At 58.6% G+C, this 57,671-nt stretch carries 50 protein-coding genes (1 of these 50 only partly in view); 28 read left to right on the top strand and 22 right to left on the bottom strand.

Annotation, left to right across the window (positions count from 1 at the left end; genetic code table 11):
• Positions 1–14: 14 nt before the first annotated feature.
• The 9 genes from MNODULE_RS24370 to MNODULE_RS25005 form a co-directional block, all read right to left on the bottom strand.
• A complete protein-coding gene (locus MNODULE_RS24370; protein ID WP_181070929.1) occupies positions 15–350 on the bottom strand; it encodes a hypothetical protein in 336 nt (111 codons plus the stop codon).
• Between the two features lie 26 nt (positions 351–376).
• Positions 377–655: a hypothetical protein gene (locus MNODULE_RS04745; protein WP_168058311.1), complete on the bottom strand. Its 279-nt coding sequence runs from the start codon at positions 653–655 to the stop codon at positions 377–379.
• Positions 618–1,670 carry a Glu/Leu/Phe/Val dehydrogenase gene (locus MNODULE_RS04740; protein ID WP_168058310.1) on the bottom strand — a complete coding sequence of 351 codons (1,053 nt, stop codon included), beginning with the start codon at positions 1,668–1,670 and terminating at the stop codon, positions 618–620. The genes MNODULE_RS04745 and MNODULE_RS04740 overlap by 38 nt, the downstream gene beginning before the upstream one ends.
• 80 nt (positions 1,671–1,750) lie before the next feature.
• Complete coding sequence (locus tag MNODULE_RS04735) at positions 1,751–3,031, bottom strand: Glu/Leu/Phe/Val family dehydrogenase (protein ID WP_168058309.1); 1,281 nt, start codon at positions 3,029–3,031, stop codon at positions 1,751–1,753.
• A gap of 104 nt (positions 3,032–3,135) precedes the next feature.
• The gene (locus MNODULE_RS04730; RefSeq protein ID WP_202882111.1) at positions 3,136–4,140 is read right to left on the bottom strand and encodes a cation diffusion facilitator family transporter; all 1,005 of its coding nucleotides are present in this window, start codon (positions 4,138–4,140) and stop codon (positions 3,136–3,138) included.
• The gene (locus MNODULE_RS04725; protein ID WP_168058308.1) at positions 4,131–4,319 is read right to left on the bottom strand and encodes a hypothetical protein; all 189 of its coding nucleotides are present in this window, start codon (positions 4,317–4,319) and stop codon (positions 4,131–4,133) included. The genes MNODULE_RS04730 and MNODULE_RS04725 overlap by 10 nt, the downstream gene beginning before the upstream one ends.
• Before the next feature lie 248 nt (positions 4,320–4,567).
• A complete protein-coding gene (locus tag MNODULE_RS04720) occupies positions 4,568–4,918 on the bottom strand; it encodes a hypothetical protein (RefSeq protein WP_168058307.1) in 351 nt (116 codons plus the stop codon).
• Positions 4,919–5,194 carry a DUF507 family protein gene (locus MNODULE_RS25010; protein WP_168058306.1) on the bottom strand — a complete coding sequence of 92 codons (276 nt, stop codon included), beginning with the start codon at positions 5,192–5,194 and terminating at the stop codon, positions 4,919–4,921.
• 4 nt (positions 5,195–5,198) lie between these two features.
• Positions 5,199–5,480 carry a DUF507 family protein gene (locus MNODULE_RS25005; protein ID WP_168058305.1) on the bottom strand — a complete coding sequence of 94 codons (282 nt, stop codon included), beginning with the start codon at positions 5,478–5,480 and terminating at the stop codon, positions 5,199–5,201.
• A 272-nt stretch (positions 5,481–5,752) separates the two neighbouring features.
• On the opposite strand from MNODULE_RS25005, the gene MNODULE_RS04705 reads away from it, so the two are divergent.
• On the top strand, positions 5,753–6,412 hold the full coding sequence (locus MNODULE_RS04705) for a hypothetical protein (protein ID WP_168058304.1): 660 nt from the start codon (positions 5,753–5,755) through the stop codon (positions 6,410–6,412).
• 332 nt (positions 6,413–6,744) lie between these two features.
• Complete coding sequence (locus tag MNODULE_RS04700; RefSeq protein WP_168058303.1) at positions 6,745–7,812, top strand: leucine-rich repeat domain-containing protein; 1,068 nt, start codon at positions 6,745–6,747, stop codon at positions 7,810–7,812.
• 60 nt (positions 7,813–7,872) lie between these two features.
• On the opposite strand, the gene MNODULE_RS04695 is transcribed toward MNODULE_RS04700, so the two are convergent.
• Positions 7,873–8,193 carry a hypothetical protein gene (locus MNODULE_RS04695; protein ID WP_168058302.1) on the bottom strand — a complete coding sequence of 107 codons (321 nt, stop codon included), beginning with the start codon at positions 8,191–8,193 and terminating at the stop codon, positions 7,873–7,875.
• A gap of 237 nt (positions 8,194–8,430) precedes the next feature.
• On the opposite strand from MNODULE_RS04695, the gene MNODULE_RS04690 reads away from it, so the two are divergent.
• Complete coding sequence (locus tag MNODULE_RS04690) at positions 8,431–8,994, top strand: hypothetical protein (RefSeq protein WP_168058301.1); 564 nt, start codon at positions 8,431–8,433, stop codon at positions 8,992–8,994.
• Here MNODULE_RS04690 and MNODULE_RS04685 read toward each other — a convergent pair.
• The 6 genes from MNODULE_RS04685 to MNODULE_RS04660 form a co-directional block, all read right to left on the bottom strand.
• Positions 8,991–9,839: a carboxypeptidase-like regulatory domain-containing protein gene (locus MNODULE_RS04685; protein WP_168058300.1), complete on the bottom strand. Its 849-nt coding sequence runs from the start codon at positions 9,837–9,839 to the stop codon at positions 8,991–8,993. The genes MNODULE_RS04690 and MNODULE_RS04685 overlap by 4 nt on opposite strands.
• Before the next feature lie 70 nt (positions 9,840–9,909).
• The gene (locus tag MNODULE_RS04680) at positions 9,910–10,848 is read right to left on the bottom strand and encodes a carboxypeptidase-like regulatory domain-containing protein (RefSeq protein ID WP_238339334.1); all 939 of its coding nucleotides are present in this window, start codon (positions 10,846–10,848) and stop codon (positions 9,910–9,912) included.
• Positions 10,849–10,937: 89 nt separating this feature from the next.
• Positions 10,938–15,875 (bottom strand): multicopper oxidase domain-containing protein, encoded by a 4,938-nt coding sequence (locus MNODULE_RS04675; RefSeq protein WP_168058298.1) that lies wholly within the window; start codon positions 15,873–15,875, stop codon positions 10,938–10,940.
• Between the two features lie 336 nt (positions 15,876–16,211).
• Positions 16,212–17,387 (bottom strand): outer membrane protein assembly factor BamB family protein, encoded by a 1,176-nt coding sequence (locus tag MNODULE_RS04670; RefSeq protein ID WP_168058297.1) that lies wholly within the window; start codon positions 17,385–17,387, stop codon positions 16,212–16,214.
• 109 nt (positions 17,388–17,496) lie between these two features.
• Positions 17,497–22,311, bottom strand: a complete 4,815-nt coding sequence (locus tag MNODULE_RS04665) for a multicopper oxidase domain-containing protein (RefSeq protein ID WP_168058296.1) — start codon at positions 22,309–22,311, stop codon at positions 17,497–17,499.
• Positions 22,312–22,816: 505 nt separating this feature from the next.
• Complete coding sequence (locus MNODULE_RS04660; protein ID WP_168058295.1) at positions 22,817–24,106, bottom strand: sigma-54 interaction domain-containing protein; 1,290 nt, start codon at positions 24,104–24,106, stop codon at positions 22,817–22,819.
• A 197-nt stretch (positions 24,107–24,303) separates the two neighbouring features.
• Between MNODULE_RS04660 and MNODULE_RS04655 the strand changes: the two genes are divergently transcribed.
• Genes MNODULE_RS04655 through MNODULE_RS04645 form a run of 3 tightly spaced genes read left to right on the top strand, consistent with a single transcriptional unit; the run spans position 24,304 to position 26,352 of the window.
• Positions 24,304–25,359, top strand: a complete 1,056-nt coding sequence (locus MNODULE_RS04655; protein ID WP_168058294.1) for a tetratricopeptide repeat protein — start codon at positions 24,304–24,306, stop codon at positions 25,357–25,359.
• Positions 25,352–25,924, top strand: coding sequence for a hypothetical protein (locus tag MNODULE_RS04650; protein ID WP_168058293.1), 573 nt, complete (start codon positions 25,352–25,354; stop codon positions 25,922–25,924). The genes MNODULE_RS04655 and MNODULE_RS04650 overlap by 8 nt, the downstream gene beginning before the upstream one ends.
• Before the next feature lie 41 nt (positions 25,925–25,965).
• Positions 25,966–26,352: a hypothetical protein gene (locus MNODULE_RS04645; RefSeq protein WP_168058292.1), complete on the top strand. Its 387-nt coding sequence runs from the start codon at positions 25,966–25,968 to the stop codon at positions 26,350–26,352.
• Here the strand turns inward: MNODULE_RS04645 and MNODULE_RS04640 are convergent.
• On the bottom strand, positions 26,349–26,723 hold the full coding sequence (locus MNODULE_RS04640) for a response regulator (protein ID WP_168058291.1): 375 nt from the start codon (positions 26,721–26,723) through the stop codon (positions 26,349–26,351). The genes MNODULE_RS04645 and MNODULE_RS04640 overlap by 4 nt on opposite strands.
• 273 nt (positions 26,724–26,996) lie before the next feature.
• Between MNODULE_RS04640 and MNODULE_RS04635 the strand changes: the two genes are divergently transcribed.
• From MNODULE_RS04635 to MNODULE_RS04565, 15 genes are all read left to right on the top strand, one after another.
• Complete coding sequence (locus tag MNODULE_RS04635; protein ID WP_168058290.1) at positions 26,997–27,437, top strand: CBS domain-containing protein; 441 nt, start codon at positions 26,997–26,999, stop codon at positions 27,435–27,437.
• 25 nt (positions 27,438–27,462) lie between these two features.
• Positions 27,463–28,401, top strand: coding sequence for a sensor domain-containing diguanylate cyclase (locus tag MNODULE_RS04630; protein WP_168058289.1), 939 nt, complete (start codon positions 27,463–27,465; stop codon positions 28,399–28,401).
• Between the two features lie 24 nt (positions 28,402–28,425).
• Positions 28,426–28,875, top strand: a complete 450-nt coding sequence (locus MNODULE_RS04625; RefSeq protein ID WP_168058288.1) for a CBS domain-containing protein — start codon at positions 28,426–28,428, stop codon at positions 28,873–28,875.
• 12 nt (positions 28,876–28,887) lie between these two features.
• Entirely contained in the window at positions 28,888–29,373 is a 486-nt protein-coding gene (locus MNODULE_RS04620) for a universal stress protein (protein ID WP_168058287.1), read from the top strand.
• Positions 29,374–29,496: 123 nt separating this feature from the next.
• The gene (locus MNODULE_RS04615; protein WP_168058286.1) at positions 29,497–29,985 is read left to right on the top strand and encodes a universal stress protein; all 489 of its coding nucleotides are present in this window, start codon (positions 29,497–29,499) and stop codon (positions 29,983–29,985) included.
• Positions 29,982–32,684 carry an HAD-IC family P-type ATPase gene (locus MNODULE_RS04610; protein WP_168058285.1) on the top strand — a complete coding sequence of 901 codons (2,703 nt, stop codon included), beginning with the start codon at positions 29,982–29,984 and terminating at the stop codon, positions 32,682–32,684. The genes MNODULE_RS04615 and MNODULE_RS04610 overlap by 4 nt, the downstream gene beginning before the upstream one ends.
• Entirely contained in the window at positions 32,681–33,148 is a 468-nt protein-coding gene (locus MNODULE_RS04605) for a universal stress protein (protein ID WP_168058284.1), read from the top strand. The genes MNODULE_RS04610 and MNODULE_RS04605 overlap by 4 nt, the downstream gene beginning before the upstream one ends.
• Before the next feature lie 25 nt (positions 33,149–33,173).
• Positions 33,174–33,602, top strand: coding sequence for an OsmC family protein (locus MNODULE_RS04600; protein WP_168058283.1), 429 nt, complete (start codon positions 33,174–33,176; stop codon positions 33,600–33,602).
• Positions 33,603–33,650: 48 nt separating this feature from the next.
• On the top strand, positions 33,651–34,058 hold the full coding sequence (locus MNODULE_RS04595) for a c-type cytochrome (RefSeq protein WP_168058282.1): 408 nt from the start codon (positions 33,651–33,653) through the stop codon (positions 34,056–34,058).
• Entirely contained in the window at positions 34,059–34,256 is a 198-nt protein-coding gene (locus MNODULE_RS04590) for a hypothetical protein (protein ID WP_168058281.1), read from the top strand.
• Between the two features lie 122 nt (positions 34,257–34,378).
• Entirely contained in the window at positions 34,379–35,419 is a 1,041-nt protein-coding gene (locus MNODULE_RS04585; protein WP_168058280.1) for a zinc-dependent alcohol dehydrogenase family protein, read from the top strand.
• A gap of 55 nt (positions 35,420–35,474) precedes the next feature.
• Positions 35,475–36,209, top strand: a complete 735-nt coding sequence (locus MNODULE_RS04580) for a VIT1/CCC1 transporter family protein (protein ID WP_168058279.1) — start codon at positions 35,475–35,477, stop codon at positions 36,207–36,209.
• Between the two features lie 38 nt (positions 36,210–36,247).
• Positions 36,248–38,974 carry a bifunctional acetate--CoA ligase family protein/GNAT family N-acetyltransferase gene (locus tag MNODULE_RS04575; RefSeq protein ID WP_168058278.1) on the top strand — a complete coding sequence of 909 codons (2,727 nt, stop codon included), beginning with the start codon at positions 36,248–36,250 and terminating at the stop codon, positions 38,972–38,974.
• A gap of 3 nt (positions 38,975–38,977) precedes the next feature.
• Complete coding sequence (locus MNODULE_RS04570; protein ID WP_238339206.1) at positions 38,978–40,258, top strand: glycosyltransferase; 1,281 nt, start codon at positions 38,978–38,980, stop codon at positions 40,256–40,258.
• An 85-nt stretch (positions 40,259–40,343) separates the two neighbouring features.
• Complete coding sequence (locus MNODULE_RS04565; RefSeq protein ID WP_168058277.1) at positions 40,344–41,237, top strand: ribose-phosphate pyrophosphokinase; 894 nt, start codon at positions 40,344–40,346, stop codon at positions 41,235–41,237.
• Positions 41,238–41,262: 25 nt separating this feature from the next.
• Here the strand turns inward: MNODULE_RS04565 and MNODULE_RS04560 are convergent, their stop codons facing one another.
• Positions 41,263–41,973 (bottom strand): response regulator transcription factor, encoded by a 711-nt coding sequence (locus MNODULE_RS04560; protein WP_168058276.1) that lies wholly within the window; start codon positions 41,971–41,973, stop codon positions 41,263–41,265.
• 404 nt (positions 41,974–42,377) lie between these two features.
• Between MNODULE_RS04560 and MNODULE_RS04555 the strand changes: the two genes are divergently transcribed.
• The 5 genes from MNODULE_RS04555 (at position 42,378) to MNODULE_RS25000 (ending at position 50,876) form a co-directional block, all read left to right on the top strand.
• Positions 42,378–42,659, top strand: a complete 282-nt coding sequence (locus tag MNODULE_RS04555) for a DUF2934 domain-containing protein (RefSeq protein ID WP_168058275.1) — start codon at positions 42,378–42,380, stop codon at positions 42,657–42,659.
• Between the two features lie 641 nt (positions 42,660–43,300).
• On the top strand, positions 43,301–44,434 hold the full coding sequence (locus MNODULE_RS04550; protein ID WP_168058274.1) for a sensor histidine kinase: 1,134 nt from the start codon (positions 43,301–43,303) through the stop codon (positions 44,432–44,434).
• Positions 44,434–44,880: a response regulator gene (locus MNODULE_RS04545; RefSeq protein ID WP_168059207.1), complete on the top strand. Its 447-nt coding sequence runs from the start codon at positions 44,434–44,436 to the stop codon at positions 44,878–44,880. The genes MNODULE_RS04550 and MNODULE_RS04545 overlap by 1 nt, the downstream gene beginning before the upstream one ends.
• A 9-nt stretch (positions 44,881–44,889) precedes the next feature.
• Entirely contained in the window at positions 44,890–48,234 is a 3,345-nt protein-coding gene (locus MNODULE_RS04540; protein ID WP_168058273.1) for an EAL domain-containing protein, read from the top strand.
• 74 nt (positions 48,235–48,308) lie between these two features.
• On the top strand, positions 48,309–50,876 hold the full coding sequence (locus MNODULE_RS25000; protein ID WP_168058272.1) for an EAL domain-containing protein: 2,568 nt from the start codon (positions 48,309–48,311) through the stop codon (positions 50,874–50,876).
• A 3-nt stretch (positions 50,877–50,879) separates the two neighbouring features.
• Here the strand turns inward: MNODULE_RS25000 and MNODULE_RS04530 are convergent, their stop codons facing one another.
• The 4 genes from MNODULE_RS04530 to MNODULE_RS04515 form a co-directional block, all read right to left on the bottom strand.
• A complete protein-coding gene (locus MNODULE_RS04530) occupies positions 50,880–51,887 on the bottom strand; it encodes a 2-hydroxyacid dehydrogenase (protein ID WP_168059206.1) in 1,008 nt (335 codons plus the stop codon).
• Positions 51,888–51,900: 13 nt separating this feature from the next.
• A complete protein-coding gene (locus MNODULE_RS04525; RefSeq protein WP_168058271.1) occupies positions 51,901–53,415 on the bottom strand; it encodes a PAS domain-containing sensor histidine kinase in 1,515 nt (504 codons plus the stop codon).
• Positions 53,416–53,703: 288 nt separating this feature from the next.
• The gene (locus tag MNODULE_RS04520; protein WP_168058270.1) at positions 53,704–54,846 is read right to left on the bottom strand and encodes an SRPBCC family protein; all 1,143 of its coding nucleotides are present in this window, start codon (positions 54,844–54,846) and stop codon (positions 53,704–53,706) included.
• A 117-nt stretch (positions 54,847–54,963) separates the two neighbouring features.
• The gene (locus MNODULE_RS04515) at positions 54,964–56,379 is read right to left on the bottom strand and encodes a phosphoribosyltransferase family protein (protein WP_168058269.1); all 1,416 of its coding nucleotides are present in this window, start codon (positions 56,377–56,379) and stop codon (positions 54,964–54,966) included.
• Positions 56,380–56,609: 230 nt separating this feature from the next.
• Here MNODULE_RS04515 and MNODULE_RS04510 point away from each other — a divergent pair, with 230 nt between their 5' ends.
• Positions 56,610–57,293 (top strand): response regulator transcription factor, encoded by a 684-nt coding sequence (locus MNODULE_RS04510; RefSeq protein WP_168058268.1) that lies wholly within the window; start codon positions 56,610–56,612, stop codon positions 57,291–57,293.
• Positions 57,283–57,671 carry the 5' portion of a two-component system histidine kinase PnpS gene (pnpS, locus tag MNODULE_RS04505; protein WP_168058267.1) on the top strand. 1,060 nt of this gene lie beyond the right edge of the window, so only the first 389 of its 1,449 coding nucleotides appear in the window; it begins with the start codon at positions 57,283–57,285; its stop codon lies off the right edge, out of view. Before MNODULE_RS04510 ends, pnpS begins: the two co-directional genes overlap by 11 nt.

The following is a 57,671-nucleotide window of genomic DNA, read 5'->3' as shown; positions in this document are numbered from 1 at the left end:
CCGTCATTCAAATTTCATACAATCCCATGTCCTCTCTTCCCGAACGAGAAGGCATCAAATGCGGAGAAAACAAAGAGGACCACATTCAACATCATGGCGCGAGGCGAGTAACCGGAAATCTTAAATAAAAAAGCGGCGACAAAGAGGATCGAAACCCCTCGTCCCCACTTCCGCAGATAGAGATGCCCCAGCCCGGCGAAAACCAAGGAGAGCACGGCGGCGATCACCGGCCGGACCGGATCCGATTCAATCCGATTTTCCGTCTTTTTCTCCTCCTCCAACTTCGGTTCGGACGAAGGGCGGGCCTCTTCTGAAGAAGGTGTCTCTTTCTTTTCAGGGGTCATCTGCATTCCGGCCTCCTCTCACGCCGCATTCGCTAGACGATTCCAAATCCGCGCCGACCGATCGAAAACGCATCGAAAGCGGCGAAGACAAAAAGCATGATGTTGAGCGCCGTCGCCGGCGGCCAATAGGCGGTCAGGCTGAAAATCAACGCTCCCGCCGCCAACAGAACCCCTCCCCGAGCATACGCTTGAAGAAGGAAGTGGCCCAGCCCGGCGAATACCATCGAGAGAAGCGCCGCCGTGACCGGTTTCCAGAGGGTGGCGCTCCTCGGCTCAGCCTCGCTTTCCAGCCGCAAGCCGGGCTTCGGCAAGCCGGTCGGCCGCCTCCGACGGGAGGATCGATGCTTTCTTGGCAAGGGCAAACACCTCCTTTACGCAATCATAGATCGCCTCGATTTTTTGATAAGCCTTCTCTTTCGAGTAGCCGTTCAGCTCCTCGGCGATATTGATGAGTCCGCCGGCATTGAGGACATAATCGGGGGTATAAAGGATATTCCGATCTTTTAGAAGGATCGCCGCCTTGGCGTTTTCCAACTGATTGTTGGCCGCCCCGGCGATGATCTCGCACGACAGCCGCGGGATGGTTCTTTCATTTAAGAATCCCCCCAGCGCGCAGGGGGAGAAGACATCGCACTCCACCCGATAGATCTCATGCCCCAGCAACGGATCGGCGTCGGTGACCTTACAGATCGCCGCCACCCGCTCGGGGTCCATATCGCAGACATAGAGCTTCGCGCCCGCCTTGTGGAGAAGAAGCGCCAGAGCATACCCGACCTTTCCGATTCCCTGGATCGCGATCTTCCTCCCTTGAAAAGCGCTCTCTCCGAAGCGTTCTTCGAGAGAAGCGCGCATCCCGCAGAAGACTCCATAAGCGGTCGCCGGCGAGGGATCGCCGCTCCCTCCCTTCTCTTCCGGAAGTCCGGCGGCATGCGGCATCACCTGACGCATCCGATCGATATCGGCAAGGCCGATCCCGACATCTTCGGCCACGATGTACCGTCCTCCGAGCGAAGCAACCTCTTTGGCGAAGGCGATCAACTTTGCTTCGCTCTTCTCCTTTTTCGGATCGCCCCAGATGACGCTCTTTCCTCCCCCAAGGGGGAGATCGGCCATTGCCGCCTTGTAGGTCATCGCCTTTGAAAGCCGAAGCACATCGTTGAGGGCCGCATCGGCATCCGGATAGGGCCACATCCGGCAGCCGCCGAGCGCCGGCCCCAGATGGGTGTTGTGGATGGCGATGATCGCTTGAAGACCGGAGGCGCGATCGGAGCAGAACAGCACCCGCTCATGCCCTTCCGTTTTCATCTGTTCGAATAAATTGTTCATCTCTCTCCATTTTGTGTAGGGGCGCACCGATGTGTGCGCCCTAGATGGGCAGACACGCAGGTCTGCCCCTACATTTCATTCTACGGATATAACCCGCGCAGCAGGTGGGCGCTGGCGATCTTCTCGATCCCGGTCATCATCGCGGCCAACCGCATATCGACCTTCTCCGAGAGCGACCGCGCGAGGACCCGCTGAAACGCCTCGGTGATGATCTCGGCGAGCCGATTCTGAATTTCCTTCTCATTCCAAAAATAGTTCTGCAGATCCTGCACCCATTCAAAGTAAGAAACGATCACCCCCCCCGCATTGGCCAAAATATCGGGAAGGATAAAAATCCCCCGGTCGTTCAGTAAAACATCGGCATCCAGATTGGTCGGACCGTTCGCCCCTTCCGCCAGGATGCGGCACCGAAGCCGACCGGCATTCTTGATGTGGATCGCCCCCGCCAACGCCGCCGGAATCAGGACCGTGCACGGCTGCTCCAATAGATCCTCCGGAGAGATCGGATCGGCCCCCGGAAAACCGACCACACTTTCCGTTTGCTCTTTATACGGGAGGAGCCTTGCCAGATCAAGCCCCCTCGGATCGTAAATCGCCCCCTTCGAGTCGGAGACGCCGATCACCTGAACGCCGTGGGCCGAGAGCATTCGCGCCGTGTGCCGGCCGACATTGCCGAACCCTTGAATGATCGCCGTGCTGCTGGTGACGGGAAGATTGAGATGACGCATCGCTTCAAGGATCGTTACGAAAAGGCCGCGGCCGGTCGCCTCTTCCCGGCCGAGCGAGCCGCCGATGCTGATCGGCTTTCCCGTGACCACCTCCGCGACGGAATACCCCTTGAACTGGCTATAGGTGTCCATGATCCAGGCCATCACCTGCTCGTTGGTTCCCACGTCGGGGGCCGGAATATCCTGATCGGGCCCGATGATCGGGAAAATCTCCGCGGTATAGCGCCGGGTCAGCCGCTGCAACTCGTTGCGCGAGAGGATCTTCGGATCGCATCGGACCCCCCCCTTGGCCCCGCCGTAGGGAAGACCGGCGAGAGCGCATTTCCAGGTCATCCGCATCGCCAGCGCCGCCGTCTCGCCGAGGGTGACGGAGGGGTGATAACGGATCCCTCCCTTGAAGGGCCCCAGCGCCGAATCGTGCTGAACACGATAACCGCGGAAGACCTCGACATGGCCGTCGTCGCGCCGGATCGGAATACTGACGGTCAACGTCCGTTGCGGGCTTTTAAACCGTTCGCAAAGGTTCGGGTCGAGGTTCAGACGCGCGGCGGCCCGCTCAAACTGGGCGAGCGCGAGTTTGTATTCCGGATGGTCGAGCTCGCCGAGCCACTCCCGATTCTCGTTCTCGGACATGAAAGGATCTCCTTTTCGACGGCGGAATGCGGCCCCAATCGTTGGTAGAGACGCCCCGGCGGGACGTCTCTACTTTATTCCTATTTCGAAATCCGCACCCCGGACTACTTTCGGGCGGCCCCGGCAATTTCGAGTTGAATGGCGGCGTGGCCGATCTTGAAGCGTTGACAGAGGAGAAAATTGATCTTCTTCAGCAGATGCGTCGTCTCTTTCAGCGGCATGTCCTCCACCGCCACGTGCGCCGACAAGGCATACATGCCGGAGGTCAGCGTCCAGACATGGACATCATGGACATCGCGGACTTCCTCCAGCACCTTCACCGCCTCGACGACATGAACCGGATCGATCCCCTTCGGCGTCGCCTCCAGGAGAATATCGATCGAATCCATCATGAGGCGAAACGCCCAGTAGAGGATGACGAACGAGAGAAACACCCCCACGAGAGGATCGACGAACCACCATTGGGTAAAATAAATAACCCCGGCCGCCGCCACCACCCCGACGGAAGAGAGGGTGTCCCCGATCATGTGCAGATAGGCCGACTTTACATTGAGGCTCCGCTTCATCGATCGGCTCAGCAGGGCGGCGGTGACCAGGTTGGTCACCAAACCGATCGTGGCGATGAGTATCATCTCCACCGTGGCTACCGGAACCGGGTCGTAAAAGCGTTGATACGCTTCGTAGAAGATCCAAAGGGTCACCAACAAGAGAAGGAAACTGTTCAGCAGCGCCGCCAAGATTTCAAGGCGGTAAAAACCGAACGTCTTTTTGGAGGTGGGGGGTCTGGCCGAAAAGATCATCGCGACGAAGCTGATCGAGAGCGCAAGGAGATGGGTCAACATATGGCCGGCGTCGGAGAGAAGGGCCAAGCTGTTGGTCATCAATCCTCCGATGACCTCCACAATCATCACCCCGCCGGTGAGGAGAATCGCCGACAGGAGCCTTTTCCGCTCCCCGGACCAGACCGACGAGAATGAAATCGGTTGGACCTGGGGATTGTGCGGATGCCCCAGGTCGAGGCCGCAGCTATTTTGGCAAGGATGATAGGTCTCCTGATCCTCGCTTTCGTGATGATGCCCCGTGACGATCGATCGGAAATCTACTTCCACAGTTTTTTTAAACCTCTCCAAGAAAAAAAGAAAATTCCGAGGAGCAGAACATAGACGATGATGAGCGCGATTTTAGGCTGGGTTGGATAGAGGCTAAAAACAACATAAATCAGGATACCCAATAGAAGCTGGGCGATCAGGATATCCCCAGACCATTTTCCCTTGTTGGAGTCGGACATGCTCCTCGCTCCTGAGTATAACATAAACCGAAACGTTCCCCTAGCCGCGGCCCTCGGCAAAGCGGGAAGCCGGCGCCTCGGTCTCTTCCATTGGTATCGATGAGAATCGAGCGGTCTTGATATTCAACTCGGAGGGAAGAGCGCGTTCGTTTATTCGGGGATGGGAAAAAAGGCAGACCGGGCAGGGGCCGCCAATCGCGGGGACGCCGGTCGACGTGCCGGAACTTAAGAGGGTCCGTCTCATCATGTTACGGGGCTTCCTCCGGGGGCGGCTCGGGGTTCTCACGTTTCTGGATCATCTCCTCAAACGACTTCATCAGCGCGTCGTGCTTCTTGACCATTCCGTCGAGCTCCGCGGCCGTGTCGACCATTCTTTTTCTCATCGTTTTTCTCTGGGCGGCGGTTGCCTGCCCGGAAAGGAGCCGCTCGGTCACCTCGGCTTGATCTTTCATCGCCATCAACATTTGATGCAGGAGGCGGTGATGTTCACGTAGGATCTGGTTTCTGCTGATGATATCTTTTCCGTCGGCGGCCTCAGCGACCCCCACCGAGAGGAACAAAACAAAAAATAAAACGACGGCGGTTGCGCACTTCTGCAATTACTTCCTCCTTTTTTTCATTTCCTCGTTAAACGTCTTTTGATAGAGGATGTCCCATTCCGGGCTTCCTTCGACGATCCTGCGCGAATAAGAGGAGAGCTTCTGCCGAACCAGCTCGTCGATCTGCACATCGAGATTCAATTCCGAAAGGAGGGTCCGCTTGATCTGCCGGAGGATCAACTCCTTCTCCACCTTCCGCTCGACGGAGGGATCTTTTTCCAATGCCTGAAGAACGAGGTGAGAGAGGTGGCTGATCTTTTCTTCGCTGAGGGCCATATCGTTATACCACCAAGTTTCTCTCTTTGATCAGCTGTTTTTTGATCATCTGAAACATCTTTTGATAATCGACGTTCCCCTGATCGATCTCCTTCTCGTAACCCTTCAAAATCTCCCTTACCTCGGCATTCAGGCGGTCTTCGACCTGGAGATCGTCCAGGATCACCGACTCGATCTTTCCGATTAAGAGCTCTTTTTTGGAAGAGGAGGCGATCAGCCCTTCTTTGAGAAGGGTCTCCACCAATATCTTGGAGAGAGAGGCAACCCGTTCTTTGGCAAGTTTCATTTCGGTAGAATAACAAAAGGGGTGGGGGGTGTCAACAAGCGCCGGTCGCCTTGTATCGCGGGAACGGGTGCTCTCAACGACCTATCCGCAGGCGCATGGCCCCTACCCTTGTTACGGCACTCCCTGATTGGCTATACTAAAATAAAGAGGCAATGCTTAACGAAAGTATCCCACCTCGATGATGTGGGCGGGTCTGGCAGATACCCAGAGAACTTGAGCATTGAAGAGGGGGAGGGTGAGAAACAAAAAATCCTCTCATGAAGGAGCACAAGATGAATCGAAAGATGCTTTACGCAACACTTATTCTTCTGTCATTAACGGTCAGGACGGCTTATACCGGCGATCTCCTCGATGGAGGGCCGATGATCGATACCCCTGCCAACGAAGAGATGATCGACACCCCCGCCGACCGGAGCAAGGGCAAGCCTCCCGCCGGTCAAAGCGATGAAGCGGGCGAGAGCGCCACAGATGAGTTCCATCGGAGAGTTACAGGGGAGATTGATCGGGTTGAAGACGGCATGATCTCTTTGAAGACCGAAGAGGGAACCGTTCGCAAGTTTGGCGTCAAAGATGCTAAAAAGGAAGGCCTGAAAGGATTGAAGCCCGGAGACCGCGTCACGCTGGAACTGGATGAAGGGAATGAAATCGCAGACATCCATAAAGAAGCACAAGTGGCTGAAGGAAACCAAAATGGCGCCGATGACGGAAAGGGGGGCTTTTCTCCGGAGAAACACCGCTCGATTACCGGAACACTGGAATCTTTTAATGCGATGGAGAGAAAAGTGACCATCAAAACGGCAGAGGGTCAATCGAAATCATTTCAGCTGAAGAATCCGGCGATCAGCAAACTCACTGGGGTGATGCCCGGGACCGAAGTCGTACTTGAGATCGACGAACAAAACCGCGTGATGGATGCCCACAAACCCTCGTAACCGCAAGCATTTCCAGAATAGAATCACAACTGGGGGTCCGGATCGGAACAGGGGATTTCGGACCCCCTCCTCGAACCCTCCGAACCAGGGTCACTCTAGAATCGATTTACAATGAATTTTGCTTGATGTTTCACGGTGCTTTTAGTATCGTTTCCGATTGGCACCGATTCGATCGGGAGGGTTGTTCAACACCCCCATACCACGAAGAGAGGCTTTATCATGCTGACACAAGTGGACCGTCAAACTCCGTTCCAAACCGCGATAGGCAAATTCGATTGAATAAGGAAGCGGGCCGGACAAGGTTGGACACAAACGCGCCGCGAGAAGGAGCAATGAGCCGAGCCCAGGATCGGGAACAAGATAAACACCCCGAAAACCGCGACGGAAAAAGAACCGGAATTTCCGGGATCTTCCATCGAGGGCTGGCTCTCTTTTTCCATCCGAAGCATCGGACGGTTCGATTTCCCCCCGATCGCACCCTTGGAATCCTTTTTCAAAAGGACCGGAATAACCGCTCCGAAGACGCCTGGGAAGAAATTGGCCCCGCCTCCGGGGATGTTTTTCTCCCCGCCGATAAAGCGCTTCGATTGAAGGTCGCCTCGGGAGACGGGGCGCCTGTCGATCTGTCGCCGCTGACCGGCCTAAAACAGAACGATCTGCAAAGCCTTCGCCTTGAATATGCGAAGATCACCGATGCGGATTTGTCTCATCTTCGCGGTTTGACCGGGCTCAATGAGCTGGAGTTGAAGAGTACCGCCGTCACCGGGGAAGGATTCGTCCACTTACGTCATCTTAAACTTCTGATCGAACTCGGCCTCTGGGAAACCCCAATCGATAACGCCGGGCTGAAGCACCTCCGGGAATTCACCTCTCTCCAAGAGCTTGATCTCGGGATGACACAGGTGACCTGCTCCGGGCTGGCGCACCTTCAAGAAATGCGGAGCTTACGGCGGCTTTCTTTGGGAGGAACAGAGGTCGGAGATAAGGGGATGGCCTTCTTGCGGGAGCATACCGCGCTCCAAGGGCTGTTTCTCGGCTGCACCAAAATCAGCGACGCGGGGTTGGCGCAGCTTCGTGAACTTCCCGAACTGCAGCGGATCGCCCTGGCCGCAACCCGGGTCACCGACGAGGGACTCAGCCATCTAAAAGAGCTGCAAACCCTGGAATGGCTCTATTTGGGAGGAACCCGGATCAGCGACACCGGTTTGGCCTCTCTTCGAAAATTAAGGAATCTGAAGTGGCTTTATCTTCCGGGAACGGGGATCACGGATGCGGGGCTGGCTCATTTGAGCGCTTTATCGACCTTGAGAGAGCTCGATCTCAAAGACACTTCCGTCAGTCCCGTCGGCCTGGCGAGACTGCGGCAAGCGCTGCCTGATTGTAAGGTCACTTTGAAATAGCCGTAACGATCCCAAGTAACGAGGACGGTCGATACAAGGAGTTTTTCCCTCGATCACTGCCTACAGCTTTTCTTTGAGAATGACCTCGGCATCGATAAAATGCTCGAAAGGACGACCTGCCTGTTTCCCTTCCACATGATAGGTTCCCTGAACAAGAGCATGATGCCCTCGTTGTATCGTGGGAAGGGTGAAGCTGACGACCTTAATCGTTGGCCTGGTACTGCTCGGGTTCGGCGATTCCTCTTCCAGAACGAGCATCACATATTCGCTGCCTCGGCGACCCTGCTGAACCTCGATCGATTGCACCCGGCCGGTCACCACAATCCGGTGACCATCATATTGGCTCGGCTCTGTCTTGAGGTCGTTCAGGGTCACCAGCATGGGAAGCTCCTTGGCAGTCGGCTGGGCCACCAGAAGGGATATGGGGGAAAAGGAGAGAAACAGGCTAGCCAAAAAGATCGGGATATATCGTCTTTTTGCTATCCCCATGAAATAACATCGACATGTTTGACGCATCGGGCGATCCTTTTCAAATAAAATAGTTTTTGATATAATCCCGCCCATCGCGGGACATGAACGCTATATCAACTATTATACAATATTTCCTGGGAGGATTTAATGCAAAAATCGAACCTCTTCCTAAGACTTCTCTTAGCATGGCTCGTCTGCTTTAGCATAAATGCATTTTACCTGATGACCGGGGCAGCCGAAGCCGCGGAAGAAGACCGTGTCATCCATGTGGATACGAAAGAGGGGCAGGAAGAAAACCGGAAAATTTTGGTAGAACTTTTCTTAGCGCGGGAACGGAAGAGTGATATTGATAAGATTAAACAAGAGTTGGAGGCGCTCTCCATCAGTCGAATCCGGCCCCAGTTTTTCCGATTGGGAAACCCGCCGGAGAACATCGCCATTGGAAAGAACATCCCGGCGCCGGTCGCCCGTGTCGCGATGCGATTGGCAATCACCTACAACCGGGGGATCAAGTACCTTCTTCCGGAGTTCCGCTATTTCCCTGACCACATCGTCATCGGCTCATCCGCTTTCGACGAAAGCTCGCAGATCCCGGTCGCCCCGGAAGATGTGGAGAAACTCTTGAATCCGGAACTCAGCACGGAGGAATTTCACAATCTCTACCGTCATCTGACGGGTGAGGACGTTCAACTTCCGAAATATACCGATTAATACTGCTGAAGCTCGACCGCCGGCGGAACAAGATGATGCGGCTGGAGGGCCGTGTCCATCCGAAACTGCGTCTGAAGATCATGAATAGGGATATCGACCTCCGCAGCATCGAATGCAAAGTTTAATTCCGATTTCCCATTCGGTTCGATCTTGATCCGGCCCGCCCGGATCTTCACATGCGGGTGCCAGGCGATGACATCGTACTCTCCTGGCGGAAGATCTGGAATCGTAAAACGTCCATCCTGCCCGGTCACCGCAAAATAGGGATTTCCCACCGCCAGCCCCCACGACTGCATAAAATCATGCACACCGCATTGCGTTCGAAAAAGGTAGTGGCCGTTGCGAAGCTTTACCGTCTTTGATGCGATCGTCTCAGGAGTCAGCGGTTTGTTGAACATCGCGAAGGTGTATTCGTCCTTCAACGTGTAGCCCTGAACGTCGTGCGCGATCGGGTCTTTGTTCACCATTCGGAACGGATGGCCGTTGCGAACCGGGGTCACCCAAGGGGCGATTCGGCAGTCTTCGATCGTGACTTCCGGAGTATAGTTGAAGGGCTTCCCCCGCTGCACGCCGACCACCGCAACCACCGTATTTTTGAGACCTCCATCCGGAGCGACTTCGAATTCCTTCAGCAGCCGGTTTCCTTTTCCGTCGGAAATCCTCCCGCAGAAATCGATGTTCGGCGAGAAGATCAGATGAAAGATCCGCGCGGGAGGGGGCGTTCCATTCAGGACGACCTTTCCTTCCAGAACACCTCCGTCGGTGACCGGTCCTTCCTCATATCCCCATCCGGCCGACGCACCGATCAAGGACCAGAAGGCCAACAAACTGATGATCCTTCCCATTCTCGTCACTCTCCGAAGTGAGACCTTCAACAACATGATGAGCCCTCATATGTATGATGAATCGATTCTGCTAATCGATGATAATTCGATCGTCCTTCGGACCGAGCATGTGATCATGCGGCGTGGCCGGACTGATTCGACGCTGGTGCTGGGTTTCGTAAAGCGCCCGCTCGACCGTCGTGGCGTCGAACTCAAAATTAATTTCGACTTTTCCATTTGCGGGAACGGTAATTTCCTTCTCGATAATATCGAAGTGGGGATGCCATGCGGTAATTTGATACGTTCCCGGAGGAAGTTGATCGATGTTGAATAAACCGTCTTTTTTGGTCTTGGTGTAGTAGGGGTTATCTACTACGAAACCCCAGCTCTGCATGAACTCGTGCATCCCGCAGATCATCTGAGAGATCCGCTTTCCGGGGGCGAAATGGAGAACCCCGCCGCGCGGCTCGGTCGAAACGGGAAGAGGGGTGTTGAGAATAATATTTCCTTTCTCGTTTTGAAAAACCTGGATGTTGTGAATGATCGGATCTTTATTGATCATCGAGATCGGTTTGTGGTTCACCAGAACGGTTACGTTCGGATGCTCATGGTGGAGTTTCCCCTCCTTCACCGAATATTGCTCCTCGTCGGGAACCTCGGCCGGATGAAACATGCAGTCGACCGCGACGAAATCGGCCTCGATCTTCTGAAAAGGCTTCCCCTTCTTTACCTCTTTCACCGCCACCACGGCGTCTCCCAGCGCGCCTCCTTTGCCGACGATGAACTCCTTGAGCCGGACATTCCCTTCACCATCCGAGATTTTTTTACAGAAGGGTCCGAACGGATAAAGGACCAAGGGGAAAATACGCGGTTCCGGAACGGGACCTTTCAATACAATCTTCCCGCTGACGGTTCCCCCGTTCTTCACCTCCATCTCTTTATATCCGAATGCATTGGGACGATCGAAGAAACCGATCATTCCACCAATCATTCCAATGATCACCAATCCAACGCGAAAACACATTGACATCTTCACGGCATTTCTCCTCTGAAAAATAGCAAAACGGGGCAGGGGTAGTGAGACCCCCCTGCCCCGTTTTGTAAAGAACAATGCTTTGGTTACTTATGCAGCATCGACACCGGACCGGGTCCCTTTTCTCTCAATTCCGAGACCGTTTCCGGCGCCTCTTCTACCGGCGCCTCGGCGGTCTTTCCGCCCGGCGCCGCAGCGCCGTTCAACGGAAGGATTCTCCGATCGCCCTTTGGAAGCGCTCTCAGATAGCCCCACTGTCCGGCCGCCGCATACGGCATCCGATGGTTCTGCCAGACATAGTCGCCGGGAAGAGCGAACGGACCGCCCGCCCCTTCCTTGAGATAGACGTCGAGGTACTCGCCGCCCCCGAATTGAAGGCTACTGAGCATATCGGCCCCCTCCATGTTCGGTTTGAAGGGCCACTCATGTCCTTCGATGCTGAAGATCTGGTTCTGCTCGCTGAATGCCCCGAATACATGGATCCGAACCGGATCGCCTGCATGCGCCATGACCGTCGGTGTTTCCGGAGCGGTCTCGTCTGCCACACAGGGGGTGAACATGTTGCCCGGCTCACACCCGTTCTCTTCCCGATACATCCACGGCTCGGCACGGTAGTTCACGCCGGTCAATCCGCCGATCTGCTGGATATAGGGCATGAACGACGTTCCGATAATGTTGTCCTCGTCCTGGAAGAAGAGGGCGACATCGCGATAGTCGGAGCGGCCGTTGCTTTCAGGAAGCGAGCGATCGAGGATTACATCGGCCGCCCAGGCGTTTTTCATCGAGACATCCTCGCCGTTCATCGGGTCGCGGTACTTCGCTCCCTTCGGACCGACAATGATGGCACCAAAGAGACCGTCCCGAACGTTGTTGATGAAATTCCCCCAGTCCCATACCAGCGAAGCAAACTCGCCATACTGAGGATGCGCGTAGAAGGTGTAGGTCTTGCTCTTGCCGGGGGCGACGGTCTGATCGCCCGGGTTGTTGCCGACGTTCACCCCTTGAGAATCTCTGGGGTCGAACGAGAGCATGTCGGAACTAAACGACGCCTTGCTCCCCTTCATTTCGTTCTTCAGGTTGACCTTGATACAGTCGCCTGAATTCACCCGCAGAACGAGCGGCATCGGCTGGAAATCGCCGTCGGCCACTTTGCGCTTCTCCCCTTCGAGCATGAAGATCTTCCCCTTGGGGTTGGCGATCAACAGCTTGCGGTCGAAGTCGACTTCAATGGAATCGCCCGCCTTGGTATTGAATTTCAAAGCCCGGTCGGCCGCGATGACGTTAAAGGTCTTCACCGGCGCGTCCGACGGACAAAGCGATTTGGCCGACTGAGGAATCTCCCCCGTTCCGGGGAGTTTCTGAAGGTCTTTCACCTCTTTGTCCAACACCCGGATGATCCCCCAGCTCCCTTCAGAGAGATGAGAGGCCCGGCCGTTGTAGTGAAGATAATCGCCCGCCATCTGCTGAGGGCCGCCCGCCTTAAAGACCAGATCGTAACGCTCGGCGATCCCGACATGGTGCGCATTTCTAAAGTCGGAATGCTCCGCGAACCGCTCCGTCCGGAAGGCATGTCCCGCCACCTTCCAGGTATGCGTCTCGTTCATCAGCGTATGAAGGAGCCGAACCGTAATGGTGTCTCCCAGATACGCCCGCAGGAGCGGGGTGCTCGGATCTTGATGCGTCTTGCTCGAGAAGATCAAGGTTGGATCGGGATTCATTTTCAATCGACGCGCCACCGATTCAGAGCGGAAGTTGAACCCCCCTCCGGTGGTGTGGGTCCCCCCATTCAGCATCGGCACCGCGACCAGATCCAGATCATACGGCATCTGGAAGGAGAGGGTCTGCCCCGCATCGATCGCGACCTGAATGCTCTGACCGGGCGGGTTCCCTTCAACAACCACCTGGGCGGTGTAGGGAACGGTGTCATGCGGCATCACGACGAGCTCTCTAAAGCTGCCGTTGACTCCGTAGCCGATCGGCTCGGTGGAACGAATATCGGCCACCGGACCGCTCCGGATCTCTTTTCCGGTCACCGGATCGTGATAGGTTGAGCCGGGCGGCTCGACGATCATGGCGCCGACCCCGCCGTGCGGCCAAGTCGTGGCCCCGAAGGCATGGTCGTGCCAGAAGACCGTCCCGCTGTCGGCATCAACCCAATAGCGGTACCGCACCCACTCGACCGAGGCAATTTCACCTTTTTTGTGCGCATGCGTCAGCGGCTCGGTAAAGGTAACGGTATCTCCTTTGATATCTTTGATCCAGCGGATTTCCGAGGTATTCACCTCATCCATCCCGATCATCAAATCGGTCCCCACATGAAAGGGGGTCGCCCCTTCTCCCATCTTGATTTTGATGGATTTGGCGCCTGCCTTCACATCTTCCGTGATCACCGCATTCATCGGCGCAGGAAGCCCTTTTTGCTTCTTCTTCCCCATTTGCGTAAAGGGGCGGACAGACTGATCATAAGACATTCCGGTGATCACGCCGTCCGATGCCTGGTTGTCGAACTGGATGAAGTGGATGTGGATGTTGATCTTCGACATCTGGAAATTGGTGGTGTCGTTATCCTCCCACTCGCTCTTCAAGATCACATCGACGCAATCGTAAACACTGGCCCGATAGACCAATGGGATCGTCTTATCACTCGCCGGGTTCGCCCGGATCTCCTTTTCATCCTCATGGAGGACATACAGGAGGCCTTTCGGATCAACGACCGGCTTTTGCTTGCCGAGCCCCTTGGTCAACTGAATCGGAGTTTCGATGAAATGGATCGTGTACTGTTTGCGGCCCGCGTTCTCGGGACAGAGGCTCCAACGGCCCTGCTCTCCCGGCCTGGGCGGCTGTGTCGTCTCCATCCCGGCCACATTTTTCCCGCCCGGATCGGAGGGGAGTGAACCATTCTCTTTATCCATATGGATCGGCTCCAACCAGGGGGCCGGTCCATGATGACGGGCAAACGGCACCCGTTTTCCGAAGTGCGGCTTGAAGTGCGGCCAAGCGAGCTTCCCGGTCGCCGCATCGAAGAGGATCGGCGGACGCTTGCCGGGCATCGGAGATTTATATTTCGGCCAATCGAACTTGCCGGTTACTTCCGGCTCACCCATCGCCTTATTTCCTTCCCAAACCCAATCCCAGACGGTGGCGTCATAGGCCATGATCTGCCCCTTCTCGTCCGAGGTGTGTCCCGGCTGGCCGGCGGGCGGGAGCATCATCGTGACCCAGTCCTTGATTGAGACATCGGGAATCGGCTTGCTCCAATCCGATTTATTGGAAGTAACATTCCATTTCTTGTCGTACCAGTCCATCGTCTTGCCGACGAGCTTGTCGGAAGTGACCGCCGGTTTGATCCGGCCTTTCCGATCTGGAAGCTCTTGCAGCGGCGGCATGATATCGGTGCTTGCAAAGGGATAGTTGCCCGACTGCAGCGTGTTATAGACCCGCCAGTATCCCCACATCCCGGCGACATAGTGATGGGCCACATGGCAGTGGAAGAGGAAATCCCCCGCCAGCTGCTGACAGAGGCCGGAGCCGCACTCGGTCTGAAGATCGAGCACTTCAGACGGGCCGATCACCTGAACATCGACCCGGTCGGAGGTGGTACGGATCTCGGGAAATTTCACCGGGCCGTTCTCAGCCGCCGTCAAAAGAAATTCACCCTTGCCGTCGGCCTTCGGCTGACGCAGCCAGCGGATGGTGCCGCCGTGCGGATGATGCGAGTGGAACACTTCGCCGCCGCCGTGGACCAGGCGGAATTTGGCCGGATCCCCGAGATAAGATCGTGGAATGGTCGTCGGGGCATCGGCAAAGGTGTAGGAGCTGTATCCAAGCGACTCGTCTTCAAAATGGAAATATTTCTCTTGAAGCGCCAGGTTGTTGACGCCGAACGGCTCGCTGCGGTAGTTCATCGCGCGGGCGGAAGGACGATAGGCGTCGGTGTTCGGATCGCGCTGCGGGATCATCTCTCCCTGCCGGTTCAAAGGCCGGAACGATTCGTCCCCGATCTCATGGTAAATCAGAACGAACTCCCGGAAATCTTTCGAGGTCGGCCGCACCTTCTTGTCGGTGACGATCATCATCTGCCAGCCGCTCTTGCTCTCTTTTCCGGTGATCGGATCGAGGTATTTCGACCCCATCGGCTCGACGATGAAGGTTCCGATCATGCCGAGGCTCGACTGCTCGCGCCCTACGTGGCTGTGGAAGGTATGCGCCCCTTCCTGCTCGTCGGGACGGATATACCACTCGAACGTCTGGCTCTCTTCCGGCTTTACCGTCGATTCGGGGTTGGCGATGGTCGCCGCTTTTCCACTCGCCCTCACGATCGTGCTGGAGCCGTGGATGTGCATGCTGACATCTTCGCCGTCCAGCTTGTTCCGCAGCGTAAAGACGATGCAATCCCCCTGATTTCCGCGGATATTCAGCGGCTGAATCATATCGGTCTGAAGACCGGTCGTGACGGCACCCGGATCGTAACCCGCTTTCTCGCGGGCCTCCGCATTCTTCTTCTCTTCTTCACGGACCTTCGCTTCATTTTCCGTGAGGACGTACATGTAGCCGGGGTGAAAATCGAGCCACTGATTCAGCGTGATCTCCACATTGATCGCCGAGATGTCATACTCCTTCACCGGCGCGTTCTTCGGACAACGACCGCCCGAGGTGACGCTTTCGCTCACTCCGGTCGGGCCGAGGAAGAAGCTCTGATCCATCTGCTGCATCATCGCCATGCCGCTGAAGGGACCGGTCTCCCCGCCGTGATTGGAATGCCCCCCCGCTCCCTTGGAGATTTCATTCATCAATTTGTTCATTGCCGCGTCGACGCGATCTGCATGGCCGGCGCGCCCTTCGGCCTGATCTTCCCGAACGAGCTGGGCTTTGAATTTCTCTTCCCAATTGGTCGATGCCGCCTGAGATTCCGGAGCATGGGAATGGTCATGGTCGGCCCCGCCGGCAAAACCCCCTTCCCTTCCCGACAGAACCAACAAGAGAGCGAAGAATATTGTGAAGACGTTCCGCCTTGCAGTATTCATGGTGTCTCTCCTTCTACCTTTGTTATTTTTGTAAATCGGACTGGTTGCAAGAAATGGATTGCTCTGAAAAGATCTTGTCCTTCGATGTGTGGTAATCATCAACACTTAGATTTGGATGTCGTGGCTGGTAGTGACAATAATCGGCCAAAATGTGTCGTGAATCTAGCATGCACGTTATGACGTGTCAAGCATTTTTTACTTCTGTCTACTTTTTTTACACTTGAAATCAGCCAAAAAGATAGATCTTCCTGGGAGGTGTCAATCAAAGGAATGAACTGATTCTGAAGAGATGAAAGGAACCGAAACCGTAGAACAGGAAGAAGAAAGGGGTCCTCTTTAAAAATGTTGTTGCGGCGGCTCCCCGCGCAGGGCGTAGAGATCTCCTTCGTGCGAACCGACATAGATCGTGCCGTCTTTTGCGATGGCGGGGATCGAAGAGGCGGCATGTCCGGGGCGAAACTGCCAGACCCGTTTCCCCTCCGGGCTGAATCCGTAGAGGAACCCGTCATTCGATCCGATGTAGATCTTTCCATCCGGACCGATTCCGGGGGTGGAATTGATGATGCTTTTAACCTGAACCTGCCATTTCAGCGTTCCGTTCGGCTCAAGGGCATAGAGCGGGCCATCGGACGATCCGACGTAAACGACGCCGTCCGGACCGACCGTAGGGGCCGCCGAAATCGGCTGTGCCGTTCGATATCGCCATAACGCTTTTCCGTCTTTGGAGATGTGATAAACAGAGCCGTCCGTCGATCCGGCATAAATCGTCCCATCCAGTCCGAGGGCCGGTGAAGCGATGCGGCTCTCCGCTCTAAAGCGCCATTTTAGCGCCCCATCCGGTTGTAAGGCATAGAGGAATCCCCCCTCCGAACCGAGATAAATGACGCCGTCATCCCCTACGACCGGATCGGATTGAACGGAGCCGCCGATCTCATACCGCCACTTTAATTGTCCGCGAAGATCAACCGCATAAAAATAACCGTCTTCCGATCCGAAGTAGACCGTTCCGTCTCCCCCCAGGGTCGGAGAGGATTGAACCTCCCTTCCCGTTTTGTAACGCCATTTCAATTCGCCTTTGGAGGTCACCGCGTAGAGATGGTAATCGGTTGATCCGACATAAATGGTCCCATCCGCGGCGATGACCGGAGTCGATCTCATAAAATTGACATGCTTCAGAGGCCCGATCTTTTGTTTCCAGCGCAATTTTCCGCTGGCATCGATCGCATGAAGATACGTATCCGCAGAACTGATATAGATCGACTCATCCGATCCGATCGCCGGGCGGGAGTAGATCGTGTTTCCGGTCGTGTAGATCCATTTTACCGGACCGGCGCTTTTGGCGGCATAGCCGAGGCCGATACTGCCGGGAAGCGGGGAAAAAAGAGGAGATAACATTCCGAGAACCAGGCTGACGAAGAAGAGCGTCGCGAAGATCGACCTGCATTTTCCCCATTGGGAACGACGCCAACGCTTTTCTCCGCTTATCTGAAAAAGGCGCTCTTTGCTCACCATGAATTCTCTCCAACGATATTGATAAAGACCAAGAAACGCTCCGGCGCAAAAACAAGTAGAGGGACTCGAAAGTCCCTCTACCTGTCTTGCATTTTATTTCAGAGAATGCTTACTCAGCCTTCCCTTCTACGGAGATCGGCCGAGCGCTTCCCTCCTGTCCCGCGAATCGGAAGCCGGGATCGGTCGGCGATAAGGCAAGGATCTTTTTGTCCCCCTTCGGAAGCACTTTGAGGAAGCCCCATTGTCCCGCATCGATGTAGGCGGCCCGGTGATTCATATAGACGTAATCACCCGCCAGCTGATGCGGTCCGCCGGCGCCCCCTCGAAGATCGACACGGAGATAGGAGCTTCCGCCGAATTCGAAGGAGCTGTGCAGATGCGCCCCTTTGAAAACATCGGCGGGCCATTCATGACCATCCAGGGCGAAGACTCCGACCTGCTCGCTGAATCCGCCGAAGACATGGATGAGAACCGGATCCCCGGCATGGGCCTGCAGAACCGGCGTGATCGGACCGCTCTTACTCTCGGCGACGCATTGGAAAATCATTCCGACGTCGCAGGTCCCGTTGTCCAGATACCAGTCCTTCGGCTCCGCACGGTAGTTGACGCCGGTCAGTCCGGCGACCTTCTGGGCATACGGCATGAAGCTGGTTCCCATGAGCTGGTCTTCGTCCTGGAACATCAGCGAGAACTCCCGGTAGTTTTTCTTGTTCTCGTTCCCCGGAATGCTCCGGTCGACGACCACATCGGCCTGCCAGGAATTCTTCAGGGTGATATCCTCTCCGGTTATCGGGTCACGATACTTCGACCCTCTCGGCCCGATGATCACGGCGCCGTAGAGACCGTTTCGAGGATTGTCGATGACGTTCCCCCAGTCCTGAATCATGGCGGCGTTTTCGCCATATTCGGGGTGGGCGTAGTAGGTGTACGTTCGGCTCTTGCCGGGGGCCACCGTCTGATCGCCGGGGTTGTTTCCGACGTTCGCCCCGGTGGAGTCTTTCGGATCGAAAGCGAGCCCGTCGATATGCAGCCCCGCCCGCTCTTTGGCCATCCGGTTGGTCAGCTTGATCTTGATGCAATCCCCGACGTTGACCCGAACGGTCAGCGGCATCGGCTTGAGATTCCCGCTCTTGACCTTGGTCACCTCGTCATCAAGGACATAAGCCTTTCCTTGTTCGTTGGCGGTGTTCACTCGCCGGCCGAGATCGACTTCCATGACTTCCGGCATGCCGGGATTAAAGCGCATGGCGTAGTCGATGGCAGAGACGTTGAAGTTCTTCACCGGCGCATCCGCGGGGCAAAGCTCCTTTGCCGGGGCGGGGATCTCTTCCCGCGACGGCAACGGCTGGAGGCTCTTGTCCGGCTTATCCAATACCCGGATCAGTCCCCACGATCCGCCGGAGAAGTGAGAGGCCCGCCCGGAATAGTAGAGGTAGTCCCCCGCCATCCGTTGCGGTCCGCCGGCGGCCGGAATCACCATATCGAGCCGCTCCGCGATGGCGATGTGGAATGTGGTGCGCGGCAGCGAACCGGGATTGAAGCGCTCCATCGGGAAATAGTGGCCGCTGACATGCCAGGTGTGGGCCTCATTCGCCGCTCCCTGAATGACGCGGAAGACGATCGGGTCCCCGAGATAGGCCTTCATCATCGGAGTCGCCGGATCGCCATGGACCTTGCTGGAGAAGAGCTGAGAAGGATCGGGGTTGTTGGCCAGCCGCACCGAAAGGGGCTCCACCCGCAACCCAAAACCACCGCCGGTGGTCGCCTCGCCTCCATTGAGGAAGGTCATCGCCGACTTGTTCAGCCGTTCCGGATACTTCGCAGACGGCGTTCCATCCACGGAAGGACGTCCCGCCATCGGATTGTCGGCCGTGATCAACTCGGCCGTTCTCGGGTTGGAATCCATGATCTGCATCACCACTTCCCGGAAGCTACCCGAGACCTGATGAGAAACCGGATCGGTGGTGCGAATGTCCGCCACAATCCCGCTCCGGATCTCTTTTCCGGTCACCGGATCGTGATAGGTCGACCCGGCCGGCTCGACGATCGTCGATCCGAAGAGCCCATGGCCCCAGCCGTCGAGGCCGAAGACATGATCGTGCCAGAAGACCAGGCCGAGATCGACGTCGGGATACCACCGATAACGAACGAACTCGGGGCTGGCGATCGAGCCCTTTTTATGATTTCCCTTGAGAGGCTCGGTCAGGATAACCGTGGTTCCTTTGATCTCTTTGATTTTGACCGCCTCGAACTCGCCGACGCCGTCGAGAGAAAGTCCGATGGTGATTCCCGGGTGGAACATCGGGGTATCGAACTTGATGTCATGCACGTCGATTTTGCGAACGGCGGAAGCGATTTCAATCGAGGTATCGCCTGCTTTCGCCGCTTTGGTCAACGTGGTGTTCTGAGGAACCGGCAGTCCGTAATTCGGCTTCGACTTGTCTTCCGGCTTCAAGATGGTGAAAGGCCGAACCGACTGTTCATAGTTGAAGCCGATGATCACCCCGTCCGACGCGGTGATGTCGAACTGGAAGAAATGAGGATGGATGTTCGTCTTATTGGAATGAACGGTCCGGTCGTCATCCTTCATTTTGCTCTTGTAGATGACGTCGACACAATCGTACACATTGGCGCGAATCGCCAGCGGCACTTTTTTGTCGTCATTTTTGCGGACCTCCGCTTCTTCCTCTTCCAACACGAAGAGCAAACCGTCGGGGTCGACGATCGCCGGCGTTTTCTTCGTCGCCGGCTTCAGCGTGATCGGAAGGGTGATCCCGTTGATGGTGTAGTATTTCCGAGGCGCTCTTCCGGGACAGAGGCTCCACGGCCCCTGCTCTCCGGGAGTGGCCGGTTCTGTTTCACCCGCCATCCGGCGGATCGGCTCGAAGAACGGCGCCGGGTTGTGTTCGGGCGAAAAAGGGACCCGTTTCCCCATATGCGGCCTTAAATAGGGAATCGAGAGTTTCCCGGTGAGCGGATCGAACCGAAGCGCGAACCGCTTCCCCGGCGTGGGACTCTTATAGTTCACCCACACCTGCTTCGTCTCCGGTTCCGACAGGGCGACATTTCCGTCCCAGACCCAATCGAGCACCGTCGCATCCATGGAGACGACCTGCTTGTGCTCGTCGTCGGTCCCCCCCGGTTTTCCTTGGGCGGGAAGCATCATGTCGACCCACTCTTTGATCGACACTTCGGGCGGATTCGCCTTCCAGTTGCTCTTGTCGGCGGTGATCTTGAATTTCTGCCCGCCGAACCAATCGACCGTCTTTCCGATGAGTTTGGAGGAATCGACCGCCGGTTTCATTTTTCCCTTCCGATCTGGAAGCTCGGCCAGCGGCGGCATGATGTCGTCTTGAGAGCCGGCCACCTGAAGGGTGTTGTAGACGCGCCAGAAGCCCCACATTCCGGTGACATAGTGCTGCGGAATATGACAGTGGAAGGTGTAATCGCCCGCGCCGTAGGCGCAGCCGCCGGAGCCGCATTCGATCACCTGATCGTACGATTCGGCGGCGCCGATCGCTTGCACGTCGAGCCGCTCGGAACTGGTCCGGACCGGCGGGAATTTGACCGGGCCGGTCCCGCCGGCGGTCGCCGCGAAATTAAACTCCCCTGCAGTGACGGCGCCGGGCGAGCGGGGCCATCGGTCGCTGCCGCCGTGGAGATGATGGGAATGAATGACTTCCGATCCTCCCATCATCCGATATTTGGTCGGATCGCCCAGATAAGAACGAGGCACCGTGGTGGCGGGGTCGCCGAAGGTGTAGGAGCCGTACCCCATCGACTCATCGTGGACGTGGTGCGCCTTGTCCTGCATCGCCAGCCGCGTTCCGTGCGGCTCGCTCCGGAGATTCAGTCCCCGCCCGCCGGGCCGATAGGTGTCGGTGAAGGAGTCGCGCTGAGCCAGCATCTGTCCGTTGCGGTCCAGGATCCGGAAAACCTCGTCCCCGATCTCATGATAGAAGATGGCGAACTCGCGGAAGTCGGGACCGTTCGGGTCTTCGATCATCGCCATCCAGCCGCTTTTCATCTCTTTGCCGGTCCAGGGATTCAGATAACGCGAACCCCGCGGCTCGACCACCAGGGCGCCGAACATCCCGAGCGACCATTGATCGCGGGTCGCGTGGCTATGGAAGTGATGCGACGAGTCGGGCTGATCGCCGGGGATATACCATTCAAAATCTTGCGTATTGCCCGGCGCGACCATCGAATCCTTGTTCGCCATGGTGGCCGCCTCACCGGTCGCCTTCACAATCATGCTGGAGCCGTGGATGTGGAGGCTGACCGGCTCATCGTTCTCAGTCTGGTTGCGCAGCGTGATCCGGACACAGTCGCCGGCGTTGGCGCGGATGACCAGCGGCTGAATCAGATCGCCCTGAAGCCCGACGGAAACGGCCGCATCGGGAAACGGATCTTTGCTCTCGCGGGCCGCTTTGTTTTTGGCCTCTTCCGCGCGGACCTTTTCCAGGTCCTCGGTCAAAACATAGAGGTAGCCGGGATAAAAATCCATAAAGCGGCTGATCGTGATCTCCGCGTTGATCGCGGAGATGTCGAAGGTTTTCACCGGGACATTGCTCGGGCAGCGCCCCCCCGGGGTGACCGCTTCTTCATTCGCGATCTGGAGGGGAATCCCCTGCGACATCGTGTGGGCCTGCGAGGCGTTCGTGAATCCGCCGAGATTTCCGCCGGCCCGGGTGATTTCGTGATCGAGCTTCTCGGTCAGTTTGTTCAACATCTGCGCGCCGGCGTCCTGGCGGACGGCCCCGGCGGGAACCGGGCTGCCTTGACCCCGCTCCGGCATTCTCATTTCCTGCATGTCATGATCGTGTTGATGTGTTCCTTCCGCGTTTAATACTCCGCTCTGGAACAAAAACAACGCCAAAAATGCAAAAAATCCCCCCCAGAAGCTTCCTTCTGACTTCTTCATTCCGCTTCTCCTCATCATTCTCTTATCTAATGTTCTTCCTGAAATGATCGTATCCGATGACAGGTGATGATGTGGTTCTCATTTCCTCGATTGAGCGCTCAGCGATATCCCCTCGCCAGAGATACGCTTGAAAGCGTCTCAACCATCGGTTCTAAACTGAGGTTGGTGATCCTCACTCCGTGAATAAAAGTATTGACACTTTCCATTTCACGGCAAGCGACAATGGCGGTTCGCTACAGAGCAAGAGCGATGCCAAAAAATTGACGCAGAAGAAAACCGAAAAAGACTGGGATTTTTTATGAAAACGCGGAATGAGACCGGGATTGGATCGCAGCCGGTGTGTCAATATTTTAGACAGTTGACTAGAAATTTATTCACTCGCTCGGCGGAAACAGGACGAGCAGACCGGTTGAAAATTCGCCGCCGATTTAAAATAATCTGATTGGAAACAGACGGATCGCAGTGATTAAAACTTAGGTTAAACGCTTTGAGAAAGACAAGAGGGTTAGAGGCGGGTTCCGATCCGATATTGCTTGATCTTGTTATAAAGACTGGCGCGGGAGATACCTAAAAAGCGGGCGGAGAGCGATTTATTACCGTTATGTTTTTCGAGGGCATACATGATCTGCTCCCGCTCGACCTTTGCAAGCGCCTCTTCCATGCTCGAAGAGTGGGCGGCAAAGGGGGATGTCCCCGATAAATCGGCCCCCTCTCCGATCATGAATGCTTCGGGAAGGATTTCGGAATCGAGGGAGACGAGGATGCCGCGCTCGATGACATTCTCCAGCTCCCGCACATTCCCGTGCCAAGGAAATTTCGTCAACACCGCAATCGCTTCCTTCGATAGGCGCAGGGGCGATCTTCCGTCGGCGACGGAATATTTCTCGATGAAATGCCGGGCCAGCAAGGGGATGTCTTCGGGCCGCTCCCGTAAGGGGGGGATCACCATCGGCATCACCGCCAGCCGGTAGTAGAGATCTTCTCGAAAGCTCTTTTTGGCGATCGCCTCCTTCAGCGGCTTGTTCGTGGCGGCCACCACCCGCACGTTCACCTTGATGCTCCGCGTTCCTCCCACCGGCCGCGCCTCTCCTTCTTGCAGCACCCGAAGGAGCTTCGACTGAAAGACCAGGCTGGCGTCGCCGATCTCGTCGAGGAAGAGAGTCCCCCCTTGGGCTTCCTCGAAGAGCCCTTTTTTATTCTGGATCGCGCCGGTGAAAGCCCCTTTGACATGGCCGAAGAGCTCGCTCTCCAGCAACGTCTCGGGAAGGGCGCCGCAGTCGATGGCGATGAAGGGGGCATGGCGTCTTAGGCTCTTCTCGTGGATCGCTTTGGCGACCAGCTCTTTGCCGGTGCCGCTCTCGCCGTAGAGGAGGATCGTGGCATTGCTCGGGGCGACCCTTTGAATCGTCTCAAAAAGGGCCTTCATCTTCCGGCTCCCCCCGATCATCCCGCAAAAAGAGGGGGGGGCCTCCGCTCGATCTATGGCGGAGGGGGCTTCCTCGATCGGGACATCCCGAACGACCTCGATGACCCGGGCCACCTTTCCGTCTCGATCAAAAATGGGATAGGCGCGGAGCCGCTCTTCAAGCGCGGTCCCCTCTTCCGTCTCTTCTATCGGATGCCCCTTCGAGCGGCCTCTCTCTTCGACCCGCGTCCGGACGCCGTTTCCATCACGAGGGACCGCACACTGTTCGGCGGAGATCGGGGGGGCGGCGGAGCCGCTCTCACCGACGGAACACCCTTCCCTTTCCGAAGGAACAGGAGCGCACTTTTCTTGATGATTCGACTCGGTCACGAGCCTCCACTCTTTGCTGATGCCAAGAAGTTTGATTATCTTATTGAAACGGTCCATCGGTGTCAAGATTTATTCGCCTGACGGCGCTTATTGGAATCGTAATGTAGGGGCGAGGGACCGCCTCTCCCCCAGTCGGTTGTTTTTTATTTTTCGGGATGGTAGAATGCAGCCGTTTTCTGAAAGAAGGAGTCTTAAGCGTGAAATGGATCGTACCCCTGCGGCTGATTTACATCGCAGGTTTGTTCCTCATTTGTCTGCCCGGTTTTTCGTTCGCCTCTTCCCCCGCCGATCGCGCCAGATCTTATTTTGAAGAAGGAATCGAGCTGAACAAGCAGCGGCGCTACGATGAAGCCCTTGAGAAATTCACCCAGGCGGCGACATTGAGCCTCGACACCCACATCTATCACCAGGCGGTGTATCGGACCCGGATTGCCCTGCGGCGCGGTCCTCAAGGAACGCAGTTCTATAAAGATCTGGCGGCGAAACATCCGACGAATGCAACGGTCCGCTACTGGCTCGGCCGGTTCCATCTCGAAAGCCGCGCTTTGGAAGAAGCGGCGAAGGAATTCGAGGGGGCCGCCCGGCTGGCCCCGCGGGACGAGCACGCCTTCGTTTCGCTGGGGCACGTCTACCTTCGAATCGGAAAAGAGAAAGAGGCCTTGGAAGCCTACACGCAGGCGAACAGACTTTCGCCCAAAATTGCGGTCGTCCATGCCGGCATGGCCAATATCCACTACCGCCGGAACCATTTCGACAAAGCGCAAAAGGAGTATGAAGCGGCGCTTGCGATCGATCCTTCGCTCATGGAAGCGCGGTACAATTTGGGCCTGATCTATGAAAAGAAAGGGGAGATCTCCAACGCCGTGAAGCAATGGCAGGCGATGGTCGAAGCCGATCCGAACGAATCGAGGGCGCGCGAGAAGCTGGCGCGCGTTTATTTCCTGGGGGGGGAATATCTCGATGCGGCCCGGGAATACGCCACCCTCTCGCAGGTCAAGCAAGGCTCGCCCGACATCTTCCTCGCCCTCGGCGAGTCCCAGGTCTTGCTGGCGGCCGGCCTCTCCGATCCGAACGAGCGCCGGCAACTGATTGCGATGGCGATTCAAGCCTTTCAACGGACCATCGAACTCGATCCCAAAAATGCGCAGGCCCGCAAATATCTGGACCGCTTGAACTCCGAGAAACCGGCGCCGGCGCAAAAAAATGAAAGAGCACCTTCGGAAAAAACGGGAAAGGGAAAAAACGTTGAATAGAATGCATCACCGCGCTCTGATATTTTATGGAATCTCGATCGCCGCGATTCTTTGTTTCACGCCGATCGCTTCCCTCGCCGTGGAACGGACGTACGATTGCGCCGCGCAAGAGAACCGCGATAAGCCGACGACCATCGAAATTCTTCTCGCCGGAAAATGGAAGAACCGCACCAAAGAGGTGAAGCAATCTTTCACAACGGTGGACGAATCGTTGAAAGTTCGGATCAAGTTTTTCCCTTTTCTCGATCCTCCCCTGAATATCGGGATCGGCCGATGTGTCTCCGCCGAAGAAGCCCGCCTCGCCATCCGGGAGGCGATCCGTCACAACGGCGGGGTCGACCGGCTGATCATGCAAGATATCATGCCCCACCACTGGATCAAGATCGGGACGACCGACACCTCCGAGCTGACCTGGATTCCGATTCAACCGGAGGAGTTGGCCCGGTTGACCGACCCCGCCCTCACCACCGAACAATTTCACGATCTTTACAGAGAGCTGGCCCGTCAAAAAGAAAAGAAGTTGCCCTTTGGAATGGGAAACCCAGAGCGCGAACAAACACAATGAGAATCCCAATCGTCGTGGTATCGATATTTAAGAATGAATCGATGCGAATGCGGTGGCTCTCTTCTCGTCTCTTCATTACAGCGGTGTTGATCGCCATCGTCGCCCCTTCTATGGCGGCACCGCCCGACCAGGCGGAGGTTGAAGTCCTGGAGCATCAGTGGCGTCCCGATGCCGTTTGGGAAAAGATCGGAAAGACGAAATTCATCTGGAGCGCCACCCTCCATAATCATTCCAATGTCAAAAAAAGGGTCTTCGTCTACTACGACCTTTTAAGCGCAGACAACATTCCCCTGGCGAGCAACGTCGCCAATAAAACGATCGCGCCGCTTCAAACCGCCGTGATCGTTTCAGACTCCTACATCAACAGCAATCTTCTTCCCCGGGTCAAAAGCAGCCGCGTCACGGTGAAATTCCGCTTTCCAAACTAATCAATCCTCTTCTTTTGACGGCCGGCCTCGATCGCTTCTCCGATGAGACGGAGGAACTGATCGATGCGGTGAATCGGCTTGACGTAATAATGATAGGCTCCGTAACGGATCGCCTCTTTTGCGACCTCGTCGGAAGCATTGCCGGTCAGAAGGATCACCTGGGTATGAGAAGCCATCTCTTTGAGCTCCTTTAGAAAATCGATCCCGTTGACCCAGCCGGGAAGGTCGAAATCGATCGTGGCCAGATCGAATTGCTCTTCTTGAATCTTGCAAAGAGCATCCTCCCCGGTGGCAACCGTGACAACCTCATACCCGTTGCTTCTAAAAAGGTCGACCAAAAGCTCCCGGAAGGTTTTATCGTCATCCAGCACCAGAATCCGGGGAGGCCTCGTCTTTATTTGATTCTTCTTATCGTCCATACCGAATAGTATACAAGATCGTTGTCCTAGAGATCCTTCGATCCAATGCGCTGTCCATTCAGGTAGACAAACGGGCGGGACGCAGTCCTCTCCATAACTCTTTATAATCTTTTAACCAATTGTATTTAAAGGCGAAAGCTATTTTTACCTTCGGGGTCCTGTTGGCATCCCATTTGCTTTTTATGTTATGTAAAGATGAGGGAACAGGCTTTGAGGGGGACTGCCATGAGAAAGAACGATTTGAAGATGGGAGCCAAGCCGCTCCGGCAGACGACAGCCCTCGATTTGATGGAGCGGGCCGTAGTCTTCTTTAAAAAAGAGACGAAGTGTGACGCGATCCTCTCGTGCATGGTCAACGGAAACTTCGGAAGCGTTCCGGTTGTGGATGACGAGATGAGGCTCATCGGTATCGTGAGCGAGTATGATCTTCTCGACGCCCTCCTGACCGGCGTCGATGTCACCAACCTTTCGGCCGAGGAGATCATGAAACATCCCCACGCCGTTTCGATCGACTGCCCGGCCTTGGAAATCGGCCGCTTTATCCAACAGAATCATCTGATCCGTCTGCCGGTGGTCGATCGGGACAATCGGTTGGTCGGGATGGTCGCACGGCGCGACCTTTTGAACGGATACCTGGAAGAACTTCTTGGGCCGAGTTGTTTCTGAGGAGCCGATCGACCGGAGGGAACGGATGGAAAGGGTGTTCAACGTGATGCATCGTGGCGACGAACTCTTCCGGGAGATCTTCGAGTTCTGTCCCGACGGCCTCTTCCTCGTCGATGCGAAGGGGGTCATCCAGGCGATGAACCTGGCGATGGAGGTGATGACCGGCTGGAACCGGGAAGAGGTGGTCGGCAAACAACAATGCCTTCTTCTTTTCGGATGCCGCCGCCAAGAAGGGGGGGCGATCTGTGAATCGACCTGCCCCGGCCAATCGACCCTCGCCCACCCCGCATCGGCCCTGCAGGCCTCTCTCAAGATACGGACCAAGCAAGGAGAGGCGATCCTTGTTTCGACCCATTACGGCTCCCTGCCTGTTCATCCCGCCGCCGCTTCCTCCGGGTGCGCCATCGGGGTAATGCGCGAGATCACTCAAACCAAAGAGATGAAAGAGGCCGGGGTGATGGAAGCCATCCTGGATGAGCGGACCGGCCTTTATCACTTCCGCTTCTTCGAGCATCAGCTCCGACGCGAGATCAAGCGGGCGGAGCGCCACCGCCGCCCCCTTTCACTGATGATGATTGCAATCGACGATTTTCTTGAGGAGGATCCTCTCGACCGACCTTCGCGAGCGGACGAAGTCATCCACCGGACGGCGGCCTTGATTCTGAATCACACACGCGAGACCGACCTCATCACCCGCTACGGCAGCGAGGCTTTCCTGGTCCTCCTCCTCGAAACGGAGAAGCAGACCGCCGTCTCCATGGCGGAGCGGCTCCGTGTTACGGCCCAAGATTCAATTTTTCCACACGCGCCGGAAGAGCCGGAGAATCACCTGACCGTCCGGATCGCCGTCGCCAGCTACCCTTGGGACGCGGACGAGGGAGAGGGGCTGATCCGTTTGGCCGATCAGCTTTTGACGCAGGGCAAACAGTCGGGGAAAAATCGGGTCCATTGGAAACGTCTATAGAAACCATAAAAGGGAGGACTACCCATGCAACAAGAAGAGAAGATGACCATGGAGGACCGAATGACCCCCGATCCGGTCACGATCCGCTCCGACCAGACGATCGGAGAGGGGCTGGTCCTGATGTTCGAGCATGACATCCGCCATCTGCCGGTCGTCTCGCACGGGAAAGTGGTCGGGATGGTCTCCGACCGGGATATTCGCCAGCTCCTCGGGAAAGCGAGCATTGCCGCGAAGCACCGCGAGGAAGAGCGGCGCCAGCTTCGGCTTCCGGTCACGGAGATCATGGCGACCCATCTTTATACCGTCGAGAAGACGACCCCTCTTGCCGAAGGGGTCCGGCTCATGGTAGAACACAAGATCGGCGCCGTTCCGGTCGTCGATTCAAAGCAGCATGTCGTCGGGATCTTCAGCGAGCTCGATGCGCTGCGGTACTGTCTCTATCTCATTGAACGATACCAAAGTGTACGCTCTTAATAAAGGACCGATATGAAAAAACCGTCCACACGGCAAGCGATCCGGAAAATCTTGGTCCCCACCGATTTCTCGCCCCACTCCGAGCGAGCCGCCGATTACGCTGCGATGCTGGCGGACGGCTTTCAAGCCGAGATCGTTCTCCTCCACGTGGTCGAGCCGTTCCCCTACAGCGTGACCGACACGATGACGGTCATCAACCACGGCGAAGCGCTCAAGACCATCGCCGCCTCTCTGCTCGAGAACGCCCGCGCCAAGCTGGAGCAGAGCGGCGCCGCGGTCGAAGCCCATCTCACCCGCGGGGTCCCCTATGAGGAAATCCTCGCCTGGGCCGGCAAAAAGAAGATCGATCTCATCGTCATGGGGACCCGCGGACGAACCGGCGTCGGACACTTTCTCCTCGGAAGCGTCGCAGACCGGGTCGTCCACCTCGCCCCCTGCCCGGTGTTGACGATGACCGCTGCAAAAGGGGGCTCAAAATCGGCGAGGCGTAAGCGGTAAGTCAAAAGACGGCTGTCTTTTACCCCTCACGCCCGACGCTTCACCCCTCACGTTCCCTCAAATACCCCCTTTGGGGGATTGTCCCCCCGGCCCTGTTGCGGGAGAATTGCAACATGTGGATCGATGATCTCCATCGCAACGGGGGGAATCCGGATGGCCTTTAAACAGATCCTTGTCCCCATCGATTTTTCTCCCTGCTCGCTCGAAGCGTACCGCGTCGCCGTCTCCCTGGCCCGCTTCTCCGGAGCGACCCTCCACCTCCTCCATGTCATCGATCGCCGGGCGCTGGAGGTCGCCCGTGAGATCGGTCTCACCGCGGACGAAATCGACGAGAAATCGCTCCATGCGACGGCGCGCCGTCGCCTCCGGGAATTCCTGGCGAAGGAGACGGACGGCGTCCCCGCCGACCGGAAGATCGTCACCGGTCTCCCGTTCCAAGAGATCGTCCGTGCCACCCGGCAGGAGCAGATCGACCTCATCGTGATGGGACGCTACGGCGGCAGCGGCGAGTTGGAGAAAATTTTCTTCGGCAGCACCGCCGAAAAGGTCGTCCGCGTCGCCCCCTGTGCCGTTCTCTCCATTCCCCTGGCTGAGTCGAGGAGACCGGCGTGAACGAAAAACCCTGGCATCAATTGACCGCAGCGCAGACGCTGACCGCGCTGGAGAGCGCGCCCGAGGGGCTTTCTCACGCCGAGGCCGCGCGGCGACTGTCGGATTACGGTCAGAACATCCTCAAAGAGACCGAGGGGAAAAGCCCCTGGTCGATCCTCCTCCGGCAATTCACCGACGTGATGATCGTGATCCTTCTCGCCGCCGCCGCGATCTCCTGGTGGATCGGAGAGCTTACCGACACCGCGATGATCCTGGTCATCGTAATCCTCAACGCCGCGCTCGGCTTCAGCCAGGAATACCGGGCCGAGCGGGCCCTCTCCGCCTTAAAAAAACTGGAGCAGCCGCAGGTCGTCGTCCGACGGGAGGGGGCCTACCTCCAAATTCCCTCCCGGAACTTGGTTCCCGGAGACATCGTCGCCGTAGAGGCGGGACAGAAAGTCCCCGCCGACGGGCGGCTGATCGAGACGGCTCAGCTCAAGGTCGATGAGTCTCAGTTCACCGGCGAATCGCTGCCGGCGGGGAAAACATCCCCGCCGATCGACCGGGAAGAGGTCCCTTTGGGAGATCAGACCAACCGGATCTTCATGGGAACCACCGTCATGACCGGGCACGGCTCGGCCGTGGTGACCGAAACCGGCATGCGGACGGAGCTCGGGAAGATCGCCTCCCTTCTGCAGACGGTGGAAGATCGGAAAACGCCGCTGCAGCGCCGGCTCGCCACCCTGGGGAAAAGGCTCGCCGCTGCGGCATTGATTGTAACGGCGGTGATCTTCGTCGCCGGACTGCTCCGGGGAGAAACGATCGAGACGATGCTCCTCACGGCGATCAGCCTGGCGGTCGCCGCCATCCCGGAGGGGCTCCCGGCGATGGTCACCATCGTCCTCGCCCTCGGCGCTCAGCGGATGGTCCGGCGCAACGCCCTCATCCGCAAGCTCCCCGCCGTCGAAACCCTCGGAAGCGTCACGACGATCTGCACCGACAAGACCGGAACGCTGACGCAGAATGTGATGTCGGTCGAGGCGATTTACGTCGACGGCCGCCGGCTTCGCGTCACCGGTCACGGCTACCGCCCCGAGGGGGCTTTCTACCGGAACGAAGATCGGCTCGACCCCGCGACCGATCCCCCGCTGCGCCGGCTTTTGCGCGCGGCGGTTCTCTGCTCGAACGCCCATCTTGATCTTCGCGATGACAAGTGGACCGTTCTGGGAGATCCGACGGAGGGGGCCCTTCTCACCGCCGCCGCCAAGGCGGACCTCCGGAAAGAGCCGCTTGAGCGCGAATATACCCGGATCGGAGAGATCCCCTTCGACTCCACCCGCAAAATGATGACGACGATCCATCAAGATCGGGAGGGGAAGATCCGGGCCTTCACCAAAGGAGGACTTGAAGAACTCCTCCGGCGGTCGTCTTTGATCGTCCAAGGCGAAGAAGAAGTCCCCCTGACCGATCATCACCGGGAGGAGATCGCCCGGATGCATCGGGAGCTTGCCGGGGCCGGTCTGCGTCTGCTGGCGTGCGGCATGCGGCGGTTGGAAAACCGTCCCGACACCGACGATCCCGCTCTCGGGAGAGTCGAGGAGGAGCTGACTTTTCTCGGCCTCTTCGGAATGATCGATCCCCTGCGGCCCGAAGCGGCGGAAGCGGTCCACCGCTGCCGGGCCGCGGGGATTCGTCCGGTCCTGATCACGGGAGACCATCGGATCACCGCCGAGGCAATCGCCGCGCAGATCGGAATGAAGGAGGCCGGCGAGCAGGTCCTCACCGGAGAGGAATTGGCCCGCCTCAGCCCCGAAGCGCTGGAGCCGATGGTCGGAAAGATCTCGATCTACGCCCGGGTCGCCCCCGAACACAAGGTGAAGATCGTCGAGGCGCTCAAGCGCCGGGGGGAGATCGTCGCGATGACCGGCGACGGGGTCAACGACGCCCCCGCGCTCCGGGCCGCCGATATCGGCGTCGCCATGGGCCGGAGCGGAACCGACGTGGCCCGGGAAGCCTCCGAGATGGTCCTGCTGGACGACAACTTCGCGACAATCGTCTCGGCGGTGGAAGAGGGGCGGATCATCTACGACAATATCCGGAAGTTCACCCGGTATATTCTCTCCACCAACAGCGGCGAAATTTTGATCATGCTCTTCGCGATCCTCTTCGCCCTTCCCCTCCCGCTCCTTCCGATCCAGATCCTCTGGACGAACCTCGTCACCGACGGCCTCCCCGCCCTCGCCCTCGGCCTGGAGCCCCCCGAACGGGACGTCATGCGAAGAGCGCCGCGGCCCCCCGAAGAGAGCCTCTTCGCCGGCGGCCTCGGCCTTCATATCGTCTGGGTCGGATTGCTGATGGGGCTGGGGACGGTCGCCCTCTTCGCCTGGGCGGTCCAAACGCGGGATCACGCGCATGCCCGGACAATCGCCTTCCTGACGTTGATGCTCTTTCAGATGTTCCATGTCCTGGCGATCCGCTCGGAGCGCGACCCCCTCTGGCGGATCGGCTTCTTCTCCAATCCGCATCTGTTGGGGGCCGCCGTTCTGACCCTCTCTCTTCAATTGGCAATCACCTATCTGCCGCCGCTTCAGGAACTCTTCAAGACGACGGCGCTGACGGGGGGCGAGTTGCTCGCCTGCGTCGGGGTCGCCTCGACGGTCTATTTCGCCGTGGAGGGAGAGAAATGGTTGCGCGCACATACAAGAGGAGGAAACAAATGATCAAACTGGAACATCTTCTGGTGGCGACCGATTTCTCGGCCTGCTCGAAGGAGGCGCTCGATCATGCCGTTCAGCTCGCCCAAAAGATGAACGGACGGCTGACCCTTCTCCACGTTTTCGAGTCCCCCTTCTTTTACCCGGCGGAGACCCCCCTCGGAAACTATCCCGAGGTCTATCAGTGGCTTCAGGATTTCAAGCAGGAGGAGTTGAAAAACCTGGATACTCTGACGAATGAAATTCGGAAGGAGGGGCTTCCGGTCGAAGCGCTTTTTAAGGAGGGAGCCCCCTCCGTCGAGATTCTCCGAACGGCGAAGGAGATCAATGCCGACCTGATCGTGATGGGGACGCACGGACGAAAAGGCTTCTCGCACGTCATGATGGGGAGCGTCGCCGAGCGGGTCGCCCGCGAGGCCCCCTGTCCGGTGTTCATCGTCCGGGAGAAGAAAGGTCCGGAGAAGAGATGAGCTTCAATTCACTCAGGAGGAAGCGATGACGACATCCGCAACAGAAACCCAAAAAGAATCGATGACGATCTCCTGGACCGCCGGCGTCCAACTGGCGGTGGAGGTCCGCGGCCACCGCCTGATCGTCGATCAACCGAAGGAGGAGGGAGGAGACGATCAGGGAATCACGCCGGTCGAGATGTTCATCGCCTCCCTCGGCGCCTGCATCGGCTACTTCGCGGTCCGCTTCTGCCGACGTCACAAACTGCCGACGGAGGGGCTGGCCGTTCACACGACCTGGGATGATGCCGAGCAGCCGCACCGGGTCGGGACGATCCGCGCCCGGGTCGATCTTCCGAAGGGGTTCCCCGCGGCAATGAAAGACCGGCTTCAAAAGGTCGTGGAAGGATGCACCATTCACAACTCGCTGACGCACCCTCCGCAGATTGCGGTCCGGCTGATGGAAGCGGGTTGATACCCGGCGGTTCGGGTGAGTAGAATGAACAAGAGAAGGAGAAATCAGATGCGACGGAGCTTACTCATTGGGTGGACGGCTCTTTTTCTGACGGCGGCGCCAGCGGGTTGGGCCGTCGATGCCGCCCGGCTCTACGGCGACAAATGCGCCCCCTGCCACGGAGGCGGCGGCCAGGGAACCCAGACCGCCCCGCCCCACAAGGGCAACCCCTTCATCACTCAGGGAGAGCCCGAGGCGATCAAAGAGGTCATCTTGAAAGGGCGGCAAGGGGCCGAGAAAAAATACCCCGACATTCCGATTGAAATGCCGGGAGGTCTGGTCACGGAGAAACAGGCCGAGGCGCTGGTCGGTTACATGAAGGGGGCGCTCCAGACAAGCGAGGAGGGATTCCTTCGGGGCCGGTGCGCTCCCGGCGAGCACCGCGGTCGGCATTGTGACCGGAGGGGAATGCGTTGAGTGAAAAGGAGCGGAGGATGGAGAAGGAAAACGGTTTCGCCGTCACCTCCGAGGCCTACCGCTATTTTCTTCGCGAGGAATCCGGAGTTCGCCCGCTTCCTGGTGGAAGAGGGGATCGACAGCATCTCGCTGAATCCCGACGCGGTGATGAAAACCACCGTCATGATCCCGGAGGCCGAGCGGGCGGAGGCGGCGTGAAATAAACGAAAACCCTGTAGGGGGCGGACCTGCGTGTCCGCCCTCCGTTACGGCAAATATAAAACCAGGCGCACACATCGGTGCGCCCCTACAAAATCGATTTCTTGATGAGGAGGTCTATCATGAAAGCACTTGTGTATCACGGCCCCGGCAAACGGGCCTTGGAAGAAAAACCGAAGCCCGCGATCCAGGCGCCGACCGATGCGATCGTGAAAATCACCAAGACAACGATCTGCGGGACCGATCTGCACATTCTCAAGGGGGACGTCCCGACCGTCACCGACGGTCGGACCCTCGGACACGAGGGGGTCGGCGTGATCGACCAGGCCGGCGACGCCGTCGGGAGCTTCCGGCCCGGCGACCGGGTTCTGATCTCCTGCATCACCTCCTGCGGCCGCTGCGCCAATTGTAAAAAGGGGATGTATTCGCACTGTGAAAACGGCGGCGGCTGGATTTTGGGGAACACGATCGACGGCACCCAGGCGGAGTATGTCCGGATCCCCTTCGCCGACACCAGCCTTTACAAGATCCCGGAAGGGGTCGATGAAGAAGCGTTGACGATGCTGAGCGACATCCTCCCGACCGGCTTCGAGTGCGGGGTGCGGAACGGCAAGGTCAAACCGGGAGACATCGTCGCCATCGTCGGGGCGGGACCGATCGGCCTCGCCGTGCTGGCAACCGCCCAGCTCTACTCCCCCGCCGAGATCATCATGATCGACCTCGACGACAACCGCCTCGACGTCTCCAAAAAATTCGGCGCCACGAAGACGATCAACAGCAGCGACGGCCGGGCGGTTGAGAATGTGATGGGGTTGACGAACGGAAAGGGGGTTGATGTCGCGGTTGAAGCGGTCGGCATCCCGGCGACCTTCGAGCTCTGCCAGAAGATCGTCGCCGCCGGCGGCCACATCGCCAACATCGGCGTTCATGGAAAGCCGGCCCTCCTCCATCTGGAAACCCTCTGGTCCCACAACATCACGCTGACGACGCGGCTGGTCGATACCGAGACGACGCCGATGCTCCTCAAGATGGTGAAATCAGGAAAACTGCAGCCGAAGCAGTTCATTACCCACCGCTTCGCGTTGAATGATGTGATGAAGGCGTACGATACCTTCATGAACGCCGCCAAGGAGAAAACGTTGAAGGTCGTGTTGGCGGCGTGATGAAACCTACCCGTCGTGCAGGGGCGCCGCATGCGGCGCCCCTGCGGTGACGCAGATGACGAAGGACCGAAACAAGAAGAAACGGCCGGCTGAAAAAGAACCCCGGCGGATTTCCGGGCTGATCCGGAGGCGGTTGCGGGAGGCGGTTTTCGGGGTCCAGGACGGTCTTATCTCGACCCTCGGCGCCCTCACCGGAATCGCGGAAGGGACGGAGAGCCGGGCGGCGGTTGTCATTTCCGGAGTGGTGATCATCGTCGTCGAATCGCTGTCGATGGCCGCCGGCTCCTATCTCTCTTCAAAATCGCACAAGCAATACCTTCAGCGCCTTCTCCGGGAAGAGGAGGAGCAGATTGCAAGAGACCCGGAAGGAGAGCGGCGGGAGATCTGGGCGATGTACCGGGAGCGGGGTTATCCCGACGAGGAGATCGCGATCATTGCGAATCGGCTGCTGAGCGATAAAGCTCTTCTCCTGGAAGACATGGCGCACAAGGAGCTCGGCATCTCTCCGGCGAGCCTGGAGGGGCCGGCCGGCAATGCGCTCGTGATGGGGATCGCCTACGTCTTCGGCGGCCTCGTTCCGGTCCTCCCCTATCTGATCCTCTCGATCGACGCGGCGATGCCGCTCTCCGTTTCCGGCACGCTTATCGCCCTTTTTCTCTTCGGCGGGTTGAAGGGACGCCTCGTCGGCCAAAGGGGATGGCGCAGCGCGCTTGAGATGGTCGGCATCGCGGGTCTTGCAGCCGCGGCAGGATACGGGATCGGGCGGCTTGCAAGCTTTTGGATCAAGTAATATGATATAAGAGCGAAACGACACAAAGGCGAAAATCAATGTCCAAGATCAAACCGATCCCGGAGCGGGAACCGGCCCACGACATTTTTCGGCGGCGCCATCATCCCCTCGACGTTTTCTTTTCGCCGCGGACGGTCGCGCTCATCGGCGCGACCGAAAGCGAAGGGAGCGTCGGGAGGACGATCCTTCGAAATCTCATCGGCAACCCGTTCGGCGGGGTCGTCTTTCCGATCAATCCGAAACGTTCGAGCGTCTTGGGGATCAAGGCCTATCCGAGCATCGCCCAGGTCCCGGAAAGGATCGATCTCGCCGTGATCGCCACCCCGGCGCAGACGGTGCCGGGGATCATCCGCGAATGCGTCCAGGCCGGCGCGCGGGGGGCGATCATCATCTCGGCCGGCTTCAAAGAGGCCGGCGCCGCCGGGGTCGAATTGGAGCGGCAGATCCTCGCCGAGGCGCGCCGCGGAAAGATGCGGATCATCGGCCCGAACTGCCTCGGGGTGATGAGCCCCCTGACCGGATTGAACGCGACGTTCGCGGGGACCATGGCCCGGCCGGGAAATGTCGGCTTCATCAGCCAGAGCGGGGCCCTCTGCACGGCGATCCTCGACTGGAGCCTTCAGGAAATGGTCGGCTTCTCCGCCTTCGTCTCGATCGGATCGATGCTCGATGTGAACTGGGGCGATCTGATCGGCTATCTCGGCGAAGATCCCCGGACGCAGAGCATCGTCCTCTACATGGAGTCGATCGGAGACGCCCGCTCTTTTATTTCGGCGGCCCGCGAAGTCGCGCTGACCAAACCGATCATCGTGATCAAGGCGGGGCGGACGAAGGCGGCGGCCAAGGCGGCCGCCTCCCACACCGGCGCCCTCACCGGAAGCGATGAAGTGCTCCACGCCGCCTTCCGCCGCTCCGGCGTTCTGCGGGTGAACAGCATCGCCGACCTTTTTTACATGGCGGAGGTCCTCGCCAAACAGCCCCGTCCCAAAGGACCGCGGCTGACGATCGTGACGAACGCCGGCGGCCCGGCGGTGCTCGCCACCGATGCGTTGATTCTCACCGGGGGAGCGCTGGCCGAACTGGCGCCGGAGACGATTCAGGCGCTCAATCAAATTCTCCCCCCCCACTGGAGCCACGGCAATCCGATCGACATCTTGGGCGACGCCAGCGCCGAGCGCTACGCGCAGGCGGTCGAGATCGCCGCGAAAGATCCGAACAGCGACGGCCTGCTCGCCGTCCTGGCGCCCCAGGCGATGACCGACCCGACACAGACGGCCGAGCGGCTCAAGGGGCTCGCCCGGCTCGACGGAAAACCGCTGCTGGCAAGCTGGATGGGGGGGGCCGACGTCGCCGCCGGGGTGACGATCTTAAACCGCGCCGGCGTCCCGACCTTCTCCTACCCCGACACCGCCGTCCGGGCCTTTAACTACATGTGGCGCTACAGCTATAATCTCCGCAGCCTCTACGAAACCCCGGTGCTGGCCGCCGAGGAGGGGATCGATCGCGCCGCGGCCGAGCGGTTGATTCAAAAGGCCCGCAAGTCGGGGCGGACCCTTCTGACCGAGGTGGAATCGAAACAGCTCCTCGCCGCCTATGCCCTTCCGACCGTCGAAACGCGGATTGCAAAAAACGAGGCGGAGGCGGTCGAGATCGCCGCCGAGATCGGATACCCGGCGGTCCTCAAGCTTCACTCCGAGACGATCACCCACAAAAGCGACGTCGGCGGCGTTCAGTTGAACCTGGCCAACGCCGCCGCCGTCCGGCGCGCCTATCGGGCGATCGAGAAGAAGGTAAAGGGAGGCGATTTTCTCGGGGTCACCGTCCAGCCGATGATCGCCCGCGACGGCTATGAATTGATTTTGGGGAGCAGTCCCGATCCGGAGTTCGGCCCGGTTCTCCTCTTCGGAACAGGGGGAACACTGGTCGAAGTTTTCCAAGATCGGGCCTTGGGCCTTCCGCCGCTGACCACCACGCTGGCCCGCCGGATGATGGAGCAGACGAAAATATTTACCGCGCTGAAGGGGGTGCGGGGGAAGGGGCCGATCGATCTTGCCGCGCTGGAGCAGCTCCTCGTCCGGTTCAGCCGGCTGGTCGTCGAGCAGCGATGGATCAAGGAGATCGACATCAATCCCCTTCTCGTCTCGGAGGATCGGCAGATCGCGCTCGATGCCCGCGTCGTCGTTCATGGGAAAGAAGTTCGCGAAGAAGATCTCCCGAAGCTGGCCATCCGCCCCTACCCGGCCCAGTACGTCAGCCGATCGGCCTTGAAAGACGGCACCCCGGTGACGATCCGTCCGATCCGGCCGGAAGACGAGCCGCTGATGGTCCGCTTCCACCAAGCCCTCTCGGACCAGAGCGTCTATCTCCGTTTCTTTCAACCGTTGAAGCTCAGCCAGCGGGTCGCCCACGAGCGGCTGACCCGGATCTGCTTTATCGATTATGATCGCGAGATGGCGCTGGTCGTGGAGCGGAAAGATCCCGACACGGAAACCCGGGACCTGCTCGGCGCCGCCCGGCTGACCAAGATCGAAGGAACCGAGGAGGCCGAATTTTCCATCTTGATCGCCGATCCTTATCAGCGGCAGGGGCTGGGGACCGAGCTTCTCCGCCGCCTCATTCGGATCGGCCGCGACGAGCACCTCAAAAAAATCCGCGCCGACATCCTTCCCGACAACACCGCCATGCAGCGGGTCTGCAAGAAGCTCGGCTTCAAGATCCGGCGGGAAGTGGGCGATCCGTTGGTCTCGGCCGAGCTGGAGATCTAGGCCATGTTGGAAAAAAGAAGATCGATCCGGCCCAAAATTTCCGTCGGACGCCACGCCGGCGCCGTCTCGATTAATGTCGACAGCTACCGTCCGCTCGTCGGGGATGAATTGATCGATGAGTTGATAATGCTGGCGCGGGAGTTAAGCGGGGTTCGGATCTGCCACCTCAACTCCACCGCCCTGGGGGGCGGGGTGGCGGAGCTCCTCTCGCGCTATCTCCCCCTTCTGCAGACCTTCGGCCTTTCGGCCGATTGGCGGATCATACACGGAACGCGGGAATTCTTCGTGGTGACCAAGGCCTTTCATAACGCCCTGCAAGGGGCGCAGTACGATCTGACGGAAGCGGACCGAAGGATCTATCTTCAGGCGAACGAGGAGAGCGCCAAGCTCATCGGCCGGGAGTACGACGTCTACATCGTCCATGATCCTCAGTCGGCGGCGATCCGACACTTCATCGGGGAAAACCGGGCCAAATGGATCTGGCGCTGCCACATCGACAGCTCATCCCCCGATCCGAATGTCAGCCAATTCTTCAAGCCGTTTATCGAGGCGTACGATGCCTTGGTCTTCACGATGCCCGAATTTCTCCTCCCCGGCCTTCAGATCAAGCGGGTCGCTTTTATCCCCCCCGCCATCGATCCGCTCGCCACCAAAAACATGGAGATCCCGATCGAGCTCTGCAAGCGGGCGATCGCCGACTCCGGGGTCGATCTGACCCGGCCGTTGTTGGTCCAGGTCTCCCGGTTCGATCCGTGGAAAGACCCGCTCGGCGTGATCCGGGCGTACCGTTTGGTGAAGGAAGCCGTTCCGGGGGTGCAGCTCGCGCTGATCGGGGGGATGGCGGGGGATGATCCGGAGGGGTGGCATATTTTGGAGCAGATCGAGGAGGAAGCGGCGAACGATCGGGATCTCTATGTCTTCACCAATCTCGCGGGGGTCGGGAGCATGGAGGTAAACGTCTTCCAGCGCGGCTGCGATCTGATCATTCAAAAGTCGATCCGGGAGGGATTCGGCTTGGTCGTCTCCGAGGCGCTCTGGAAGGAGAAGCCGGTGATCGCCGGGCGCGCCGGCGGCATTCCGATGCAGTTTCCGGAAGGGTATCACCGCTATCTGGTCGACACCGTCGAGGAGTGCGCCGACCGCGTCCTCCATCTCTTGAAGCGGCCCGGCGATCGGGGCGATTTCGGACGGGCCGGCCGGGAGCATGTCCGGAAACATTTTCTCTTCCCGCGGCTCTTGCGGAACGAGCTGCGGCTGATTAAAGACCTTCTCCACCCCGGATGAAGATCATCGTCGAACACGAAGAGGTTCGGTATACTTTGGGCTATGCTAATAGTCAGGTCGTGATCACCCCCTTCCAGGAGTCATCATGAAAAGACCCCTTCTCTTACCCTTTCCAGGCAATGCCGGGCTGGCCGATGCGCTCTCCGGCCGAATCGATGCGGAGATCGGCAAGCTGATCGTCCGCCGGTTTCCCGATTGCGAGTCGTATGTCCGGATCGAAAGCCCGGTGGAAGGGCGCACCGTTCTTCTTTGCTGCACCCTCGACAGGCCCGACGACAAAATTATGCCGCTCCTTTTTCTGGCGAAAACGGCGAGAGATCTCGGCGCCGAAAAAGTCGGATTGATCTCCCCCTATCTCGCTTACATGCGGCAGGATCATCGGTTCCACCCGGGAGAGGGACTCTCTTCGGTCTATTTCGGTCAACTTCTTTCCGATGTCTTGGATGGGTTGGTGACGGTCGATCCGCACCTCCACCGCCACCCGTCGCTGGAAGAGGTCTACTCCATCCCCAGCCGCGTGGTGCGCGCCGCCCCCGCGATCGCCCATTGGGTTCGTACCCATCTCCCCCATCCGCTCCTGATCGGTCCCGACCGCGAGAGCGAGCAGTGGGTCGCCGCCGTGGCGGCAGAGGCCAGCGCCCCCCATTTGATTCTGGAAAAAATTCGCCACGGCGATCGGGAGGTGGAAATTTCCCTTCCGATGGCCGATCAATGGCGCGACCGGACGCCGGTTTTGGTCGATGACATCATCTCCTCCGCCGGCACAATGATCGAAGCGGTCGGCCAGGTGCGGCGCGCCGGCCTCGCCCCGCCGGTCTGCATCGGCGTCCACGCCGTTTTCGCCGACCGGGCCTATGCCGATCTCCTCGCGTCGGGCGCCGCTCAAGTGATGACTTGCAACACCATTCCTCATGAATCGAACCGGATCGACGTGGGGGACCTTCTTGCGGAGGGGGTGTCGGCCCTTTTTGCACCGTGACGCCCGTTCGCGGCGCGGCCTTCATTCATTCCATTTCTTCAATTCTTCCGGCAGGGGGCGATGCGTCGAGCATCGCGTTGGATAAGATTTTGGAGACGAGGGCGGCCCGGTTGTGCACACCCATCTTTTGGTAGATCTTCTTGAGATGATCTTTCACGGTAAACGCGCTGATGAAGAGCTGATCGGCGATCTCCTTGTTGGCGTCTCCCCGGCAGAGGCACTTGACGACGTCGATCTCCCGTTCCGAGAGATGAAACGTTTCCTGCACCTTTCTCATTTCGACAATCTCCATCCGGCCTTCCGTCTGGACGATCCACCGGTTTTGAAGCTGGAGGGCTCGTTTTTCGATGGCGAGTCGAACCGCCTCGACCAGCTGCGGCAAATCGTCCTTCGATTTCTCAAGATAATCGAACGCCCCCTCTCTCCGGAGCGACTGGACCGCCGTATCCAAAGAGGCCTGGCCGGTCAGCATGATCGCGACGATTTCGGAATCGATTTTTTTGGCCTCGCGCAACACGTCGATGCCGCTGAGCGTTGGGAGATTGATGTCCAGAATCAACACACCCGGCAGAGAAAACCGTTGATGGAGGAAATCGATCGCCTCCCGGCCGTCTCGCGCGATGTGGAGGAGATTCGAGATGCCCCCCTTTTCAAGGGAGTGCCGGATCAGGTCGACGTCCAACGGATTGTCCTCCACCAGCAGAATGAAGACCGATTCCTTGTCGAGTGTACTCATCCGGGATATACCATCCAGCCGCTCAGGGTGACGATGAAAGGGAGTATAGTACCCCTCTATCCGACTGTCAAACGACAACCGAACGACAGAAGAAGCCCGGATCTCCCGGAAACATCTCCTCCGAATGCCGTTCAATTCAATACGTCGTCCGCTGTTTTAAAGAAAATCTAATCCCCTTCCCTAAAACGGGAATCGTCTCAGATGATTTTTAACGAAAAAAAAGAGGGGGCCTCCCCCTTACCACGAATCCCTCTTTACCCTGAGGCCGTTTTTGTTATATTCTTGTCGATAATTAACCATCGGAAAAAACCAGGTGAACGAGACCTTGAACACGCCGTTTGCGGGGTTGCGTTACGTTCCGCACTCAGGCAGAATAACTTCATCAATAAGGAAAGGAGGAGCCCATGAAAAAAACAACCCCCAAAAAAAATGAGAACTTCCCCCAGGAAGAGGTCAACGGAAGGCCGGACGATCGGCTGCTGCAAGAGCGGATTGCCGAACGGGCCTACGCGCTTTATCAGAGGAGAGGACAATATCACGGAAACGACCTGGCCGATTGGCTGGAAGCCGAACAGAGCGTTCTCTCCGAACACGGCTCAAATGCGGTTTCCCCCGCGCCCGCGGCCAAGCCGGCCTCGCGCGCGAAATCGACCCGGAAGCGAAGCGGCGAGCAAAAGGCTTCGTAATTCCCTCATCCGGAACCCATTCACCTTTTTGGAAACAAATCCGGGTAGCGGTTCGCCCGAAGCGTGGAGGGATCTTTCTATGTCGATGGGGAAAATGGGGCGGGGTGTCTCGATCGACGGCGGCCCTCGCCTCGGCGAAACCGGTCCCTTGTAAAGACGTTCCGGCGGGACGTCTTTACAGGGGTTCCCGCCGTCGCGGCGGACCGCTTCACGCCGTTTAAAAACCATCTTCGGTATCTCCGTATCAATTCTCCCTTTCATCCCATCCTAAAATTACCGGACCAAAGAATCACTAATTGATCTTTACCTTGACAGGGTCATTAAAAATGATACCGTAGTTCTGCACACGCCGGACCTACCTTTACTGCCTGGTTCTCGTCTTTGTTTCAAATAATGCGGGCGTCCGAAGGCCCTATTGGAAGAATGCCGATGATTCACCGCCAAGGGATATTCATCTCCTCTCGTTGAAGAACATGTAGATCCAAATTAGATGGAAGCTCCCCGCAGCAAGCTGCGAGGAATGCGACGCGCGTACGCGTTCAAGAAGAATCTCTCCTCCAAACGGCATTGACCGGGATGATGGGATCGCGGGATCCGATCTTCCGCTTAAGATTCACCTTTCTTATCCCCAGGAGCGCCGGATGCCTCCGGAACGGGAACGTGTCGAGCGAGCGCTGCAAGCGGCGCTGACCTATGCCGACGGGATCATCGACACCATTCGCGAGCCGCTCCTGATCCTCGATGCGAAGATGCGGATCAAGCGGGCGAACCGCTCTTTCTACGAAACCTTCCGGGTCTCTCCGGACGAGACCGAACATCACTCTTTGTATGATCTCGGAAACGGCCAGTGGGACATTCCGGCATTGCGCACCCAAATGGAGGAGGTTCTCCCGAGGAGCCGCCAGTTCGAGAATTTCGAGGTCGAACACGACTTTCCGACGATCGGACGGCGGACCATGCTGCTGAATGCCCGGCAGGTCCGTACGGGGGACAACACCGTCGAAACCGGCACGATCCTCCTTGCCATCGAGGATGCCACCGAGCGGAAGCGGGTGGAGAAAGAGCTGGCGCGCCGCGCCGCGGAGCTGGCCCGCTCCAACGCCGAATTGGAGCAATTCGCCTATGTCGCCTCGCACGATCTGCAGGAGCCGCTTCGGATCGTCGCCAGCTACACGCAACTTCTATCGCGGCGGTATCAAGGCCGGCTCGACACCGACGCGGATGAGTTTATCGCCTACATCGTCGACGGCGCGGTCCGGATGAAGCAGTTGATCAACGACCTGCTTGCTTATTCCAGAGTCAGCACGCAGGGGAAAGCGTTTGCGCCGGTCGATTGCGAAGAGATCTTCCGTCAGACCCTGATCAACCTCGGCATGTCGGTCGAAGAATCGGGGGCCGTCGTGACGCGCGATCCGTTGCCGACGATCCCGGGCGACGCCTCCCAGCTGGGTCAGCTCTTCCAGAATTTGATCGGCAACGCCATCAAGTTCCGCGGCGATCACCCCCCCCGGATTCACCTCTCCGCAAAAGAAAAACAGAACGAGTGGCTTTTTTCCGTCCAGGATAACGGGATCGGCATCGAGCCGGAATATAAAGACCGCATCTTTATTATTTTTCAGCGACTTCACGGGAAGAACGAATACCCGGGGACGGGGATCGGCCTTGCGGTCTGCCGTAAAATCGTCGAACGCCACGGCGGGACCATCTGGGTGGAGTCGGCGCTCGGAAAAGGATCCACTTTTTATTTCACCGTCGGAAAATCGGGAGAGAAATGATGAATGGGAAGACCATCGGAGGGCCGATTGAGATCCTGCTCGTTGAGGACTCTCCCGGCGATGTGCGTCTGACAAAGGAGGCCCTTAAAGAGGGAAAGGTCCTGAACAATTTGAACGTCGTGGGGGACGGCGTGGAAGCGCTCGCCTTCCTCCGAAAGGAGGGACCCTATACAAACATGACCCGCCCCGATCTCATCTTGCTCGACCTGAACCTCCCGAAAAAAGACGGCCGGGAGGTGCTGGAAGCGATTAAAAACGATCCCGATCTCAAGCGGATTCCGGTGGTCATCTTAACCACCTCGAGCGCCGAGAAGGATGTTCTGAAAAGTTACGACCTTCACGCCAACTGTTATGTGACGAAGCCGGTCGATTTCGAGCAATTCATCACGGTGGTCAAATCGGTTGAAGATTTCTGGTTGACGGTGGTAAAGCTTCCAAAAACATAAGGAGCGTCGATGAACGGAGACTCCATCCGAGTTCTCCTGGTAGAAGACAATCCCGCGGATGTTCGGCTTGTTCAAGAAGTCTTGGTGGAGTCGTCCGCCCGATTCAGGATCACCCACGCCGACCGGCTCGACAAAGCGCTGGCGTCGCTCCGGGAGGAATCATTCGATGTCATCCTGCTCGATCTCTCCCTCCCTGACTCTCAGGGCCTCGAAACGTTCAGACAGGTCCGGGCGGCCATGCCCGCACTTCCGATCCTCGTCCTGACCTATCATCAAGATGAGGCCCTCGCGCTGCAAACGGTACAGAGGGGGGCGCAGGACTTTCTGACCAAAGGACATGAGGAAAGCCGCTATCTCGACCGCTCGATCCGGTATGCCATCGAGCGGAAACAGGCCGAAGAGCGGCTGCGCGAGAGCAACGAGCAGTACCGCGCCCTCTTCGAGAGCAATCCCATTCCGATGTGGGTGTTCGACCCGATCAAGGCTTCCTTTGTTTCGGTGAACGAGGCGGCGATTCACCATTATGGCTACTCCCGTGATGAAATCCTCTCGATGACCCCCCGCAGCCCTTCGGCCCCGGAGGAGCTTGCAAGCCTCCTCAAATACGGCTCTCAGATCTCCCATCAGAACTTCGAAGCGGGCTTCAGTCGATCGGGCGAGTGGACCCTTCGGACAAAAAGCGGCGTCTTGATCACCGCGGAGATCACCTGGAGCCAGATGACCTTTCACGGAAAGACCTCTTGGCTTATCTCGGCTCACGACATCTCCGATCGAAAGCGGGTCGAAGAGACCCTCAAGCGAAGCGAGCAGCAGCTTGCGGAAACCGAGCGACTGACCCGGCTCGGGAGCTGGCGGTGGGATATCCCCTCCAATCAGGTGACCTGGTCGGACGAGCTCTACCGAATCTTCTCCCTCAAGCCGCAATCGAAGGAGATCACCTTTGAAACCTATCTCAGCTACATCCATCCCGAAGACCGGGAGCAGGTCAAACGGACGATCGAGCAATCTCTTGAAAATAGGGGGTCCTTTAGTTGTTATCACAGGATCGTACTGCCGGACGGGAGCTCCCGGCTCCTCCACCTGACCGGCGCGGTCGTTACCGACGCGCAGGGCCGCGCGATCCATATGGTGGGAACAGCTCAAGATATCACCGAGCGGAAACGGGATGAAGAGGCCCTCAAGGAGAGCCACCAGCTTTTCCAAGCGGTCATCGAAGGAATTCCCGACACGGTTTATGTCAAAGATCTTCAGGGCCGATATATTCTGATCAATTCGGCCGGGGCCCGCCGCATCGGAAAACAAATTGAGGAGATCATCGGGAAAACGGACGAGCACCTTTTTGTTTCTCATACAACCACCTCATTAACGAATCCGCAAATGACCCCCGCCGGCGAGATCCAAACCTTTGAGGAGACGGAGCAGCGCGAGGGAATCCTCCGGACCTATCTCACCACGAAAATTCTCCGGCGGAATCCTCAGGATGAAATCATCGGTCTGATCGGGATCAGCCGGGAGATCACCGAACAGAAACAGTCGGAAGAATCGCTCCGCTTCCACGTCCGGCAGCAGACCGCCCTCGCCGAGCTGGGCCAATATGCGCTGGGCGGGCTCGATTTCTATGCGCTCTTGGATAAAGCGGCCGCGCTGGTCACCCGGGCGCTCGAAACGGAATACGCCAAGATTTTGGAACTCCTTCCGGAGGGAAAAACCCTTCTTTTACGGGCCGGCGTCGGATGGAAAGACGGGCTGATTCGAACCGCCACCCTGCCGGCGAATCCGGAGTCGCAAGGAGGCTACACCCTCCTGACAAACGCCCCGGTGATTGTCGAGGACCTGCGGACCGAGGACCGGTTCACCCCGCCGGCGCTTCTCCGCGAACATGGCGTCGTCAGCGGACTCAGCGTCGTCATCCCCGGCACGCGCCGGCCGTTCGGCACCCTCTCGGTCCACACCGCCCGAAGACGCCTCTTCACGCAAGCCGAGGTCCGCTTTCTCCAGGTGGTCGCCGACTTGCTGGCCACGGCGATCGAGCGCCGCCGGGCGGAGGAGACGATTCAGCATCAGGCTTACTACGACGCCTTGACCGGCCTTCCGAATCGCTCCCTTCTCGAAGACCATCTCGCACTGGCGATCTCCCAGGCCGACCGGCACAACGACATGGTCGCGCTGATGTTCCTCGACCTCGACTGCTTTAAAGAAGTGAACGACACACTGGGGCATCCGATCGGAGATCAGCTGCTGAAGGCAGTCTCCGAGCGGCTGGCGGCCTGCGTGCGGGACGGGGACACCTTCGCCCGAATGGGAGGAGATGAGTTCACCATCCTTCTTCCGGAAATCGACACCATTGAGAAAGTCACCCGGGTGGCCGAGCGGGTCTTGGAGGCGCTCATTCCCGCGTTCCGGATCGCCGGACAGGAATTGCCGGTCAGCGCGAGCATCGGGATCGCCCTCTACCCGCAGGCGGGCCGCGATCCCGAAACACTCCTCAGAAACGCCGACACGGCGCTCTACCGCGCCAAAAAGCAGGGGAAAAACACCTTCTGCTTCTTTTCGCCGACCCCAAACGAGAAGATGACCAGGGAGCGGTCGATTGAAAACAGCCTTCGGCAGGCGTTGGAGCGGGAGGAGTTTCTTCTTCATTATCAGCCTCAGATCGATTTGAAGTCGCGGCGGATCGTCGGGCTTGAAACATTGATCCGGTGGCGCCGACCCGATGCGACGCTGGTCTCCGCGGCGGACTTTATCCCCCTGGCGGATAAGACCGGCCTCATCGTCCCAATCGGAGAGTGGGTGCTGCGCACCGCGTGCGCCCAAAACAGAAAGTGGCAAGATGCCGGCCTCCCTTCCCTCCGGGTCGGGGTCAATCTCTCTGCCGGACAATTTTATCGGGAGGATCTCTCCGCCACCATCAGCCGGGTATTGGCCGACACCGGACTCGCTCCCGGTTATCTCGAACTCGAATTGACCGAAAAAATTTTAATGAGGAAGGAGGAGCCGCTCGTTGCGATGCTCCGGAAACTCGCCGCAATGGGGATCGCGCTCACGATCGACGACTTCGGGACCGGCTACTCTTCTCTGACCCATTTGAAGCGTTTCCCGATCAGCAAATTGAAGATCGATCAATCGTTCGTCCGGAACATCACCACCGACTCGAACAATGCAACCATCGCAAAAACGGTCGTCAAAATGGCGCACTCCCTTCAGATGAAGGGGATCGCGGAAGGGGTGGAGGCGGAAGAAGAGATGGAATTCCTCCATTCGATCGACTGCGATGAGATGCAGGGATACCTTTTCAGCCGGCCGCTCCCGGCCGACGAGACCGAACGGCTCTTGGCCCGCGGGGCCGTGCTCTGAAGCGCCTGACCGAGTCGGCCTTCCCCGACGCTTCTAACTCATACGACAGCGGATTTTCCGGAACGGAGAAAAAAATGGAATTGAAACAGATCAACACCCTGCTGATTGAAGACAACCCTGCCGACGCCCGGCTCATCCGGGAAATTCTCTCCGATGTGAAAGGGCTCTCCCTCCATCTCGTCTGCAGCGATCGGATTTCAACCGGGATGAAGCGTTTTCACCAAGGGCCGATCGATGTCATCCTCCTCGATCTCTCCCTCCCCGATTCTCAGGGGCTCGACTCTCTCTCCCGCGTTCAGACGCAGGCGCCCGGCATTCCGATCGTCATCCTCAGCGGCCTGAGCGACGAGCAGACCGCCATGCAGGCGATCCAGAAAGGAGCGCAAGATTATCTCATCAAAGGGAGGATCAGCGGCGACCTCCTTGCGCATGCCATCTCGTATGCCATCGAGCGGAAGCGGGCGGCAGAGGCGCTGCGCGTATCGGAGCAGCAGTACCGGCAGCTCTTTGAAAGCGCCAGCGACGCCATCCTGGTCGCCGATGATGACGGCCGGTATCTCGACGCGAACCACCGGGCGGAGGAATTATTGGGTTATCGCCGCGACGAGCTCATCGGAATGACGCTGGCCGATATCACCCCCGCCGAGCGCGTCGGAATCGGCCTTAAGCAATATGACGCGTTCAAGCGCCTCGGTCGAATGACGGGAGAATATACGGTGACCCGGAAGAACGGCGCCAAGGTGGAGGTGGAATTCTCCGCAAGCCGGATCGTGCCGGGGCGGTACCTGTCGATTCTGCGCGACATCACGGAGCGAAAGCAGGCGGAAGAGACGGTCCGGTCGCGTGCCCGTCGGCAGGCGGTCATTGCGGAGCTGGGGCAGCGGGCCCTCTCGGGCACGGCGCTCCCGGCGCTGATGAATGAGGCGGTCTCGTCGGTTTCTGAAACACTGGAAGTGGAGTACTGCCAGGCCTTGGAGCCGCTTCCGGATGGGAGTGCATGGTTGCTCACGGCAGGGGTCGGCTGGGAGGAGGGGTGGGTCGGAGAGGCGGAGCGCGGTGCCATGGAAAACGCTCAAGCCGCCTATACCTTCGCCTGCAACGGACCGGTGTTGGTGGAAGACTTTGAGAAAGAGACCCGGTTTAGCCCCCCGGCGCTGCTGCGGGAGCAGGGGGTGGTCAGCGGAATGAGCGTTCTGATCCCGGGCAGGGACCATCCGCACGGGGTCTTGGAAGTGCATACCCGGCGGCGGCGTACCTTCAGCAATGAGGACGTGCTCTTTCTTCAATCGATCGCCAACGTCCTCGCCATGGCGATCGACCGGAAAAAAGCGGAGGAGCGGATCGAGCACCAGGCCTACCACGATGCTCTCACCGGCCTTCCGAATCGGCTTCTGCTGGAAGATCGTCTCTCGGTCGCCGTGGCGCAGGCCCATCGCAGAGGAGAGATTCTGGCCGTCCTTCTGATCGATCTGGACCGCTTCAAAGTGATCAACGACACCCTAGGGCACCCTGCCGGAGACGAATTGCTGCGGGGGGCGGCGGCCCGCTTTATCCGGTCGGTCCGGGAGGGGGACACCATCGCCCGGATGGGCGGGGATGAATTCGCCGTTCTTCTTCCGAACTTAAATAGCGATGAGATCGCCCTTCAGATCGCCGATCGGATCGCCTCTTCCCTTCGAGAACCGTTTCATTTGGAGGGGCGCGACCTTTATGTCACCGCCAGCATCGGGGCCGCCGTTTATCCTCATGCCGGGGTCGACGGACGAACCCTTTTACAGCATGCCGACATCGCCCTCTATCGCGCGAAAGAGCAGGGGAGAAACACATTGCGCTATTTCTCGCCGGCGATGAACTCCCGCGCGTTCGAGCGCCTCTCCATGGAGAGCAGCCTCCGGGAAGCGCTGAAGCGGGAGGAGTTTCTCCTCTACTTCCAACCTCAGGTCGACCTGAACGGCGGGGAGATCATCGGGTTCGAAGCCTTGATCCGATGGCAGCGGCCGGAGATCGGGATGATTTCTCCGGCGGAGTTTATCCCCTTGGCGGAAGAGACCGGGCTGATCCTGCCGATCGGGGAGTGGGTGCTGCGGAGCGCGTGCGCCCAGAATGTCGCCTGGCAGCGGGCCGGCTTCCCGCCGACGCGGATCGCGGTCAACCTCTCCGTCCGTCAATTTCACCGGGAAAACCTCGTCGACACGGTCACCCGCGCGTTACAGGAGAGCGGCCTGGCGCCGCAATATTTGGAGTTGGAAATTACCGAGAGCGTCCTGATGGGGAAGGAGATGAGCATCCTTCTGATGCTTCGCAAGCTGACCGACATGGGTATTCAGCTTTCGATCGACGATTTCGGCACCGGCTACTCTTCGCTTGCCTATCTGAGGCGCTTCCCGATCGCCAAGCTGAAGGTCGATCAGATTTTTGTCCGGAATCTCACGACCGATCCAAACGACGCCGTGATTGCAAGGACCGTGGTCGGAATGGCCCACTCGCTTCACTTGAAAGCGCTGGCGGAAGGGGTCGAGACCGAGGCGCAGCTTGCCTACCTTCGTTCGATCGGCTGTGATCAGATGCAAGGCTATCTCTTCAGCCACCCCCTCCCCGTCGAAGAGGCGACCCGGCTGCTGGTCCAGAAGAAGCGGCTTTGATTTTTATCGAAGAACCTGCTCGGCGCGGACCGCATTGTTTAACTTTCGGCCCCGCTCGAAGTCGGAGAGATTGCCGAGGGTCGTCTCGGCGATCCGCGCCATCGCTTCTTGGGTGAAGAAGCCTTGATGGCCGGTGATCAAGACATTCGGAAAGGTGAGCAGCCGCGCGAAAACATCGTCTTGAATCACGCGGCCCGACAAATCTTCGAAGAAGAGATCGGCCTCCTCTTCGTAAACATCGAGGCCGAGGGATCCGATCTTTCCCGACTTCAAGGCGGCGATGACCGCCTGCGTGTCGATCAGCGCCCCCCGTCCCGTATTGATCAGCATGACGCCGTTCTGCATCTGCATCAACGCCTTGTCGCTGATCAGATGATGGGTCGCCGGGGTCAGCGGACAGTGGAGGGTGATGATGCGGGAGGCCGCATAGAGATCGGAAAGCGCGGTGTACTCGACCCCCAGTTCCTTGCATTCCTCATTTGGAAAAGGATCATGCGCGAGAAGGCGGCATCCGAAACCGTTCATGATCCGCGCCATCACGGTTCCGATTTTTCCGGTGCCGATGATCCCCACCGTCCGGCCGTTCAGGTCGAAGCCGAGCAATCCCTCCAGAGCAAAATTCCCTTCCCGGACCCGGGCGTAGGCGCGGTGAATCTTCCGATTCAAGGAAAGGATCAAGGCCGCCGTATGTTCGGCCACCGCATAAGGAGAATAAGCCGGCACCCGAACGACGGTCAGCCCCAGGTCCCGCGCGGCGATCAGATCGACATGGTTGAATCCGGCGGAGCGCAATGCGACCAGACGGGTCCCATGTTGAGCCAGTTTCTCCAGGACCGGCCGGTCGAGCCGGTCGTTGACGAAGGGACAGATTGCCGGAAAGCCGGCCGCCAGCGTGACCGTCTTCAAATCCAAATGAGGCTCGAAGAAAGCCAGCTCATGTCGGCAGGTTTCGTTCGCCGCCTCAAAGAAGCTCTGATCGTACGGTTTGGTGCTGAAGAGCGCGGCCCGCATTCGAATCCCCGTTTTATTTCTCTCGTTTCTCTTTGATCGGATCGACATCGAAGAGCTTGATCCCGCTCTGCTCGGTCGTTTGGTAGCGGTCGATCTCCTCCAGCTTTCGGATAATCCGGACCACCTCCCCCGTTCCGTCGATGATCGCTTGCGCCCACTTCACCTTCGGGTCGGAAAGCTCCATCCGCTTGACCATCAGCTCCGCGTAACTTCTGATCGGGGTGATGGCGTTGAGGATATTGTGGGCATAGGTCATCGAAAGGGCCCGGATCGACTCCAGCCGCTCTTTTTCGATCGTGGCGGCCCGGGCCTGCTCCAGCGCCGCCTCCATCTCCTTTCTCATCGTCATGTCTTTTCCTGTCGAGACGTAATTGATGATCTCCCCTTTTCGGTTTTTAATCGGCGTGATCGTCTTCTCCTCGTGGTAGAGAGCCCCGTTTTTCTTCTTGTTGACCAGCTCGCCCCGGAAGACCTCGCCTCGAAGGATCGTCTCCCACAGCCGGTTGTAGAACTCCGGCCCATGTTTCCCCGATTTGACGATCCGGGGGGTTTTTCCGACCGCTTCCTCTCGGGTATAGCCGGTCTTCCGCTCGAAGGCGGGGTTGACATACTCGATCACGCCGTCCCGGTCGGTGATGACGACGACGTCATCCGTCTGCTCGATGACGCTCGACAGCTTCCGGCGCTCCCGCTCCGCCGCCCGGCGCCGGCTGATGTCGCGGGTGATGCTGGAGGCGCCGACGATTTTCCCCTCGGCGTCCCGAATCGGGGAGGTCGTGACCGAGACGTCGATCCGCGTGCCGTCCTTTCTCATTCGAACGGTTTCATACGGATCGATCCGATCCCCATGGCGGATTCGCTCGAGGATCTCATCCACCCGGTCTGGATGATCGGGCGGGATGAGAATGGAGACGGAGGCGCCGAGAATCTCATCGGCCGAGTAGCCGTAGATCTGCGCCGCGCCGGGGTTCCAGGTGAGGATGGTGCCGTCGAGGTTCATTCCGATGATGGCGTCGTTGGAAGACTCGACGATCGACGCCAGCCGCTGATGCGCCTCCTCCGCCCGCTTTTGATCGGTCATATCTTCATGCGCGACGACAACACGGACCGAGCCCTCCTCTTCCCCCTCGAAGCGGGTGACCCGGACGATGAACCAGCGCTGCGCGGTGGGACTGTGGCAGGGATACTCCAGGGTAAACTCGTCTTGCTCTTTCGAAATCACCTGTTTGATGCCGGCGGCCAACGCGTGCGCCGCCTCCGCCCCCTCTCCGACCGCCGTCTCGCAGAGACGGAGATAGTTCCACCCCACCCCTTCGGCCGCCATCATCAGATAATTCGCCGCCGCGAATCGACGCCACGGCGCATTCACCGCAATCATTCCCCCCTGTTCATCCAGAATGGCGATATGGGCAGACAAGGCATCAAAGGCCGACTGGAAAAGCCGATGGGATTCCCGCAGCGTCAGCTCCAGACGGCCTTCCAGGTTCTTGATCTCCGTGAGGAGCCTCGTCTTCTCTTTACTTTCCATCGCGAATCTCTCCTCTTTGATCGATTCACCCCATGTTATCACCCTCTTGATGCTCGCACAAGAACCAGATCGATCCTGCAGACGGCCGCCAAAAATCAAAGGAATCAATCGATCCGTGCTCTTTTCCGAAAAGGGGGGCCCTGAAGGGAGGTCTCTTTACCGCCCAATCAGCGGGATTCTTGAAAAAAGCGGAGGAGAATGGAAGCGAAGCCGCCGGGACAACCGGCGGCTTCATCCGGGATCTTCAACGTCGGACCCGGCAACAGATCGGATCCATCGACAAGGGGACTACGCCGCCGCCGCGTCGTGCGGGCGGATGCCGGTTTCGATGAGGGTCTTCATTCGGGCCAGATCGGCATCCATTTCACTCTTCGGATCGGCGCCGAACAGCGAGGCGACGACATGGCCGATGGCGCCGGCCGGGGGATTATACGACATTCGAATCTCGACCCGGGTGGTCCCGTCGGGGTTTGGATCAAACCGGACGATCCCGGCATGCTCCACCGTCGCGCCGGGAACGGTCTTCCAAGCGATGATTTTGTTGGGAATCCGTTCGGTAATCTCCGCGTCCCACTCCACCGGAACCCCCGCCGGACCCGACACGATCCAATGCGATCGGTCTTCTCCCTGCGTTTGAACTTCACGCACATTCGACATGAACTTGGGAAAGTTTTGAAAATTGTTCCAGAACTCGAAGACCTTCTCGACGGGGGCGGCGATATTGATCGTTTTCTGGATATCGACCGCGCGATGTCCCGCCCCGACGCCGACAATCCGCTTCATCGGCATGTTCGTGACGCTTCGCGCAAGGGCCCCCAAGCCGATCGTGCCGACGATCGTTCTGAAGAATCCGTCCCGCCTCCAACCATAAAGGGTCAGCACGGTTCCTGTGATCCCCATCAGCGTCCTTGCCGTCGGCGACCAATGCTCCTGCATCAACTCGAACTGCGGCGGCTTGCGCGGCGTCCCTCCCTGCAGACTCGGGACATTATCGGAGGTTTGGTGGACCTCCAGCTGATTCTCCACTTCTTTGACCCCTCGGACGGAGGGGACTGCGGAGAGAACGTAATCGACCTCTTCGGCCAGGATCGGCCCGCTGAGGGTCACTTTCCCGTCGTTGACCCGGACCTCGATCGCTCCCGGATGGGAGCTGACCATCCCGAGCTTCGCCCGGACCCGCGCCTCGAGCAGCTCGTCGCCCACCTCCTCGCCCGCCTCCTCCACACGCGACCGAAGCTCCGAAACCGTTCCGATCAGCCGGTGCTGGACATCCCGGGCCGTCGCTTCAACGGCGTCTCCCGTTTTGTTCAACGCTCTCACCGCTTTATCACGGATCATGGCGCGGCGCCGGTTCCCCATCTCGGGATCATACAAATAAGCCAACGCGGCACCCAGACCGACGCCGCCGATCATCGATAATCCTCTGTTCATTTTCCACCTCCTTAAATCACAACCGCTTCAGTAAAGAACGCTTCTTCGACTCAGAAACCGTGTCGGTTCTCTTGAAATAGGAATTTAGCGCTGTTTTCCGGAATGACGTACGACTTTCTATGCCGCCTTGGCCTGCCCGGCGGCGTCCAGATGTCGAACAAACCAATCCGATGCCATCCGCGCCACCTGCTCCAACGCCCCGGGCTCTTCGAAAAGGTGTGTCGCGCCGGGAATAATTTTCAGCTCCGCAGGGGCCCGCATCCGCGCCATCGCCCCTTTGTTGAGCTCGATCACCTGACGATCTTCTCCCCCCACGATCAGCAAGGTCGGCGCCCGGACCTCTGAAAGCGCCGGTCCGGCGAGGTCGGGACGGCCGCCGCGGGAGACGATCGCGCCGACCCGGTCGGGACGCCGGGCGGCGGCGATCAACGCCGCCGCGGCCCCGGTGCTGGAGCCGAAATAGCCGACCCGAAACGAACCGGTCTCGGGCTGTCGGGCGACCCAATCGGTCGCCTCGACGAGCCGCTCCGCAAGGAGGCCGATGTTGAATCGTAGCGCCGCCGTCACCCGATCGATCGACTCCTCCTTGGCCGTGAGCAGGTCGAGCAAGAAGGTCGCGAGACCCGCGCGATGGAGCACGTCGGCGACGAACCGGTTTCGGGGGCTGAAGCGGCTGCTGCCGCTTCCGTGCGCGAAGAGAACGATCCCCCGCGCCCCCGTCGGGATTCGGAGATCTCCCTGAAGCCGGATGCGTCCGGCAGTGACGGTCACGGAGCGGGGGTCATCCGGATTCGGCCTTCCGGCCGCCGGATTCGGCCCCCCGGCCGGCGGATTCGGCCCTCTTGCCGGCGAATTCGATCCCGTCGCCGGCGCTTCTCTTCCTTCGACTGCCGCCGTCTCCTCCCGCGCCCGCTCCAACCATTCCAAGACTTCTTCATCCGAAGTTTGCTCGAAGTTCTGGTACCAGAGGCCGACGGCGCCGAAAGAAGGGGGGGCTTCGAGGCAGACGAGCGCGTCGACCTCCTCCGAGAGCGACCGGGCGGTATCGGAAGCGCAGACCGGGACGGCAAAGATGATTCGCCGCGGCTCCTCCTTCCGGATCGCCCGGATCGCCGCCTTTGCCGTCACCCCGGTCGCCAGGCCGTCATCCACCAGAATGACGGTCCGCCCCCGAAGCGCGGGAGGGGGACGGTCTCCTCGAAAGCGGCGCAGACGGCGCGCCAACTCCCGCTCCTCTTCGGCGGCGATCGCTTCGATCTCCGCCTCACGAATGCCGAGCATGTCGATCGCCTCTTCGTTGAGAACACGCACCCCGCCCGGCGCGATCGCGCCGATCCCCAGCTCCGGCTGGCCGGGCGCGCCGAGCTTGCGCGCGATCATGACGTCGAGCGGGGCATTCAGGGCGCGCGCCACTTCGTATCCGACGGGGACCCCTCCCCGCGGAAGCGCCAGAACAATTGGATTTTCATTTCGGAATTCTTGAAGAGACTCGGCCAGTCGGCGGCCGGCGGCCGCTCTGTCTTTGAACACCATTCTCCACCCTTGCTTCTCTAAGGCGTCGCGGCACAGCCGCGCCTGCGCAACGGTCAGGGCCCCTTTCCTATCCAGGATAGGACTTTATCTTCGAGCAGATCAATACTACAAAATACGTAGAACCGGTAACCTGAAAGGATTACAATTGTCAGAGAGCGTATTGCAATACGCCCTACCCTCATGTAATGCCCTTATGTTACAATAGCGTGTTTTATTTCCGAGGAGCAAAAATGCCGCAGAAAATCCTAGTGGTGGATGACGAGGCCGATTTGAGCAAACTGGTGGCGCATCATCTGCAGAAAGAAGGATTCGAGCCGCTTTGTGTCGCGAACGGCGCCGAGGCGCTGAAGATCATCGCCAAACAGCCGGTGGCGCTGGTGATCCTCGATGTGATGATGCCGGGAGAAGACGGGCTCCAAGTCTGCAGAAAGCTTCGCGCCAAGGAGGAGACCGCCTCGATTCCGATTCTCTTCCTCACCGCCAAAGATGAGGAGAGTGACAAGATCGTGGGGCTGGAGCTCGGAGCCGACGATTATGTCACCAAGCCCTTCTCCCCCAAAGAGCTGATGGCGCGTGTGAAAGCGCTGCTCCGGAGAACCGAGCGCAAGGAGAGCGCCTCAAGCTACGCGTATCGCGATCTGGTGTTGGATGTCGTCCGCCATGAGGTGAGGCTCTCGGAGAAGAAGATTCCCCTCACGGCGAAAGAATTCTCTCTGCTCGAGCAGCTCCTCAAGAGCAGAGGGATCGTCCTCACGCGCGATCATCTGCTCAACACCGTCTGGGGGTATGACTATTTCGGGACCACCCGGACGGTCGATGTGCACATCCGCAGGTTGCGGGAAAAGATCCCGCTGCTCGAAGAGGCGATCGAGACGGTTCCCTTGTTAGGTTATAAGCTGACCGATGAAGACTAACAGACCGACCGGACAAACGTTCCGCGCCCCCCGATTTGGGGCGGTCCCTCGCCTCCTTCCGATTCAATGGAAGTGGATGGCGGCCGTCCTCTTTTTCGCCACCCTGGCCCCCCTCCTCCTCGGCGGCTTGCTCCTTCAGATGACCCGAATGCGGTATTTTCTCCTCATCGCCATCGGGATTGCGTTCTTTGGAGCGATCTTCCTGAGCTATCTTCTCTCAAAACGGCTGGTTGCTCCGCTGATTCAAATGACCGAGGCGGCCCAAAAGATCGCGCGGGGAGACTTCCGCCATCGCGTCCGGATCCGATCGGGGGATGAAATGGAAGCGCTCGCGGAGGCGCTGAACCGGATGGCGGAGGACCTCCAACGGAAAATACA

The sequence above is a fragment of the Candidatus Manganitrophus noduliformans genome, from assembly GCF_012184425.1.
GTDB classification, from domain to species: Bacteria; Nitrospirota; Nitrospiria; order SBBL01; family Manganitrophaceae; genus Manganitrophus; species Manganitrophus noduliformans.
Note: the sequence above shows the minus strand (reverse complement) of the source record. Positions and strands in the feature narration are given on the sequence as shown.

Coding starts and splice junctions, on each gene's coding strand:
- MNODULE_RS04705 (WP_168058304.1), top strand. CDS start 5,753: ATGAATCGAAAGATGCTTTACGCAACACTTATTCTTCTGTCATTAACG.
- MNODULE_RS04515 (WP_168058269.1), bottom strand. CDS start 56,379: ATGGTGTTCAAAGACAGAGCGGCCGCCGGCCGCCGACTGGCCGAGTCT.
- MNODULE_RS25005 (WP_168058305.1), bottom strand. CDS start 5,480: ATGAAACTTGCCAAAGAACGGGTTGCCTCTCTCTCCAAGATATTGGTG.
- MNODULE_RS04665 (WP_168058296.1), bottom strand. CDS start 22,311: ATGAAGAAGTCAGAAGGAAGCTTCTGGGGGGGATTTTTTGCATTTTTG.
- MNODULE_RS04585 (WP_168058280.1), top strand. CDS start 34,379: ATGAAAGCACTTGTGTATCACGGCCCCGGCAAACGGGCCTTGGAAGAA.
- MNODULE_RS04575 (WP_168058278.1), top strand. CDS start 36,248: ATGTCCAAGATCAAACCGATCCCGGAGCGGGAACCGGCCCACGACATT.
- MNODULE_RS25000 (WP_168058272.1), top strand. CDS start 48,309: ATGGAATTGAAACAGATCAACACCCTGCTGATTGAAGACAACCCTGCC.
- MNODULE_RS04735 (WP_168058309.1), bottom strand. CDS start 3,031: ATGTCCGAGAACGAGAATCGGGAGTGGCTCGGCGAGCTCGACCATCCG.
- MNODULE_RS04530 (WP_168059206.1), bottom strand. CDS start 51,887: ATGCGGGCCGCGCTCTTCAGCACCAAACCGTACGATCAGAGCTTCTTT.
- MNODULE_RS04630 (WP_168058289.1), top strand. CDS start 27,463: ATGGAAAGGGTGTTCAACGTGATGCATCGTGGCGACGAACTCTTCCGG.
- MNODULE_RS04525 (WP_168058271.1), bottom strand. CDS start 53,415: ATGGAAAGTAAAGAGAAGACGAGGCTCCTCACGGAGATCAAGAACCTG.
- MNODULE_RS04625 (WP_168058288.1), top strand. CDS start 28,426: ATGCAACAAGAAGAGAAGATGACCATGGAGGACCGAATGACCCCCGAT.
- MNODULE_RS04510 (WP_168058268.1), top strand. CDS start 56,610: ATGCCGCAGAAAATCCTAGTGGTGGATGACGAGGCCGATTTGAGCAAA.
- MNODULE_RS04620 (WP_168058287.1), top strand. CDS start 28,888: ATGAAAAAACCGTCCACACGGCAAGCGATCCGGAAAATCTTGGTCCCC.
- MNODULE_RS04580 (WP_168058279.1), top strand. CDS start 35,475: ATGACGAAGGACCGAAACAAGAAGAAACGGCCGGCTGAAAAAGAACCC.
- MNODULE_RS04570 (WP_238339206.1), top strand. CDS start 38,978: ATGTTGGAAAAAAGAAGATCGATCCGGCCCAAAATTTCCGTCGGACGC.
- MNODULE_RS24370 (WP_181070929.1), bottom strand. CDS start 350: ATGCAGATGACCCCTGAAAAGAAAGAGACACCTTCTTCAGAAGAGGCC.
- MNODULE_RS04645 (WP_168058292.1), top strand. CDS start 25,966: ATGCGAATGCGGTGGCTCTCTTCTCGTCTCTTCATTACAGCGGTGTTG.
- MNODULE_RS04725 (WP_168058308.1), bottom strand. CDS start 4,319: ATGTCCGACTCCAACAAGGGAAAATGGTCTGGGGATATCCTGATCGCC.
- MNODULE_RS04695 (WP_168058302.1), bottom strand. CDS start 8,193: ATGCTGGTGACCCTGAACGACCTCAAGACAGAGCCGAGCCAATATGAT.
- MNODULE_RS04685 (WP_168058300.1), bottom strand. CDS start 9,839: ATGGGAAGGATCATCAGTTTGTTGGCCTTCTGGTCCTTGATCGGTGCG.
- MNODULE_RS04635 (WP_168058290.1), top strand. CDS start 26,997: ATGAGAAAGAACGATTTGAAGATGGGAGCCAAGCCGCTCCGGCAGACG.
- MNODULE_RS04565 (WP_168058277.1), top strand. CDS start 40,344: ATGAAAAGACCCCTTCTCTTACCCTTTCCAGGCAATGCCGGGCTGGCC.
- MNODULE_RS04740 (WP_168058310.1), bottom strand. CDS start 1,670: ATGAACAATTTATTCGAACAGATGAAAACGGAAGGGCATGAGCGGGTG.
- MNODULE_RS04605 (WP_168058284.1), top strand. CDS start 32,681: ATGATCAAACTGGAACATCTTCTGGTGGCGACCGATTTCTCGGCCTGC.
- MNODULE_RS25010 (WP_168058306.1), bottom strand. CDS start 5,194: ATGGCCCTCAGCGAAGAAAAGATCAGCCACCTCTCTCACCTCGTTCTT.
- MNODULE_RS04615 (WP_168058286.1), top strand. CDS start 29,497: ATGATCTCCATCGCAACGGGGGGAATCCGGATGGCCTTTAAACAGATC.
- MNODULE_RS04600 (WP_168058283.1), top strand. CDS start 33,174: ATGACGACATCCGCAACAGAAACCCAAAAAGAATCGATGACGATCTCC.
- MNODULE_RS04700 (WP_168058303.1), top strand. CDS start 6,745: ATGAGCCGAGCCCAGGATCGGGAACAAGATAAACACCCCGAAAACCGC.
- MNODULE_RS04675 (WP_168058298.1), bottom strand. CDS start 15,875: ATGAATACTGCAAGGCGGAACGTCTTCACAATATTCTTCGCTCTCTTG.
- MNODULE_RS04550 (WP_168058274.1), top strand. CDS start 43,301: ATGCCTCCGGAACGGGAACGTGTCGAGCGAGCGCTGCAAGCGGCGCTG.
- MNODULE_RS04560 (WP_168058276.1), bottom strand. CDS start 41,973: ATGAGTACACTCGACAAGGAATCGGTCTTCATTCTGCTGGTGGAGGAC.
- MNODULE_RS04595 (WP_168058282.1), top strand. CDS start 33,651: ATGCGACGGAGCTTACTCATTGGGTGGACGGCTCTTTTTCTGACGGCG.
- MNODULE_RS04680 (WP_238339334.1), bottom strand. CDS start 10,848: ATGTCAATGTGTTTTCGCGTTGGATTGGTGATCATTGGAATGATTGGT.
- MNODULE_RS04690 (WP_168058301.1), top strand. CDS start 8,431: ATGCAAAAATCGAACCTCTTCCTAAGACTTCTCTTAGCATGGCTCGTC.
- MNODULE_RS04545 (WP_168059207.1), top strand. CDS start 44,434: ATGAATGGGAAGACCATCGGAGGGCCGATTGAGATCCTGCTCGTTGAG.
- MNODULE_RS04555 (WP_168058275.1), top strand. CDS start 42,378: ATGAAAAAAACAACCCCCAAAAAAAATGAGAACTTCCCCCAGGAAGAG.
- MNODULE_RS04540 (WP_168058273.1), top strand. CDS start 44,890: ATGAACGGAGACTCCATCCGAGTTCTCCTGGTAGAAGACAATCCCGCG.
- MNODULE_RS04670 (WP_168058297.1), bottom strand. CDS start 17,387: ATGGTGAGCAAAGAGCGCCTTTTTCAGATAAGCGGAGAAAAGCGTTGG.
- MNODULE_RS04520 (WP_168058270.1), bottom strand. CDS start 54,846: ATGAACAGAGGATTATCGATGATCGGCGGCGTCGGTCTGGGTGCCGCG.